The following is a 53,800-nucleotide window of genomic DNA, read 5'->3' as shown; positions in this document are numbered from 1 at the left end:
CTGCCGAAGCTCGTCGGCGATGCGGAGATAGGGCGGCTGCTCAGGCATATGGAAAATCTAGTCCACTAGCTCTAATCTAGTTAACTAGCTTCACTTAAAGTGATCGCTGGTGACGGAGGCTGCCCTGTGCCCGCTTCGGGATTTAGCGCGGCGGCCCTCGCCGCCCGGCTGTCAGCCCTCGGGCTGGTCACACGAGTGGAGGAACACCCCCGGCACACGACGGTGGAGGCGGAGATCCCGGACGCGCCTTCCGCCGAGTTATGGCGGGAGGTCCTGGATGTGGTGGCTGAGGCCGACCGATTCGGGCTCCTCGCCACCAGCTTGAACGGCCGCACCCTATGGGCGGTCGTACGCAGAACGGTCCCCACGACGGGCGATGTCGGGGGACCGGGAGATCAGCGATAGGAGCTGACCAGCGTGCTCAACCGTATCCGCCGCGCCCTTGCCCTCACCAGAGCGCGGCCCCTCCCCAAGGGCAGGCACCGCCGCCCCTTACCGCCCTCTGCCGCCCCTCCTGGGGCTACGGACTCCTCGACCCTCGTGCTCGGCTGGACCCCCGCGGTGGCAGACCACCAACAGCCACTCAAGAGGGAGGACGTCGCCCTCGTCCGTCCCTACGTCCTGGCTTGGGAGGCGGAGGCACGGATGCGGGCGTCGCGGCGGCCTGTGGTCGTGGCTCCCCGTCTCTCGGGCGACGCCTGGTCGACGCTCGTAGGGGCCCACTGATGCCGCCGCGCACCGTAGACGACCCTGCTTACGCCTACCGCTCCGCTGCCTGCTGCATCGGTACGCACCTCGTCTGCGCGGAGTCCTCCCCGGCCATGGCGCCGACCGACGTGCCGGTGATCTACGAGGCGTGCGGCTGCCCGTGCCACGCGGAGCGCGACCGCTCCGGCATCAAGGCCGTGGCTCAGTGAAGGAACGACTTCCTAGCGGCGCCCTGGTCGTCAACGTCGAAGTCACCTCGACCACAGTGCAGCGCGGCGACGTCATCCACCTGGGAGGCCGAGCCTGCCGTGTGCGGGACCTGTTCCAACTCCCCCAGGGCGCAAAGCAGCTCGTCTTCGAGTCGGGCGAACTCCTGACCATCCACACGTGCACCCGTCTCGCCGTCATGCGCACCCTGAGAGGACGGTGACCGGAACAGTGCCGCCGCGCCACCACGACATCGCCGCCGACCTCCGCCAACAGATCATGACCGGTCGCCTTCCGCCCGGCGAACGCCTGCCGTCCGAAACCGTCCTGGCCGAGCGGTACGCGGTCAGCACGGTCACGCTGCGCCGCGCCCTCTCGGCACTCCAGGGCGAGGGCCTCGTAGAGAAGATCCACGGCAAGGGCAACTTTGTCCGTCGTCCCCACCGCAAGATCATGTACGTCGGCGGCTGGGGCACGCTCGACCCGTGGACCGCCACCGAGCCGGCGTTGCGAGTCTCCGTCCGCAGCAGCACCGTCCCGGCCCACGGCGATCTGGCGACGCTGCTGAAGGTGCCCTTGGGTAGCCCCCTCGCCGAGTTCTCATGCCTCAGCATCGAAGGGGAGACACCCCACGGCCTTGCCAAGATCTACATGCCGCGCGACCTGGCCCCGGCTGCCGTACTCGACGACGACTCCGCCCACCGCCAAGCGTTCACCCGCTTCGCCCTCCTCGGCCCGCAGCCGGCCGCCACCCGGGAGACGGTGTGCACCCGCTTACCGACAGCGGATGAATCCTCGGCCCTCCGGATCGGCACCGGAGCCCCGGTCCTTGCGGTCACCCGCGTCTCGACCGACTCCGCCGGCCGAGTCGTGGAAGCGGCGCTCCTGACGTTTCCCGGGGACCGAGTCGACGCGGTCTTCACCACCCACCACGCGAACGACGAGAGGCAGACTTCAGCATGACGGCACCGCAGGAACTCCGGCTCCTCCCGTGGTCGGGCCCGGAAGGCAAGCCCTGCTACCTGAGCACCGACAACCAGGACGGCTACCTGTCCCGCCTGGCTGACAACGTCGAGTCCATCCAAATCGGTTCGGCGGCCCAGCTGCTGGACCTGGCCTCTGACCTGCTCGACGACAAGAAGGCGAGCCTGGACGACATGCGGCGGCTGACGCGCGAACTGACCTGTTCCCTGCGGGACGTCCTCCGCATTGCAGCAAGCCGCGGTGACCTCCTGACGGTGAGTGAGCCGCACGACGCCTGATGCGCGCTGGGGCGAGTAGTACTCCCCCCTGAAACCTGCTCGGAGGGGGAGGAGATCCCGATCACCCTGGGATCTCCTCCCCCTCCGAGCTATGCCAGCCCGCCGATGCTCTGCCTGATCCTCAGCCGACGAAAGTCAGCCACGACGGTGGGTCCGCCGACCAACCACGCGCGCGTATGCCTCGCTGCACCTCCACCGGCCGCCACCACGCTGCCAGCCCTGTCGACCAGAGCAAGCCATAACGGGCCGGCACGTACTGAGCTGTTTCAGAGTGGCCACCGATGGGGTGACGGCGCTCGGCGCGCAACGCACGAGGCACCCGCACCGTTGAGGGAGGTGTTCGAAGTCTCAACTCGTCAGCGCAGGTGCCTCGTTGGTCCGCCATCCTGCCGTACTCGACCTTCCGCATGCGCTGGTCGAGTGGGTCACCATGCTCATCGTCACCCGCGAGGGTGACCGCCGCTGCAAGCTCCCTCCGCACCAGCGTGCCCTGGTCGCCCTGGTGTACCTCCGCAAGAACGAACCCCTGCCCCAGATCGCCGCAGCATTCGGGATCTCTGTCGGTACAGCACACGCCTACACCACCGCGGTCATCGGCCTGCTCGCCGAGCGCGCCCCGGGACGGCTGAAGGTCTTGCGTGAGACCGACCCGGAATACGTCCTGCTCGACGGAACCCTCGCCGAGTGCGACCGGGTCGGTGACAGCCGGGGCGACTACTCGGCCAAGCACCGGCTGCACGGAGTGAACCTCCAGCTGGTCACCGACCCCGCCGGCGCACTGTTGTGGATCTCGCCCGCACTGCCGGGCCGCACGCACGACCTGACCGCCGCCCGCACCCACCGGATCATCCGGGTCTGCGAACGCCAGGGCGTCCCGATCCTGGCCGACTGCGCCTACATCGGTGCCGGGCCATGGGTGACCACGCCGCGGCGACGCCCGCCCGGGGGCGAACTGTCCCCGACTCAACGGACCGTCAACCGAGCACTGTCCCAGGCCCGGGCCGCAGTCGAGCGTGGTCCTGCACGACTCAAACGATGGCGGATCTTCCGCAAGGCGCGATGCAGCCCGAATCGAATGACGTCAATCGCCAAGGCCATCCTCACCCTGGAGCGGCAACGCTGAAACAGCTCACTGATGGCGCTTGAGCCCTCAGCTCGGGAAGCTGCGAACACCTGCGATCCGGTTCAAATAGGAAGAGGGCACGCGGTTAGGCGTGCCCTCTTCCTTAGCGCTGAGGCTTGGTTGCTGGAGTGCTACTCCCCAACGACCGAGCCGTAGCCGGATACAGATGACCCGAGCAGGATAAGCGAGAGGAAGAGGCTGAAAGCAAAGCAGATAGCCACGATGCGTAGCACCATGATGTAGCTGCTGCGGTTCACCGGGTCAGCCCGCAGTCCGAGAAACGCGACGCCCGCGGTGCAACCAGCCGCAACCGGAGTGGCGATGTTGGGTGCCGTCACTATAAGTTGGCCTGCCAGATTTGCGAGCGTGAGGGTGCATAGGATCACGCTGGCAACGGTGCGCCAGGTGTAGGTAGCAGCCCAGCCTTTCCCTGTCATGGGTTCCCCGCATCCTTTTCGTCTATCAATTGGCTCACTGAACCGGTCTCAGCGTGAAAGCCCCGGCAAGCGTCGAGGCGGCAGGCTATGCGCAGATGAGCAGGCTCACGCGTTCTTGGTACTGCCCTTCCAAGTGCCGTCCCATGCTGCCGAGAGGTGTTGGATCTTGTCGATCCGCGCAGTGTATCCGCTGTAGGTTAGCTCACCCTTCCAGACAGTCTCAGCGTGGGCTCGGCCCCCGCTGACCCAAGGGCGGGCGTTGTCGCCATCGATGTCAACGCCTATGTTGAAATTCTTCAAGGCCGAACCACTATTGAGAGCCTTTTCCACGGCTCCACGCGAGGCGGAATAGCGGACCCACACGGTCATCTTAGTCACGGTGACACCGAGGAGCTTCTGCTTGAAGGTGTATGTGGCCTTTTCGGTCCACGTTACATCCCTGGTCGCTCCGGAGCGCTCGCGTGTGACGTTGCCCTCGTTGACGAAGATCACATCTTGGTTATACTTGGTGACTCTTTTTTCCCCGGTCGTGCTCGCTGTCGCATTCTGCCCCTGACTCTCCCCGGAGTATTCAAGGAACGCTTTGAATACTTCTGGATCGTTCAAATAGCCGACGAACTTTGACTGTTCATCAGGAGCGAGAGCCTTGAACTCCGCGAGGACTTCCAGAGCCTCAGGTGAGTTCTGTCCCTCCAGGTACGCGATGTACTGGGCAGGGGTAACCGCCGTGCCCGCGGTACCAGTCGTCGGTACGGCTATGGCCGCCCCCGTCGACATCGCGGCTGCGGCAACAGCGCCAGCTATACCCAGGCCAAGAGTCCGGAAAGCGCTGCTATGACGCTTCATCTCTTCCTCCGTTGGTCAAGCAGAGAAAGGGGTTGGGCGGGGATCGCGCTGGTCAGGCACTCCCCGGTCCCCCCGATTGCATGCACCAACTTGGCATCAACTCCGGCTGAAACGCCATGGATTTGATCAAGATCTGAGCAACTCCAGAGCTTCGTTCCCCTTGCTGATGGTTCGCGGCGCGCCCCCAACAGGCGGTCTGGACAGCATGATGCGAAGTGCTTGAGAGAGCCAGCACGGCAGGCACTGGTCTTGGCAAGGACCCACGTGGGCCTCTACCGTGCTGCGTCGTATTCTCTGTATCTACCCTGCAGAGCAAAGGACCTGATCCGATGGCACAAAAGCCGGTGCGAGCATCACTAGGCGGTAAGTGGCTTACCTGTCAGATCTGTCGTAGTGATCTCTTCCGTGAACGAAGGGTTCTCCTAAACAGCACCGGTATGGAGTTCATGAAGCTGGCCTGGGCTGACGAAAACGCCACCGGGCTCATCTGCTGGCAGTGTGGGTATGTCCAACTCTTCGTCAATAAGAGCATCCAGCTCTACCATGCAGAACAGTGATTGTACTAACGGATACTCAAGGCCCATGTATCTCCTCAGTATTGGGGATAGGGTTGACACTTGGTCCGGCATGCACGAGTACAGGGCTGAACCGCCCCCGTACTGCCCCTCCTGAAGCACTGTCCGAAAGGCACTTGATTGTGTTGAGCCTCCTGGCTCAACCGTCAGCCGGGTGCGGCAGTCTGGTCGATACAATAGCTTTTGGGTGGCGCTGCTTTGGCGCGAGTGATCATGGTCCCGTAAGCTTCCGGCGCGTCGGGCAGTCTGTGGACCTGTCTGGTAAGGCACGACGTTGGGGCCATGACCTTGAGGATCGCGCCAAAGTGGCTCTGTACGGAGTGGAGTCGACCGTCTTAGCCACGGCGTACCCCTTCTTTGGCATCAGGCGGCTGCATGCCTTGAGCGCGGCACGGGCGCCGGCCGGGCTGGAGCGGGGCGGAGACAGGAGCGCAGGCCCGGCCGGGGTCGGGCCGCGCGCGGGGAGCGGAGCGAGCCGCCTTGATGATGGAGAGAAGGTTTTATCCCGTTGGGATGAGGCGCTTGCCGTCGTGGCTGCGGACGTGGGGGCAGTTGCCGTCGAGGGCATCGAGGAGTCGGACCGCGAAGACCTCGGACATGCGGGCCCTGACCTCGTCCGGGGTGAGCCACGTGACCGCGGTGGACTCGGTGGAGGTTCGTTCGGTGCCGCCGGAGGGCTTGCAGCGGAAGACCAGGGCGACGATGCCTCGGGTCAGGTTCTTGTATACGCCGGTGAGTTCGTCGACCTCGACGTGGATGCCCGTCTCTTCCAGGACCTCGCGGGCTACGCCGGCCTCGGGGGTCTCGTGGAGTTCGAGGACACCGCCGGGTAGCTCCCAGGTGCCGTTGTCGGCTCGGCGGATCGCCAGGAGGCGGCCGTCCTCACGCACCACTGCTCCGGCTACGGACACGGAGTGCAGGGGAGGCGTGGTCGCTTCCTGTGGTTGACTCATGTAGAGGAGCATAGGAGGCGGGCGAGGGTCATGGGAACTGCGGCGGGAGGGGTCGGTTCCGGGCCTCGGTACGTGCAGATCGCGGATGAGATCGTGCAGCAGATTCGGGCGGGTGTCCTGAAGCCCGGTGACATGGTGCCGAGTGAGTCGGAGCTGGTGGACCGCTACGGCGTCTCCGGCGGGACCATTCGTAAGGCCATGGTGGAGGTGCGGGCGAGCGGGCTGGTGGAGACCCGGCACGGCAAGGGTTCCATCGTGAAGAACCGACCTCCCGTGCGGCATCGCTCCTCCGACCGGTTCCGGCGTTCGCTGCGGCGCGGTGGGCAGGCTGCCTATCTTGCTGAGTCCGCGCAGTCCGGTGCGACGGCCAAGGTCAGCGTCCTCTACATCGGCCCGATGGAGGCTCCGGAGGATGCCGCCGCGAGGCTGGGTGTTCCTGTCGGGACTCAGGTGTTGGCTCGTCGGCGGCTGTACTTCCGTAACGGCACTCCGGTCGAGACCGCGACCTCCTACCTGCCGTGGGACGTCGTGAAGGACATCCCGGAGCTGTTCGCCGAGAACCCTGGCGGTGGCGGCATCTATGCCCGGCTTGAGGATCACGGGCATGAGTTCGCTGAGTTCGTGGAGAGCTTGCAGGCGCGGCCGGCTTCAAAGGATGAGGCGACGGAGCTGGCGCTGAGCCCCGGGGCGCCGGTGGTCCACCTGGTCCGGGAGGCTCGTACGACCGCGGGTGTGGTGGTGGAGGTCTGCGACACGCTCATGGCCGCTGACCAGTTCGTTTTCGAGTACCGCATCCCTGCTGACGACTGACGCACGCTCAACTCCCCTCGGCCCGTCGCGAGTTCTTCTTCGCGGCGGGTTGACTCATGTATAGGAGTGAGGCACTCTTCTTCATGTCACTCATATACATGAGTGGCGGAGTTCAGCATCTATAGAGGAGTGATCTCTGTGCGTCAGATTCCCGTCGACACCTCCGGCGCGGTCGTCATGGTGGCTAAGTCGCCGCAGGTCAAGGTGCGTGATCGCCGTACCGGTGAGATCGCCACCGACACCGAGAGCGGGGCCCGGCTGATGACGGTCGACGTGATGTTCGCGGCGAACGAGGAGGTGGAGATCCTGTCCATCACCGTCCCGGAGCCGGGTATCTCCGGTGAGCTGGCCATGGGTACGCCGGTCGCGCTCACCGGGCTGATCGCCCGGCCGTGGGAGAACGACTTCAACGGTCAGCGGCGTCACGGCATCGCGTTCCGCGCGGTCGCGGTCACCTCGCTCGCCGACGTCGCCGCCGGGTCCAAGGCGGCCTGACCGTGGTCCGGTTCGCGGTCGCTGTGGTGCTGGTCGTCGCCACCGTGGGTCTCCTGCGGTGGCGACGCCCCGCCTGGTACTGGTTGACCTTCGGGGTCACGCTGGCCGTGGTGCGGGTCCTGATCCGGTACGGCTTGGTGATGGACGCGTGCGGGCTGACCGTCCCGCCCGCCCGCTGGCGGCTTGCCCTCGCACGGGCGGCCAACCGCCCCGTACCGGAGCCACGTGCGCCGCGCATTCTGCGGCTCCGTCCGACACGTACGGGCCTGGTCCTGCGGCTCAAACTACGCCCGGGACAGGACGCGTTCGACGTCGCCGCCGCGTCGGACCGGCTCCGGCACTCGTTCTCGATGTACGGCGTCACCTCGCGTGAGCTGCGGTCGGGCGTCGTTGAGGTGCGGATGACCGGGTACGACGTGCTGAAGCGCGTGCAGATGCCGGCCGAGACCGATCCGCGGCCGATGCGCGTGCCGGTCGCACTGCGGGAGGACGGCGCGGTGCACTACCGCGACTACCGCGCGATACCCCACGCCCTCACCCTCGGCGCCACGGAATCCGGGAAGTCCGTCTATCAGCGAAACCTCGTCGCCGGGCTGGCTCCGATGGACGTGGCCCTCGTCGGGATCGACTGCAAGCAAGGGGTGGAGCTGTTCCCGCTGGCCCGCCGGTTCTCCGCGCTGGCCGACAACGCGGACGCCGCCGCCGAACTGCTCGATGCGCTGGTGGAACGGATGGCGGACGTCTACCGGATCATCCGCGACCAGCAGCGCATCACCTCCGACGTGCCCGACGCGGAGATCGCCGCCGACATCTGGGACCTGCCCGAGCAGCTGCGGCCAGTGCCGGTCGTGGTCCTGGTGGATGAAGTGGCCGAACTCGCCCTGTACGCAAGCAAGGAGGAGGAGAAGCGGCGGGACCGTATCGTCACCGCCCTGGTGCGCCTGGCTCAGCTCGGGCGCGCGGCCGGCATCTACCTGGAAATCTGCGGGCAGCGCTTCGGCTCCGAACTCGGCAAGGGCATCACGATGCTCCGCGCCCAGCTCACAGGCCGTATCGCCCACCGCGTCAACGACGAATCCTCGGCGAACATGGCCTTCGGCGACATCTCCCCGGACGCTGTCCTCGCCGCCATCCAGATCCCCGCTGAACTTCGAGGACTCGCCATCGCGGGCGACTCCTCCGGCGGCTGGCACCGCATCCGTGCCCCGCACACCACGCTGCGGCAAGCCGTGAACATCTGCAACCGGCACGCCGACCGGACCCCGGATCTGCCCGAGCTGGCACCGTTCCGGCCCGCCCTCGCCGCCACGCCCGCTGACGCTGCGCCCGTGCCGCTGATCAAGGCGTCCTCGGCCACCGCCTGAGCCCTCAACGCTCCCCACGGTCGGCGTGACCGCCCTTCACGCCACGTCCCTACCCCCGCCATGCCCAAAGGAAGGGAGACCCCCGTCATGTGCCCGGACTGCGAGGACTTCGCCCGGACCGTGCTCCTCCTCGGACAGCTCGCCCTCTACGCCGACATGGCCGGCGCCGACCTCGACTTCGTCGACGTGGTCAGCCCGGCGCTCGCCGTGTCGCTGCCCGAGCCGCCGCCGGGGACGTTCCCGGACGACTGCGGGCCGGACGGCGGTCCGACCTACCCGGGCGACGCCTGATGAGCGCCGCCGCTCGTCACGGCCTGCGGGTCGACGCGGTGCTGATTCAGGCCGTGATCGCCGGTGCCCTGTCCTTCGCCCACCTTCACGACCTGGCCGCCGCTGCCGGGCAGGACGGATGGAAGGCGTGGGCGTACCCGGTGAGCGTTGATCTGCTTCTCGTCGCCGCCTGGCGTCGGCTGCGGAGCGAGGGGCCGTCGCGGATGGCCTGGTGCTGGTTCTTGGTCGCGCTCTTCGCCTCGCTCGGCGCCAATGTCGCCACCGCCGGGTTCCTCGACCTGGCCGACCCGCCCGCCCTGCTCCGCCTCGGCGTCGCCGGATGGCCGGCCGTCGCTTTCCTCGGCGGCACCCTCCTCGCCCACTCACCCAGCGCCGACCCGGAGCCGGAGCCTGAGCCGGTCCAGTCGGCCACCGCCCTGGCTGTGCCTGACGCCGAGGGGGCCGTAGCGGAGGCTCCGGCCGCGCCTGACGTGCCGCCCGCTCCGGAAGACACGGTCCCTGCGGCTCCTGCGCCCCCGGTCCCCGCCGCCCTCGTCGACCACGCCCGCAAAGTCGCCGACGACCACCGCGCCCGCACCGGGGCCCCGATCGACCCCGACACCCTCCGCTCCCGTCTCGGCGTCCCGCCCCACCTCGCCGACGCCATCGCCGCCCAACTCACCTGACCAGGAAGGGGCCGAGCACAGATGATCCGCGACCACGCCGACCTGACCGCCGCCGACTACCTCGACGGAGCCCGCGAGATGGCCGCCGCCGGCCGCCCCTACCTCGCGTACCTCCTCGCCGAGGAAGCCGCCCTCCGTACCGCCGACCCGGCCACCGCCGCAGGCATCCGTGCCGCCTTCCCCGACCCGACGACCACCCGAACGGAGAGCGACTGACATGCCCTCCCGCGACAACTTCCACTCCCTGATGCGAATCGGCCCCGTCCAGATCGGCACCCACCGCGACCGCAACGGCCGCACCACTCACGCCGCCGTCTGCACCGCCGACCGCTGCGGTTGGTCCGCCGACTACTCCAGCCAGACCGCCGCCCAGCTCGCCGCCCGCACCCACCGCTGCACCGTCCGCTAGGAGACACCGACCGTGGACGTCCCCCTCTGGTTCGCCCTGCTGGCCGTCGGCTACCTCGGCGTGAAGCTCATCCGCCCGCCCTGGTGGCTGATCTGCGTGCTCCTCCTCGGCGGATACCTCCTCGCCGACAGCGTCTTCGCCCCGCTGATCAACAACTCCCTCAAGTAACCCGCCACGGAAGGTAAACCGCCCATGCTCCGGCCCAAGCTCCCGACCATGCCCCAGCCCACCGGCCTGGTCACCCCGCCCGCCGCCCCGGGCCAGCCGGCACCCACGGCGCCCACCCCCGCACCGACGTCCCGCGCGGTCGTCCAGCTCACCCCCGGCACCGCCCTCGCCCTCGTGGGTGCCGGTACTGCCGTCGTCCTGGTCGTGGGCGCCGTCCTGGTCTCGCTGCTCCTGGCCGTCGCCGTAGCCGGGGCCTCGGTCGCCGTCTGCGCGGTCGTCCTGCGCTCCCTGCTCCGCGCCGAGATCAAGCACCGCTGAACGGCCCCCGGGCGGCCTCGATACCGCCAAGCATCCGCCGCCCGGGAGCCGACCCGTCCGATCCACAGAACCGGAAGGAACCTCCAGCATGGCCCACCGGGCCTCAACCGCGACGCACAAGGACCACACTCCCGCCCGCCCGCCGCTCGACCCGACCACCCTCCGGGACGTCCTCCGAGTCGCCTCGGCCTCCGACTACTCCCGCTGGGAAGACCAGATCCGCAGCACCGGCGGCTGCTCCGACCCCATCCACCTCACCGGCTGGACCCTCCACAAGGACAAGACCACCGGCGAGACCCTGCACCACTACACGACCGCCACCGAACCCGGCGGACGCCTCCGCCTCGCCTGCGGCAACCGCCGAGCCTCCCGCTGCCCCTCCTGCGCCTGGACCTACGCGGGCGACACCTACCACCTGATCCGCGCCGGCCTCGCCGGAGACGACCGCCGCGACATCCCCGCCGCCGTCCGCGACCACCCCCGCGTATTCACCACCCTCACCGCCCCCTCCTTCGGCCCGGTCCACAACCGCCCCGACCACGGCGGCACCTGCCGCTGCGGCACGCCCCACACCCCCGACGCCCCCGAACTCGGCACCGCCCTCGACCCCGACACGTACGACTACGCGGGCGCCGTCCTCTTCAACAATCACGCCGGACAGCTCTGGCAGCGCTTCACCACCCGCCTGCGCCGCGAACTCGCCGCCCGCGCGGGCCTACCCCGCCGCGAACTCCCCGAGCACCTTCGCGTCTCGTACGGCAAGGTCGCCGAATTTCAGAAGCGCGGGGCCCTGCACTTTCACGCCGTCATCCGCCTCGACGGCCCGGACGGACCCGGCACACCGCCGCCCAAGTGGGCCACCTCCGCTCTCCTCACCGACGCGATACGTGCCGCCGCCGGGCACTCCTACACGTCCGTCTCCGTCCCGGCCGCCGCTGAGCAACCCGCCCGCACCTTCCGCTGGGGCCGACAACTCGACGTCCGCCCGGTCAAGGCCTTCGGAGACGGCTCCGACATCACGGAACAGGCCGTCGCCTCGTACGTCGCCAAGTACGCGACCAAAGCCGCCGAGAACACCGGCACCCTGGACCGCCGTATTGGCGAACTCGCCGAACTCGACCGTCACCACGTCCCCGACCACACCCGCCGACTCATCACGGCCTGCCGCGAGCTGGACGCCCTCTACCCAGAACGGCGCCTCTGGGCCTGGGCACACATGCTTGGCTTCCGCGGGCACTTCTCGTCCAAGTCGCGCAGCTACTCCACCACCCTCGGCGCCCTCCGCAAGGAACGTGCCGACTACCGCGCTGCCCAAGAGGCCTCCGCCCTCGGCCTCGACGACCGCGAACCGGACACGGTCCTCGTCCTCACCGACTGGCAGTACGCGGGCCACGGCCACACGCCCGGTGAAGCCGCCCTCGCCGCCACCATCGCGCGCGACCTCCAGACGAATCGCGAGACCGCTCGTGACGCCCTGAACGGCCTTGCCGTAGACGAAGGGGAGTGGTGACCGTGGACCGACTCCTCACCGTGGACCAGGTCGCCGAACGCCTCGGGACCGGCCTCCGCTTCCCGCGCCGACTCATCGAGAACGCCGGATCACCTTCGTCAAGGTCGGCCGCCATGTCCGCATCCCGGAGAGCGCCGTGGACGCGTACGTCACCGCTCACACGGTTGAGCCGATCGTGCTCCGCCCCGCCTCGGCGTACCGGAGGGCTGCCTGATGGCCGGCAAGCGGAAGTCCCGCCGCAGCTTCGGTCGTATCCGCAAGCTGCCGTCCGGCCGCTTCCAGGCTCGCTACCCGGGTCCTGACGGCGTGCTCCGCGCCGCCGACCGGACGTTCGCCACTACGACCGACGCTGACCGGTGGCTGGCCCGGAAGCGCATAGAGATCGAGGAGGGGCGCTGGCTCGACCCTGCGGAGGGACAGACCACCGTCCGCGACTGGTCGGCCCGGTGGCTCACCGCTGTCTCGCCGCAGCTCAAGCACAAGACGCAGGCGTCGTACCGGTCGCTGATCAACTCGCTGATTGTCCCGGCGCTGGGGGAGCGTGAGCTGTCCAGCCTCCGACCGATCACGGTCGTCGAGTGGGTGGGGGCCATGAAGACCCGGGGGCTCAGCGCGTCGCGGATTCGGCAGGCGTACCGGGTGCTCTCGCAGATCATGCGTTCGGCCGTCGACAACGACATGATCCCGCAGACCCCGTGCCGGGGCGTGAAGCTGCCTCGGATGCCGCAGACCGAGCCGCACATCCTCACCCCGTTGGAAGCCTCGCGGATCGTACGGAACGCGGCGGCGCCGCATGACTTGCTGATCTCCCTGCTCGCGTACGCGGGCCTGCGGGTCGGTGAGGCGTTCGCGCTTCGGCGGGCAGACATCGACGTCTCCGGCGGCCTGGTCCTCGTCGACGAGAACTTGGCCGAGGCCAACGGCACGCTCGTCTTCGACACCCCCAAGACCCATCAGAAGCGGGTCTTGCGGATCGGTCCCTCGCTGGCGCAGCGGCTCGGCCGGCACCTGGAGACGCTGAAGGGTGGGGAGGACGCCCTCCTCTTCGTGACGCCGGGCGGTAAGCCGCTGCGCTACAACCAGTGGCGCAAGGCGTACTTCGACCCTGCGGTGACGGCGGCCGGGCTGACGGACGTCACCCCACACGATCTCCGGGCCTCGCACGGCACGTGGGTCGCCGACCGGTACGGCGTTATGACGGCCGCTCACCGCCTCGGCCACTCGAACGCGAGCGTCACCACCCGCCACTACGCCCGTCCTGTCGCGGGGCGCGATGACCAAGTGGCGGAAGCTGCTGATGCATGGCTGGTGGAGCACGAGAACGGCGGTTCGTCTGAGGCATGCGAGTAGCCCTGGGACGTGAACACAAGGTGATGCCCTTGGCCGGGAAGAGCGCCAGGGGCATCATTTCGTGGCTCTACGCCTCTGCGAACCAGGAGCGGCCCTGGGCCCAGTGGGTCACCCACCCGGTGAAACCGGGCGTGCCCGGCATCAGCGAGGTGTCCGGCCGGGTGCCGAACGGCACCGCGCCGTTCTCATCGATCAACCAGACGTGACCGCGCTGCGGGCCGGTGATGATCAGGTGCCAGTACATCCCGCAGCCGTCAGTGCCGAGCAACAGTGAGCCGTGATCGAACACGGAGTCCATCCGGGCTTCCAACTCGTGCTCCGACACTGCCTCGTCGTCCTCCGACTCTTCTTCCGACAACCAGGACGCGGTGAGCGGAAAGGGCTCGGCAAGCAGGCGCTCCGGTCGGTCCGAGCCCCAGTCCGACGGTGTTTGTGCGAGGGGCAGGAGACCGTAGTAGGGAGGACCTGCGCGCAGCCCGTCGCAGATCTCCGCCACGAAAGTGCGGTACGGCTCGGGGAGCACGATGCCGTGCTCAGCCTCGAATGACCGCACCGCCGTCCATCCGGCCGCCGGTATCGCTTCGGGACGGGAAGCGAAGACCTCGCGGAGGGTGGCCAACTCGGTGTGGTCGCAGATTTCCGTGTTCATGCCGGTCATCATCCAAGATCTGAAAGAGACGCCCTGGGGCACGTAGCGGGCACGAAGATGATGGCGGCGGTTCCGCCGGGGCGCCTGTACCGGTCTGACCTGCGGCGCAATCGCGAGGCGCTCAGGCCGCCGGAAGGTCTTGAAAACCGTCGTGGCGCGAGTCACCGTGGGTTCAAATCCCACACCCACCGCCGTGATGGACGGCCCCTGACCTGGTGTTGAGGTCAGGGGCCGTTGTCGTGCGCGGGGATGGTCGGGGAGGTGTGGGTGGACTCGCTTCAGGGGCGGTGGCCGGTGAGGCGGGCCGCTGAGGCGATGGTCGCGCGGGCCTCCCGTTCGGTGAGGCCGGTGCCGCGGGCCGCCTCGACCAGGGGGTCGACCAGGGCCGGGCCGATGCCGTCCTCGTAGGCCCGGCAGGCCGCCCAGAACAGGCGGGTGTTGCGCTGGCCCTCGTGGGCGGCGAGGACGAACTGGACGAGGCCCCGGCCGTGATCGCCCGCTGCGGCGGGCACCGGGCTCTGGGGTGCCCTCGGCGGTGGGAGCAGCAGGCGGAGCAGGGCGGGCGGGCAGGTCGCCGGGGCGAGGTGCGCGGTGCCCGGGGCCGTGCCGTAGACGCCGTGTTCGGTGCGGGAGCCGGGGCCGACGAGGTAGCCGCCGGCGCCGCGGATGTCGATGCCGGGGGCCAGGCGGCCGGCGGAGTTGGGGACGACCACGTCGGGCGGACCGCTGAGCCAGAGGTGGCGGCCGCCGCTGGGGGTCAGTACGACGACGGTGTCGGGGATCGTGAACAGGTGGCGCAGGGCCAGTTCGCGCAGGGCGGCCGAGGCGTCCGTACCCGTTTTGGTGTCGAGGTCGACGCCGATCAGGTGGTGCGGGGGCAGTCCGCAGGCGATGCCGTAGCCGGTCGCCCAGGGGGCGGCCGAGAAGAGTTCGCGGATGCGCGCGGGGTTCGCCGAGGCGTCGTAGACACCGTGGCCTGGGCGGCCGCACTCGCCGTGGCAGGGGAGCGGGTCGGGTTCGTCGCGGTGGGGGGATCGCAGGGCCGGGAGCTTCGTGCGGGACAGCGGGATGACGGCCAGGCCGCGTTCCGCTGCTGACAGGGCGTGCGCGAGGGCCAGCGTCGTGGCCTGCCGGTCGGTGGTGGCCATGCCTCCATGTTCGTACGTATGTTCGAGAAAGGGAAGAGGGTTCGGTGGCGACTCGCCGGGCGGGGTGGATGGTCCGCGGAGATGCCGGAACGCTTCCTCTCCCGTGCCGCTTGGGTGCTGACGTCTCCGCTGTCCTGAGCTGCGGCTTCTGGGTGGTTGAGGGGGTTTATCGACTTGTCATCACGCTTGAGGGTGGATCGCCGCTTCCGGGGTGGTTGGGCGGGTGCGCGGTGGGCAACTCTGGTCTCGCGACGTCGTGATCAACACCGGGGCGGTCGGCCAACTGCCCAGGTCAAGGCCGTAGTTCAGAGGCTCTGAAGCCGTGCTTCACGGCTTCACGCGCTTCACGCAATTCACGTTCTGGAGGAACAGACATGGCAAGCATCCGTACCGCCCGCGTCATCGCCGCCATCTCCGCGCTTCCGCTCGCCGCCGCTCTCTTCACCGGCGTCGCGTCGGCGGACAACGGCGCCTTCGCGGACGACGGATCGAGCGCGGCCGTCACCAACGCCTGGCAGGGCATCATCGGCAGTGGGGTCGGCGGCGACAACAGCGGCAACTCCTCCACCACGCAGCAGCAGGCGATCGGCTCCGGCGCCTCGAACCAGAGCAACACCGCCCAGGTCAACGGCTCCGCCTTCACCGCCGTCAACCAGGGCAACGACAACGTGGCCGTCAGCTTCACCCCGCTCTGGTGGTGAGCTGAGGGCCCGGCTGCCGGGCCCTCGACCGAGGTGTGCTCCGTGGGGTGTTCACGTCCGCGCGGCGGTGCTACGGCATCGCCGCGCGCGGCGTTTCCGGGGCGTGGAGTGCCCGAAGGTGCGTGTCGCCGGGCGCTCTTGACACCCTCCCGTATCTGACGGACAGTCAGAAAGTCTTGGAGGGAGGCGGTTGTGGACTCCGACGAGGACGGCGAAGGGCTCACCGCGCTGCTCAAGAGCTTCGAGGGTCGGACCGCGGCCACCGGGGGCACCGGGAAGGACCCCGTCAACCTGCCCATGATCCGGCACTGGTGCGAGGCGATGGGCGACACCGGCCCCGCCTACACCGGCCCCGACGCCGTCGCCCCGCCCACCATGCTCCAGGTGTGGACGATGGGCGGCCTCTCCGGACACCCGGACCGCTCGGCGGCGTACGACGAACTGCTCGGCCTGCTCGACTCGGCGGGCTTCGGCGCCGTCGTCGCCACCGACTGCGAGCAGGAGTATCCGCGCCCGCTGCGCCCCGGTGACGAGGTCACCTTCGACACGGTCATCGAGGCGGTGTCCGACCGCAAGACCACCAGGCTCGGCACCGGCCACTTCGTGACCACCCGCACCGAGCTGTGGGTCGGCCCCGAACTCGTCGGCGTCCACCGCTTCCGGATCCTCAAGTACGCCCCCGCGGGCCCCGCGCAACGCGCCCCCGAGCGCGCGGCCGACCGGCCCCGGCGTCCCCGTCCGGTCGTCAACCGCGACAACGCCGGCTTCTGGGAGGGCGTACGGCGCGAACGGCTGCTGATCCAGCGGTGCGCCGCCTGCGCCCGGCTCCGCCACCCCTGGCTGCCCGGCTGCAACGCCTGCGGCGGCCCGGACTGGGACACCGTGGAGGCGGCCGGTACGGGGCGGGTGTACTCGTACGTCGTCATGCACCACCCGCCCTTCCCGGCCTTCGACCCGCCCTACGCGGTCGCCCTGATCGAACTCGCCGAGGGGGTGCGGATGCTCGGGAACGTCGTCGGGGTGCCCTGCGACAAGGTGCGCGTCGGGATGCCGGTGCGGGTCGGGTTCCAGGTGTACGACGAGGAGCTGACGCTGCCCGTGTGGCGGGTGGACGAGGAGGAGTTGACGTTGCCCGTGCTGCGGGTGGGCGACGAGGAGTTGACGCTGCCCGTGTGGCGGGTGGACGAGGAGGAGTTGACGTTGCCCGTGCGGCCGGTGGATGAGGAGGCGGCCGGATGAGGGCCGGGGACGAACTGGCGCCGCTCACCGTCCCGGTCACCCGCACGCTGATCGTCGCCGGGGCCGTCGCCTCGCGCGACTACCAGGACGTGCACCACGACCCGGAACTCGCCCGGCTCAAGGGCTCCCCGGACATCTTCATGAACATCCTCACCACCAACGGCCTGGTCGGCCGCTACCTCACCGACCGCCTCGGACCGGCATCGGTGCTGCGCGGCCTCTCCATCCGGCTCGGCGCTCCCAACCATCCCGGCGACACCATGGTGCTGACCGGACGGATCGAGGCCGTCGACGGCGACACCGTCACCGTGCGCGTCGTCGGGACCAACAGCCTGGGCGCGCATGTGACCGGCACGGCCACCGTCGTCCTGGACGGCGCCCGGTGAACCGCCGCGCGGCGATCGCCGGGATCGGGGCCACCGAGTTCTCCAAGGACTCCGGGCGCAGCGAACTGCGGCTGGCCGTGGAGGCGGTGCGGGCCGCGCTGGACGACGCGGGCCTCGCTCCGGCCGACGTGGACGGGCTGGTCACCTTCACGATGGACACCAGTCCCGAGATCACCCTGGCCCAGGCGTCCGGCATGGGGGAGCTGTCGTTCTTCTCCCGTGTCCACTATGGCGGCGGCGCCGCCTGTGCCACCGTCCAGCAAGCGGCGCTGGCGGTGGCGGCCGGGGTCGCCGAGGTCGTCGTCTGCTACCGCGCCTTCAACGAGCGCTCCGGACGCCGCTTCGGCTCCGGGGTGTCGCACCGGGAGCCGTCTGCGGAGGGCGCGGCGCTCGGCTGGGCCATGCCGTTCGGCCTGCTCACCCCGGCCTCCTGGGTGGCGATGTCCGCCCAGCGCTACCTGCACACCTACGGACTCACCCCCGAGGACGCCTTCGGCCCCGTCGCCGTCACGGCCCGCCGGCACGCGGCCCGCAACCCGGCCGCCCACTTCCACGGCCGGCCCATCACCCTCGCCGACCACGCCGCCTCCCGCTGGATCGCCGAGCCGCTGCGGCTGCTGGACTGCTGCCAGGAGACCGACGGCGGGCAGGCCGTCGTCGTCACCTCCCTGGACCGCGCCCGCGGTCTGCGCCACCCCCCGGCGGTCGTCGCGGCGGCCGCGCAGGGCGCCGGACGCGGCCAGGAGCAGATGACCGGCTTCCACACCGGCGACCTGACGGCCCTGCCCGAGTCGGCGGTCGTGGCGCGGCAGCTGTGGCGCGCCGCCGGGCTCGGGCCCGCCGACATCGACGTGGCGGTCCTCTACGACCACTTCACGCCGTTCGTGCTGATGCAGCTGGAGGAGTACGGGTTCTGCGGCCGGGGCGAGGCCGCGCACTTCGTCGCGGCGGACCTGCTGCCCCTGAACACCCACGGCGGGCAGCTCGGCGAGGCGTACCTGCACGGGATGAACGGCATCGCGGAAGCGGTGCGGCAGCTCCGCGGCACCTCGGTCAACCAGGTTCCCGGCGCGGCCCGAGCCCTGGTGACGGCGGGCACGGGGGTCCCGACCTCGGGGTTGGTGCTGACGGCGGACGGGTGAGGGGGCGGGGGACGGGTGAGGGGCGGGGGAGGGGCGGGGGCGCGTTGTGGGTGTGCGGGGCGGGCGTGCGGGGCCGGGGTGCGGCGCCACTCGGCTCCGGCGCCACTCGGCTCCGGCGGGGGCACTGCCCGGCTCCGGCGGGGGCACTGCCCGACTGCGGCGGGGGCACTGCACGGTCCCGGGGAGGGCACGCACGGTCCTGGGGAGGGCACGCACGGTCCCGGGGACGGCACGCACGGTCCCGGGGACGGCACGCACGGTCCCGGGGAGGGTGTCCGCCCGACTGCGGGTGGGGCGCCCCGGCGCCGACCGCGGCCGTACTCCCCCAGGGGTAAACCCGCAGTAGTTCCCGCCCTCTCGTCCACCCTCAGGAGGTGGAGCCTGCCCCACCCCTACAACCTGAGGCGGACTCGGCTTCGGGACCTCCGGCCGATGAGCGGGGGTGGGGTGCGCTCCTAGCGTGGAGTCATGACCACACCCGTCTGCACCAGCGCTTCGAAGGCCGCCGCACCCAGGGCGCAGACCCTCGCCTACCCGTCGTTCTCGTCCTACATGCGGGCCCGCCAGCCGGTGCTGCTGCGGACGGCCCGGTCGCTCACCGCGAACCCCGCCGATGCCGAGGACCTGTTGCAGACCGCGCTCACCAAGACGTACGTCGCCTGGGAGCGCATCGAGGACCATCGCGCGCTCGACGGCTATGTGCGCCGGGCGCTGGTCAACACCCGTACCTCGCAGTGGCGCAAACGCAAGGTCGACGAGTTCGCGACCGACGAACTGCCCGAGCCCGAGTGCTGCTCCGGCGGTGAGGACCCCGCGGAGCAGCAGGCGCTGCGCGACGCGATGTGGCGCGCGGTCATGAAGCTGCCGGCGCGCCAGCGGGCGATGGTCGTCCTGCGGTACTACGAGGACCTCAGCGAGGCCCAGACGGCCGAGGTGCTCGGGGTCTCCGTCGGCACGGTGAAGTCGGCGGTCTCCCGCGCCCTGGGCAAACTCCGCGAGGACCCCGAGCTGGCCCCGACCCGGTAGCGCGCCACCCCGTAGCCCGCCACCCCGTAGCGCGCCGACTCGCTGGCGCCCCCACCTCGCAGCGCCTCGACCCGCTAGCGTGCCCACCCTCCTCGCGTGCCGCCTGCCGGCGTGCCGACCCCCGGCGCCACCCCCACCCCGCTACCGCCCCCACCCCGCTACCGCGCCCGCCCGATGAACGCAACGTGATCTGATCGATCACGCCCCCCTAGTGACATACCGCACGGTATGTGCGCAGACTTTGCACAACCCTTACCACCGCGTAGGCAATGTCGCCCCGGGAGGACCGCCGTGCTGAGCACCATGCAGGACGTACCGCTGCTGATCTCCAGGATCCTGGCCCACGGGTCGTCGATCCACGGCACATCAGAGGTGATCACCTGGACCGGCGAGGCCGAGCCGCACCGCCGCTCCTTCGCCGAGATCGGCACCCGTGCCGCCCAGCTGGCGCACGCGCTCAAGGACGACCTGGGCGTGGCGGACGACGAGCGGGTCGCGACCCTGATGTGGAACAACGCCGAGCACGTCGAGGCGTACTTCGCGATCCCCTCCATGGGCGCGGTCCTGCACACCCTCAACCTCCGGCTGCCCCCGGAGCAGCTGGCCTGGATCGTCAACCACGCGGCCGACCGGGTGGTGATCGCCAACGGCTCGCTGCTGCCGCTGCTGGTGCCGCTGCTCCCGCACCTGAAGACCATCGAGCACGTGGTGGTCTCGGGCCCCGGCGACCGTTCCGGGCTCGCGGACCTGCCGGTCCGGGTGCACGAGTACGAGGAGCTGCTCGCCGGGAAGCCGACCGCGTTCGACTGGCCCGAGCTGGACGAGCGTGCCGCGGCGTCCATGTGCTACACCTCCGGCACGACCGGTGACCCCAAGGGCGTGGTCTACAGCCACCGTTCGATCTACCTGCACTCGATGCAGGTCAACATGACCCAGTCGATGGGCCTGACCGACCAGGACACGTCCCTCGTCGTGGTCCCGCAGTTCCACGTGAACGCCTGGGGCCTGCCGCACGCGACCTTCATGACCGGCGTCAACATGCTGATGCCGGACCGCTTCCTCCAGCCGGCTCCCCTGGCCGAGATGATCGAGAGCATCAAGCCGACCCACGCGGCCGCCGTGCCCACCATCTGGCAGGGCCTGCTGGGCGAGCTGACGGCCCGTCCGCGCGAGGTCTCCTCGCTGGGCCAGGTCACCATCGGCGGCTCGGCCTGTCCGCCCTCCCTGATGGAGGCGTTCGACCGGCTCGGCATGCGGGTCTGCCACGCCTGGGGCATGACGGAGACCTCCCCGCTCGGCACGATCGCCCGTCCGCCGGCCCACGCGGTCGGCACGGACGAGGAGTTCGGCTACCGCCTCACCCAGGGCCGCTTCCCGGCGTCGGTGGAGGCCCGCCTGACCGGTCCCGGCGGGGAGCGCCTGCCCTGGGACGGCGAGTCGGCGGGCGAGCTGGAGGTCCGCGGTCCGTGGATCGCGGGCGCCTACTACAACGGCGCGGACGCCGAACCCCTGCGCCCCGAGGACAAGTTCAGCGCGGACGGCTGGCTGAAGACGGGTGACGTCGGCACCATCAGCGCGGACGGCTTCCTCACCCTGACCGACCGGGCCAAGGACGTCATCAAGTCCGGCGGCGAGTGGATCTCGTCGGTGGAGCTGGAGAACGCCCTGATGGCCCACCCCGAGGTCGCGGAGGCGGCCGTGGTGGCCGTGCCCGACGACAAGTGGGGCGAGCGGCCGCTGGCCACGGTGGTCCTGAAGGAGGGTTCGTCGGCCGACTTCGCCGCCCTGCGCACGTTCCTCGCCGACGAGGCGGGCATCGCCAAGTGGCAGCTCCCGGAGCGCTGGTCGATCATCGAGTCCGTCCCGAAGACCAGCGTCGGCAAGTTCGACAAGAAGGTGCTGCGCCGGCAGTACGCGACGGGCGAGCTGGACGTGGAGAAGCTCGGCTGACGCGTCCGCAGGACTGGACAGCCCCCGGTGTGCGCCGGGGGCTGTCCTTCGTTCGGGGCGTGGGCTCAGGCGCAGTAGTTCGGGGCGTTGAAGGTCGAGAACGCCGACCTGGTCGCAGGGCCGGGGCTCCCGTCGATGGCGAGGTTGTTGTCGCCGAAGCGGTTCAGGAAGAGCTGCAGTGCGATGACCGTGTTGGTACCGACGAGTCCGTCGATGGTGCCGGGGCTGTAGCCGACATCGCGCAGGAAGCACTGCCAGTGCTTGGCCCGGGTGGTGGTCAGCCCCAGGTTGACCACCGCGAGCGGCGCCACCTCGACGCCGGCCACCCCCTGCTGTGCCGACGCGGGAGCCGACGCGGGAGCCGGCGCGGGAGCCGGCGCGGGTGCCGCCGACGCCGTGCCCGCTGCGCCCAGGCCGCCGGCGGCGATCCCGACCGCGGCGGTGAGACCGACGACCGTCCTCGTGAGCCTTCTCATGCTGTTCCCCCGTGCCGTCACCGCCACCCCGGATCCCTCACCGCGGTAGCGGCCGGGCGGGGTGTGGGGTGTGGGGTGCGGGGTGCGCGGTGCGCGGGGTTGCCGGGCCGCCGCCGCCCGTACAGCGACGTGCCCGCGTCGCCGGCTCCTTGTGCCGCGGGGGCGCCGGGTGGCACCGTGCGGCGTGATGGGAGAGGGATGCGAAGACCGGAAGAACCGCCCGGCGCCCGGGGCACCGACGAGCAGGAGTTCGACGCCTTCTACGCGGCGAGCGTCGGCCGGCTCACCGGCCAGCTGTACGCGATGACGGGCGACCTCGCCGAGGCCCAGGACGTGGTCCAGGAGGCGTTCGTCCGGGCCTGGGAACGGCGGAGCGAGCTGGATCTGGACGGAGCCCCCGAGGCGTGGGTGCGCACGGTGGCCTGGCGGCTGGCGGTCAGCCGGTGGCGACGGGTGCGCAGTGCCCTGGCCTTCGCCCGCCGACAGGGCCCGCCGGGCGCGGTGCCGCCGCCGGAACCGCACCATGTGGTGCTGGTCGAGGCGTTGCGCCAGATCCCCGAGGCGCAGCGGCGGGCCGTGGTCCTGCACCACCTGTGCGACCTCACGGTCGAGCAGGTGGCCGCCGAGGCCGGCTGCCCGGTCGGTACCGTCAAGGCGCAGCTGAGCCGGGGCCGGGCGGCACTGGCACGGCTGCTGGCCGATACGGAGCTGGACCCGCGTACGACACGGTCGCCGGAGGTGCGCCATGGCTGACGAGAGGGAGCTGCACGCCCGCGAGGACGCCCGCCAGGACGCCCGCCAGGACGCCCGCCTGGACGCCCGTCTGCACGCCCGTCTGGCCGACCTCGCCGAGTCGGGCCGCCGGCAGGTGGTGCCGCCGGCCGCCGACCGGATCCGGGCGCGCGGTGAGCGACGACTGCGCCGCAGACGGGCCGCTCGGGCCTCCGGCGGCGTCCTGCTGGCCGTGGCCGTGGCCGTGGCCGTGGGCGGTCTGGCGCTGACCCGGACCCTCCTGCGCGAACCCGAGCCCGCCGCCGTCCTGCCGACGCCGGCCGTCTCGTCGTTCGTACCGCCGACACCCGCTCCGGGCGAGGAGTACGCCGCCGAACTGGGCTATGTGTACGGCGCGGTGGCGCAGGGCGACACGGTGCGGGTCACCGTCGACGGGCTCCGGACCGTACGGGGCACCGCGGCACCCGCCGGTTCGGCGCACACCCTGACCCTGCCGCGGGGCACGCTGGTCGAGGCACGGCAACTGGCCGGCGGGGAACCTGAGGACGTGCAACTCGGCTCGCTGGTCGACCAGTTGGCCGCCGGGCCGCGCTGGGTGTTCGCCATCGACTACGACAGCGAGGGCCGCGTGCAGTCACTGCGGGAGGCGTACTGGCTCGACGGATGAGGCGTTGTGGTGGGGTGCGGCGGCCGTATGGCGGGTCGCGGCGGCCGTGAGGCGGGTCCCGCGAAAAGAGATCGCTCCGGGATGCAACCCGGAGGGTGGGGTCGTGCGTAGAGGCCGTGTATCCCGAACACACCTGATTCCTGGGGGACCTTGACCATGCGTGCTTCACACCGCCGGGCCGCCGTGCGCCGCCTCACCGTTCTCGGCATCGCCCTGGTGGCCCTGGCCGGCTGTGGCGGTGACGGCGAGGGGCGGGCGGACGGCCCCGCGACCACCACGTCCGCGGCGCCCTCCGCGACGCCTTCCTCCGGGGCGCCCTCCCCGTCGACCGACGATGCGACGGCACCGTCCACTGCGACGGGCGGTGCCGATGATCCGTCCGGCACGGCCCCCTGGGCCGGGACCAAGCAGTTCGTCCAGATCGAGCGGGCCCGGACCGCCGGTGGACGGACGTACCTGTCCGTGCGGCCCGCAGAGAAGGAGGCACACGACCAGTTCGAGGCGTGGGTGATCACCCCCGGCGAGGGGCCCTACACCGAAGTGCCCATGGCCGAGGACGCCACGGTGCTGCTGTCCGTCCCGCTCGGCGACGGGAAGCACCCCGCGTCCTACTCCCAGGCCGAGTTCGTCAGCCGGCTCACGGCCCGGCCGGATCCGGAGCGTGAACTCCTCGGGTACGACCTGAGCTTCGACGGCGAGGGACGGGTCACCAGGCTTCAGTCGCTGTACCAGTCCTGAGCACGCGGCCCGGAGCGGTGCCCGGCACCGCTCCACCGGCACCGCTCCGCCGACACCGCTCCACCGGCACCGCTCCACCGACACCGCTCCCCCGGTGCCGACGCGCCCGGGCTCATCCCCGGGCTCATCCCCGGGCTCAGCCCCGGGCGGCTCGCCGGCCCGCCGTCGCCGCCCAGCCCAGCGCCAGCCAGAGCGCCGCCACCGCGCACACCCCGCTCCAGCCGAACCGGCCGAAGGCGAGGCCCGCCAGGGCGGAGGCGGTGGCGCCGCCCGCGAAGCCGGCGACCACGTAGGCGGTGTTCGCGGTGGCCGGGGAGGAGGTCGTGGTCAGCGCCAGCGTCTGGTTGGCGACGTGGGAGGCGACCAGGGCCGCGTGGACGGCGACCGCCGCCACGAACAGGGCGGCCATGACCTGCCCGCCCAGCCAGAACAACGGCACCGACACCGCGGCCAGCGCGTACGCGGCCCGGACGACCTTCGCCGCGCCGAACCGGTCCACCAGACCGCCCGCCAGCGGCGCGACCACGCTGGCCGCCAGCCCCAGCAGCCCGAACAGGCCCGCCGTGGCGGTGGACAGCTCGTACGGCTCGCCCGTGAGCAGCAGCGCCAGCGAGGTCCACAGCGCGCTCCACGCGCCGAACATCCCCGCCTGCCGCAGACACGCCCGCCACAGGTCGGGCGAGCTGCGCACCAGGCCCGGCAGGGTGGCGAGGCCCGCCAGGGCGCCCCGTCCGCCGCGGCGCCGCTCGGCGGGCAGCACCCACGCGGTGGCGAGTCCGAGCGCGAGGGTCAGGACGGCGGAGCCCGCGAACACCCAGCGCCAGCCGAAGGCCGATCCGGCCAGACCGCCCAGCACGCGGGCCGCGACGATGCCGGTGAACAGGCCGGCCACGACCGCGGCGACATGGCGGGCGCGGTGGTGGGCCGGGGCGCGCTCGGCGACCAGCGGGACCAGCAGCTGCGGTATAACGGTCGCGGCGGCCGCCACGAACACCGCCGCCGCGAGGGCCGCCGTACCGGGCGCCACCGCACCGGCCACCAGGGCCGCCGTCGTCACCAGGGTCAGCGTGCCGACCAGGCGGCGCCGGCTGACGCTGTCCCCGAGCGGGGCGAAGAGCAGCAGGCCCACGGCGTAGCCGAACTGGGCGACCGAGGCGATCCAGGCCACCGAGGACGCCGTGGAGCCGAAGTCGTCGGCGATCAGGGGCAGCAGCGGGGCGGCCAGGTAGATGTTGGCGGCCGTGACGGCCGTACAGACCGCGATCAGGGTCAGGAAGAAGCCGGGTGACGTCGTGCGGGCGGCGGGCTCGCGGCCGGGGGACCGGAGCCGGCCGGGGGACCGGAGCCGGGCGGCGGCCGGTTGGGCTGACGGCATGAGCGGAGGCACTCCTTCGAGCGAGCTCGAACAACTAACTGGTTGGTTGGAAGCGTCAACAGTCTCTTCCGCCGCCGGATTCCCTGTCAACCAAACAGTTGGTTACCCGTCCCGCTACCCTGAGCCCATACCAGCGAAGGAGCAGCCGTCATGGCGGTGAGGGACCCCGAGGCCACCAAGGCCCGCATTTTCGACGCCGCCGTCGCCGAGTTCTCCCGGCACGGCATCGCGGGCGCCCGCATCGACCGCATCGCCGCCGAGGCCAAGGCCAACAAGCAGCTCATCTACGCCTACTTCGGCAACAAGGCCCAGCTCTTCACGCAGGTCCTGGAGCGGGTCATGCTCGACCTGGCCGTCGCCATCCCCGTCGACCCCGACGACATCGAGGGCTGGACCGACCGCGTGATGGACTACCACGCCGCGCACCCCGAGGTGCTGAGACTGCTCTTCTGGGAGGGCCTGGAGTACGGCGCCACCACCGAGCTGCCCGACGAGGCCGGGCGCCGGGAACATTACCGGCACAAGATCGACGCCATCCGGGACGGCCAGGAACGCGGTGTCATCAGCGACGCCGTCCCCGCCGCCGACCTGCTCTTCCTGCTGATCGCGCTGGCCAACTGGGCCACCGTCGTCCCGCAGATGCGCCGGATCGTCATCGGCGCCGAGGCCGGCGACGAGAAGCGGCTGCGCGCCTCCGTCCGGGAGGCGGCCCGCAGACTCGTCGCGCCCTGAGAGCCGTCCGGCAGGGCGGACGGGGTCAGTTGGTGCCGATGCGCGCCAGCAGGTCCACGATCCGGCTCTGCACCTCGGGGCTCGTCGAGCGCTCCGCGAGGAACAGCACCGTCTCCCCCGACGCCAGCCGCGGCAGGTCAGCCTGGTCGACGGCGGCCGTGTAGACGACCAGCGGGGTGCGGTTGAGCAGCCCGTTCGCGCGCAGCCAGTCCACGATGCCGGCCTGGTGCCGGTGCACCTGGAGCAGGTCCATCACGACCAGGTTCGGCCGGAACTGGCCCGCCAGCGTCACCGCGTCCGCGTCGCTCGCGGCCCGCGCCACCTGCATCCCGCGCCGCTCCAGCGTCGCGGTCAGCGCCAGCGCGATCTCCGCGTGCTCCTCGATGAGCAGCACCCGCGGCGGGTGCTGCTCACTGTCCCGCGGCGCCAGCGCCTTCAGCAGTACGGCCGGATCGGCACCGTAGGCGGCCTCCCGCGTGGCCTGGCCGAGCCCCGCCGTCACCATCACCGGCACCTCGGCGGCCACCGCGGCCTGGCGCAGCGACTGGAGCGCGGTCCGGGTGATGGGGCCGGTCAGCGGGTCCACGAACAGCGCGGCCGGGAACGCCGCGATCTGCGCGTCCACCTCCTCGCGCGAGTTCACGATCACCGGCCGGTAGCCGCGGTCGCTCAGCGCCTGCTGGGTGGTGACGTCCGGCGCGGGCCACACCAGCAGCCGGCGCGGGTTGTCCAGCGGCTCCGGCGGCAGTTCGTCGTCCATCGGCTGCGGGCGCGGGGTGTCCGAGACCTCCACCGCACCGCCCGGACCGTCCAGCGGCTCGGGCCCCTCGGCGGCGTTCTCGTCCGGCGCCCCTATGGCGTACGACCGCCCCGTCCCCTCGGTGCCCCGCGCGGGCCGGGACGGTCCGGTCTGCGCCGGCTGCGACTGCTCGGCCTGCGGATGCGGCCGTGCCGTCTGCTCCGGCCGGTCACCGGCGGCGTCGGGCCGGTTGCCCAGCTTGCGCCGGCGGCCCGAGCCGTTCGTCTGATGCGGGGGAGGCGTCGCCGAGGGCTGCTGCACCTGTGCCGCCTGCCGGGTGAACGGCACCCCCTGCCCCAGCGTGCGCACGCTTATGGCGCGTCCCTGCGTGGAGTTGGGGTCGGCGGGGGCCGCCGCCTCGGCGGGCAGCGGCTGCGCGGCACGGGCCGCGGGCGCGGCGGCCGTCTCGGGCGGCAGCGGAGTACCGGCGGCGGGCGTGCCCTGCGCCGCCGCCGGGTCGGCGGGTACGGCGGTACCGCCGCTCGGGGTCTCGTCCGTGGCGGGCCACGGCTGGGGGGCGGGGGTGCCCTGGGCCGGGGTGGCCGTGCCAGGAGCGGCCTCGGCGGGAAGCGGTCCGGAGGCGGCGGGCGCCGGAGCCCCGGGCTCCTGCGCCGGAACCGGCTGCGCGACGCCCTCCTGGGCCTGCGGCTGCTCCGGCTGCGCCACGGCACGCCGACGGCGCCCGGTCGGCGTGCTCGTCGGATGCGGCTGCGGCGGCGTGTGGTCGTCGGCCTGGTCGTGCGGTACGGCGTCGTGCCGTCCGTCATCGACGCCGACGCCCTCGGCGCCGTCCCCCGGAACCTGAGCCGGAACCGGCGCGGGCAGCGGCATGGGAGCGGGCGCGAGCGGGGCCGCCTGCCCCTGCCCCTGTACGAGTCCGGGCGCCTGCCCAGGGACCTGGCCCTGTGCCTGTACGAGTCCGGGCGCCTGCCCAGGAGCTTGACCCTGTTGCTGTACGAGCCCGGGTGCCTGTACCAGCCCGGGCGCCTGCCCCTGCACCGGTCCCTGCGTACGACCGGACGCCTGCCCCTGAGCCTGCACGAGCCCGGGCACCTGCCCAGGCACCTGAGGCTGAGCCTGCACCAGCCCGGGCGCCTGCCCCTGAGCCTGTACGAGTCCTGGTGCCGGTCCCGGTGCCGGTGCCGGTCCCGGCATCGGCGCGGGAGCCTGCGCCGGGGCAAGCCCGGGAGCCTGTCCCTGTACCTGTACTTGTCCCTGGCCCTGCCCCTGCCCCTGCACCGGTGCCTGCGCCCGCCCGGTCGCGGCGCTCTCCGCGGCCGCGTCCGGGCGGTCCGCCTCCGCGGGCGGCAGGGCGAACACCGTGCGCGGACCGGAGTCCTGCGCCGCGGCGCGCTCGTTGGCCGCCGCCAGCGCACGCCGACGACGCCCGGTGGGCTGCCCGTCCTCCTCCGAACCGCCCTGGGCCGGAACGGACCCGGGAGCGGCGGCCGGTGCCGCGGCGGGCAGTGCCGCGGGCAGCGCGGGCTGCTCGCCGGAGTCGGGCCGCGCCCGCCGGCCGCCCGGCGCCGGCACACCCTGCGGCGGCACCGTGCCGCCGAGCCCGGTGCCCACCGCCGCGGTACCCGCCGCGTGCTCGGCGGCCGTCACGACGGCACCCTCGGACACCCCGGCGTCGGGACCGCCCACGAGGGCGACCTCCGCACCGGAACCCTCGGCACCGGCGACCTCCGCCGCACGCCCGCGCCGCCGTCCCGTACCGCCGGAACCCTCGGCCGGGGCCTCCGCCTGCGCCGGAACCGGCGCCGCCTCCTCAACGGCCCGGCGCCTGCGCCGTCCGGTGGGCGCGGAGTCGGCCTCGGGAGCGTCGGCGGCCGGGCCGGCGACCTCGCTCTCCAGGAAGGCGTCCACCGACGACCGCCGGGCCCGCCGCCGCCCGCCCGCCGGGGGCTGCTCGACGGCCGGTTCGGCCGCCACGGGGACGATCTCGGCGGCCGGGACCGCGCCCGCGCCACCGCCGATCGGCACCTCCAGCACGAACGCGCTGCCGCTCATGCCCGGCACCTCGTGCGTCTGGAGCACACCGCCGTGCGCCCGGACGATCCCGCGCACGATCGGCTCGTGCACCGGGTCCCCGCCGGGGTACGGCCCGCGCACCTCGATCCGGACGACCTCGCCGCGCTGCGCGGCGGCCACCACGACCGTGTTGTCCATGTAGCCGCCCGCCGACACGGGCGCGTTGCCGGTCGCGTCGACACCCGCGACGTCGGCGACGAGATGCGCGAGCGCGGTCGCGAGCAGCCGGGAGTCGACCTCCGCCTCGATGGGCGGCGCGTGCACGGCGAACTGCACCCGCCCGGGGCCGATCAGCTCGACGGCCCCGTCGACACCGGCCGCGACGACCGCGTCCAGCATCACCTTCGTACGGGCGATCGCCTCGCCGCCGGTGTCCAGGTGCTGGTAGCCGAGGACGTTGTCGATGAGGGTGGTGATCCGGGAGTAGCCGGCCGACAGGTGGTGCAGCACCTGGTTGGCCTCGGGCCACAGCTGGCCCGCGTCGTCGGCGGCCAGCGCGGCCAGTTCCCGGCGCAGCTCGTCCAGGGGGCCGCGCAGCGACTGACCCAGCAGGGTCAGCAACTGCTCGTGGCGGCCGGCGAGAGCCTCGTAGCGGTCCTTCTCCCGCTCGCCGAGCGCCGCGTACCGGTCCTCACCGGCGGCGAGTTCCTCCTGGTGCCGCTCCTGGAGGTCCTCGACCTCGGCCACGTGCTTCTGCCGCAGCGCGGTCAGCTCGGAGGCGTGCTCCTCGGCGAGCCGCTCCAGCTCCGCCTCGTGCCGCTTCTCGGCGTCGGCCTTCTCGTCGGCGAGCGTGTCGAAGGGCCGCCGGTCGGTGAAGGTCATCACGGCGCCGACCAGCTGGTCGCCGTCGCGCACCGGCGCGGTGGTCAGGTCGACCGGGACCTTGTCGCCGTTCTTGGCGAACAGCACCTGCCCGCGCACCCGGTGCTTGCGCCCGGACCGCAGGGTGTCGGCGAGCGGCGACTCGTCGTACGGGAAGGGCCCGCCGTCGGGGCGGGAGTGCAGGACGAGGGTGTGCAGCTCGCGGCCGCCGAGGTCGCTGGCCCGGTAGCCGAGGATCTGCGCGGCGGCCGGGTTGACGAGGACGATCCGGCCGTCGGTGTCGGTGCCCACGACGCCCTCGGAGGCGGCGCGCAGGATCATCTCCGTCTGGCGCTGCGAACGGGCCAGCTCGGCCTCGGTGTCGATGGTCCCGGACAGGTCGCGCACGACCAGCATCAGCAGCTCGTCGCCGGCGTAGCCGTAACCGTCGTAGGCCTGCTGGCCGTTCTCCAGGTTCGCGCTGGTGACCTCGACCGGGAACTCGCCGCCGTCGGTGCGGCGGGCCGTCATCCGGGTCGGCTTGGTCCGGCCCCGCGGGTCCATGTGGTCGGGGCGCCGCATGGAGCCGGGGATCAGCTTGGAGTCGAACTCCGGCAGCAGGTCGAGCAGCCCGCGCCCCACCAGTGCGGTGCCCGGGGCCTCGAAGGCCTCCAGCGCGATGGTGTTGGCGTTGACGACGGTCCCATTGGCGTTGACCAGCACCAACGCATCGGGGAGCGCGTCGAGTATGGCTGCGAGGCGAGCAGCGCCTCGGGATGGCCTGCTGCTCACGAGACGCTTCCCTCCTGTTACCGCACCTTGCCGACCGCTCGGGCCATCTTGCCAACCGGCCCGCGACGTGTCACGCGAGGGAGTCTAAGGGCTGGGGTTGTGACGAGGGCGCCGGATGAGAGCGACGTCGCACTACGAAGTGACCCAGAACGTACGACCGCCTCCCTCGCTCCGCGAGACCTTCGCGGGACTTTTACGCAGCCGTTGTACGACCTGTGCGGGTCAGCGGGTCACTCCCGGCCCGCGGGCCGCAGATCGGGCAGGACCGGGACGAGCCGGTCCCAGCGGGCGATCTCGCAGCCGTCGCCCCGGTCGAACCGGGCGTCCACGGGCCGTCCGGCCCAGGTCCCGGTGACGTGGGCGGTGGCCGGCCCGCCGTACTGCATGGTGCAGAAGCTGCCCTCCGGCACGGGGGCGAAGGTGTCCTTGCCCCAGGTGGTGCCCCGGTCGAGGGCCGCGCAGGCGCCGTCGACGTCGGGGTGGTCGCCGGCGCCCGGGTGGCAGTACAGCTCGTACCGGCCGTCCGCCTCGCCCGCGTTCCGCACGGTGACGGTGAGACGGTCCCCGTCCTTCGTGCCGCCGGGCAGCGAGGGCCAGGCCCGCGCCTCGTCGACGAGGGGGGTCCCCTCGACGAGGCGGGTGCCCGCGGGCGTTTCCCCGGCGGCGGCCGAGACGGGGGCGACGGAGGTGGCGGACGCGGCGGCCACCGATCCGGCGGCGACGACGAGGAGCCGCCCCAGGCGGCCGGCCGGGCCGGAACGACGGACGGGCTCGGCGCGGTGCGCGCCGTGGGCGCGGAAGACCTGCAACATGACCTGACTAACGCCCCGAGCCCCAGGACGTTGCGCGGCGCGCCCCACCAGCGGCAAGGGCTTTGCCCCGCACCCGGCCCGCCTAGTACCGTGGGGGGCGATTGGTGACACCGCGCTCGACTGTGTCATCATCGGCACGCACCATTCGCGCTCGCGCGGTTGGGATGTGTGGAGGCGTCGCCTAGTCCGGTCTATGGCGCCGCACTGCTAATGCGGTTTGGGTCTTAAAGCCCATCGAGGGTTCAAATCCCTCCGCCTCCGCCGTAGATCACCGAAGCCCCGGTCACTCGACCGGGGCTTCGGTGCTTCTGTCCCCGGACGGACCTCAAATGTCATTTCCGCAGGTCACAAGGGGTGCGGCCAATGGATTTCACATGGCGGCGGCAGTCATGTAATGTTCTTCCTGTCGCCGCGAGCGGGTCGCAAGCCCGGGAGCGACGGAAAACAGAACAAGCACTCGTAGCTTAACGGATAGAGCATCTGACTACGGATCAGAAGGTTGCAGGTTCGAATCCTGCCGAGTGCACATCAGCGAGAGGCCCCGGAGAGATCCGGGGCCTCTCGTGCTTTTCCCGTCCGGGGGAAGAGATCGCATGGCCATGGGGGCACGGCACGCGGAACCCGGGGTGAGGTGGGGCGAGACCTACCAGCTCGGGCTGGTCCGCGTCGGTAGTGGCAGCGCGTGCCCGGACTTCGCGCCCGCGCGGGCCGCGGTCCGCCTCCGGTGCGAAGACCAGCAGGCGCAGCACCAGGAAGCGGCCGATGCCCGCCAGGGCCGCCGCCGTGAGGTAGACCGTCTGTTCCCACAGCAGGGTGGGGGACGGCTTCAGCAGGTGCAGGAGAAGGACGGCGGCGGAGGTCGCCCCGTACGCCACCGCAGCCGAGGCCGCCGACCGGAGGTGTCCGCGCAGGCCCGGCCGGCGGCCCGTGCCGAAGGTGAACAGCGCGTGCAGCTCCGTGCAGAGCAGCGTGGAGGCCACGGTGACGAGGGCGTTGGCCAGGGCCCAGGGCATCGAGTCCGCCAGCAGCGGGACCGTGGCACCGGACACCAGGCCGACGCCGCCCCCGCACACCACGAACCGGGCGAAGGAGGCGAGGGGCGACGTCATGGAACGTCCTTCCGGGAGGCGGGTGTTGAGCGGGCGGCTCGTTCGGCCGTGCTCAAACGATCCCGTGATCCGCCCGCCCGGACGAGGTGGCCCACCGGCGGATACAGGGTGGGGCCAGCCCTACCGGGAAGGACGGGACGCCCCCCGGCGCGGGGCTACTTGAACGCGTCCGCGTGCCGCGCGGCCCAGTCGGCGAAGGCGTACGGGCAGCGGCCGAGGAGGTGTTCGGTGTCGGCGCTCACCCGCCGCAGCGCCTCGGGCGGACTGCCCAGCATGTCGAGCGTGCTCTCCACGACCGGTTCCGGCATGAACCGTGTCATGCGGTCCCGCGCCTGCGCCCGGGTCAGCTCCACGCACCGCACGGGCTCGCCCAGCGCCGCCTCGATGGCCTCGGTCTGCTCCCTGGGGGAGACGGGGGCGGGGCCGGTCAGGTCGTAGGTCCGGCCGGCGTGGCCGGGTTCGCGCAGGGTCACCGCGGCGGCGCCCGCGATGTCGAGCGGGTCCACGGTCGGCAGCGCCACGTCCGCGAAGGGCGCCTCGACCGTACGGCGGGCGCGGACCGACTCCGCCCACTGGAGGGCGTTGCTGTGGAAGCCGGAGGGGCGCAGGATCGTCCACTCCGCCTCCGCGGCCTGCACGGTGTCCTCCAGCGCCGAGGGGTGGTGGCCGGTGCCCACGCCCTGCGAGGAGAGCAGCACCACCCGCCGCACCCCGGCGGCCACGGCCACGTCCATCACCGCGCCCAGGTCGCCGCCCGCGCCGAGGAACTCCCCCGAGGTCAGCAGGAAGAGCGCCGAGGCACCCTCCAGGGCGGGGCCCAGGGCCGCCGGTTCGGCCAGGTCCGCCCGGTGGTGGCGGACAGCCGGGGGCAGGTCCGCCGGAGCCGGGGCGCGGCGCGAGACCGCGGTGACCCGCTCCCCCGCGTCGGCCAGTGCGCGTACCAGCGGCCGTCCCACGCGGCCCGTCGCTCCCGTCACCACGATCATCCTCGTCCTCCGTAACACGTCGTCAATGTCGTCAACGTCGTCAACTCCCTTGCGGAGGACGGTACTTTTGCGGGGTAAGCAGGTACCTAGAGGAAAGTATCGGGGGAGACGGTGGATGTGACCGAGCACACGTCGGGCGGGGTCGTACCCGAGAACGCCTGTCCCGTCGCGCCCGTCGTCGACGTCGTGTTCAGCCGGTGGACCACACCGATCCTGTGGTCCCTGAACGAGTACGGGCGGCAACGCTTCGTCGAGCTGGAGCGCCGGATCGGCACCATCACGCCGAAGGTGCTCACCGAGCGGCTGCGCCGGCTGGAACGGGACGGGCTGGTCGTGCGCACCTACCACCCCGAGGTTCCGCCGCGCGTGGAGTACGAGATCAGCGCGCTGGGCCGCAGCCTGGCGCCGCTCTTCGCCGCCCTGTCCGAGTGGTCGGTGAACCTCGCGGAGGTGGAGCGGGCCCGGCTCGCCTACGACGCGCGGGAGGACGTGCGGCCGGCGGGACGACGACGCTGAGCCGGGAACGCGGCAGCGGTGGATGTCAGCGGCACCTATGGATGCCGGCGGCACCCGTGGAGGCCGGCGCCACCTATGGAGGCCGGCGATACCCGTGGAGGCCGGCGCCACCCGTGGATGTCAGTGGCGCCGCCTACGCTCGGAGCGATGGCGCGGACATGGACGTGCACGGGGCTCCGGTGGGACCGGGGCGAACCCGTGCTGGAGTGGGGCGGCGGGCGGCGCACGGCGCTGACCCGGGGCAAGCGGGTGGCCTTCGGGGTGCTGGAGAGCGCCGCGCGGACCTGCGTGGGGGCCCGGGGCAACGCCTGCCCGGTACGGGCTGTCGTGCCGGGCCGCAGCACCGGCGTGCGGTGCGAGGAGTGCGCCCGGCTGGACCGCGCGCACTCCGTGGCCGCGGACACCGTCGCCGACGATCCGCGGCCCTACCGGGTCTACCTGGCCTGGTTCGGTCCCGGTCTGGTCAAGGTCGGGATCACCGCCGAGGAGCGGGGCTCCCGCAGGCTGCTCGAACAGGGCGCCGTCTGCTTCAGCTGGCTCGGCACCGGCCCGCTGATGGCCGCCCGCCGCACCGAGGAGCTGCTCCGCGCGGCCCTCGGCGTACCGGACCGGATCCCGTACGGCGGCAAGCGGGCCGTCCGCTCGGCGCTGCCGGGGACGGAGGCCGAGCGGGCCGCCGAGGTGGAGCTGCTGCACGCCAGGGCCCGCGCCCTGCCCGGCTGGCCCGAGTCGCTCGCCCCGGCACCCTGCCGTCCCGTCGATCACGTCGGCGCCTTCGGGCTCGCCGGGCTGCCGCCCGCCGTCGGTGAGGTGGCCGAGCTGGTCGCGGGCGGCACCGTCGGCGGCCGGTTGCTCGCCGTCGCCGGGCCGGATCTGCATCTGGAGACCGGCGCCGGGGCCGTCGTCCTCGACACCCGCTTGATGAGAGGCTGGCAGCTGGTGGCGGTGGGCGTCGCTGTGAACGGGGCGGAGATCACCGTGCCGGTGCGGGGGATCAAAACGGCGGCAACCGCCCAGGAAGGGCTGTTCTGACCGGCCCGGACGCCCCGGACCCAGGCATTCCCTGGGAGCCTCCTGTGCGTTTCTCAGGGAAATCACAGGTTGTGGAAAGCGTGTTCTCAGAGGGCCCGGTCAGGGTGTCCAGCATGACCACGACCTCGCCCCAGGGGCGCACCGAACTGCTGAGGCCGGACGGGAGCCCCGTCCGCGTGCTTGTGGTGGACGACGAGCTGTCGATCACCGAGCTGCTCTCCATGGCTCTGCGATACGAAGGCTGGCAGATCCGCAGCGCGGGGGACGGCACGGGTGCCATCCAGACCGCGCGCGAGTTCCGGCCCGACGCCGTCGTACTCGACATGATGCTGCCCGACATGGACGGGCTGACCGTCCTCGGCCGGCTGCGGCGGGAGCTGCCGGACGTGCCGGTCCTCTTCCTCACCGCCAAGGACGCCGTGGAGGACCGGATCGCCGGTCTCACCGCGGGCGGGGACGACTACGTCACCAAGCCGTTCAGCCTGGAGGAGGTCGTCGCCCGGCTGCGCGGACTGATCCGCCGTTCCGGCGCCGCCGACCGCCGCTCCGACTCCGTGCTGGTCGTCGGCGACCTCACCCTCGACGAGGACAGCCACGAGGTCAGCCGGGCCGGCCAGTCGATCCACCTCACCGCCACCGAGTTCGAGCTGTTGCGTTTCCTGATGCGCAACCCGCGGCGCGTGCTCAGCAAGGCGCAGATACTGGACCGGGTCTGGTCCTACGACTTCGGCGGTCAGGCCAACGTGGTCGAGCTGTACATCTCGTACCTGCGGCGGAAGATCGACGCCGGGCGGGAGCCGATGATCCACACCCGGCGCGGCGCCGGGTATCTGATCAAGCCCGCGGTCGCATGAGCGGGCGACGGCGGACGCGTCCGCAGAGGGCGCGGGCGGGACAGCCGCGGACCCTGCGGACGCGGCTCGTCGTCGCGTCCGTGGTCCTGATCGCCGTGGTGTGCGCCGTGATCGGCACGGTCACCACCCTGGCCCTGCGCTCCCACCTCTACACCCAGCTCGACGAACGGCTCACCGAGGTCGTCGGCCGCACCGCCGGTTTCGGCGGGCCGCCGGGCGGCGACCCGGGCAAGGGCGGCGCGGCCGACCAGGACAACGGGGTCGCCAAGGAGAACGGGGTCGCCAAGGACAACGGCTTCACCATCGACGAACTCGTCACCCGCGGCCCGCAGCCCAAGCGCACGGTCGTCGCCGAGGTGCAGAACGGCTCCATCACCGCCGCCAAGGTCGGCGAGGCCGACGAGAACAGCACCGACATCAGCGGCATGGTCGCCAACGACCTCTCCGAGAGCCAGATCCAGGCCCTCAACTCCGTCCCCCAGGACGGCAGGAAGCACACCGTCGACCTGGGCGGCCTCGGCGAGTACCGGGTCGAGTACAAGGACGGGGTCAACGGCAGCTACTACGTCGCCGTGCCCACCGAGGAAGTCGACAGCACCCTCAACACCCTGATCCTCATAGAGGTCAGCGTCACCGCCGCCGGCCTGATCGCCGCCTCCCTCGCCGGTTTCGTCATCGTCGGCGTGGCCACCCGCCCCCTGCGCAAGGTCGCCGCGACGGCCACCCGGGTCTCCGAACTGCCCCTGCACACCGGTGAGGTGAACCTCAGCGAGCGGGTCCCCGAGTCCGAGTGCGACCCGCACACCGAGGTCGGCAAGGTCGGCGCCGCCCTCAACCGGATGCTGGACCACGTCCACGGCGCCCTGCACTCCCGTCAGCAGAGCGAGATGCGGGTACGGCAGTTCGTCGCCGACGCCAGCCACGAGCTGCGCACCCCGCTGGCCTCCATCCGCGGCTACGCCGAACTGACCCGGCGCGGCCGGGAGGACGTCGGCCCGGACACCAAGCACGCCCTCGGCCGGATCGAGTCGGAGGCCGGCCGGATGACCCTGCTCGTGGAGGACCTGCTGCTGCTGGCCCGCCTGGACGCCGGCCGGCCGCTCCAGTTCGAGCAGACCGACCTCGTCCCGCTCGTCGTGGACACCATCAGCGACGCCCGCGCGGCCGGCCGGGACCACAACTGGCGCCTCGACCTGCCCGACGAACCGGCGCTGGTCAGCGCGGACGCGGCCCGGCTGCAACAGGTCCTGGTGAACCTGCTGGCCAACGCCCGTACGCACACCGAGCCCGGTACGACCGTCACCGCGCGGGTGCAGCGGCGCGGGCCGTGGCTGTGCGTGGACGTCGAGGACGACGGCCAGGGCATCCCGGCGGAGCTGCTGCCGCACGTCTTCGAACGGTTCGCGCGCGGCGACACCTCGCGCTCCCGCTCCTCCGGCTCGACCGGCCTCGGCCTCGCCATCGTGCAGGCCGTGGCGACCGCGCACGGCGGTGCCGTGACCGTGGACAGCGTGCCCGGACGGACCGTCTTCACGGTCCATCTGCCCGCGATCGGCCCGCAGCCGTCGCCCGAAACGAACTGGCAATCGCACTCACAGGCACAGCACAGCGCCACCACACGGGTGCAACAGGGCGCTTGAGAAGAGTCGTTCCATGCGAACCGACTCTTCTCCCGGCACTCTGCCGGCGCGGGAGCACCTCCCGGCCGGAGACGCCGGTACGCCTGTCCTGGACGTAGTGATCCCCGTCTACAACGAGGAGAAGGACCTCCGGCCGTGCGTGCTGAGACTCCACGAGCACCTCAGCCGCACCTTCCCGTACGCGTTCCGCATCACCGTCGCGGACAACGCCTCCACGGACACCACCCCACGGGTGGCGGCACGGCTGGCGGCGGAGATCGCCGAGGTCCGGCACTTCCGGCTGGAGGAGAAGGGCCGCGGCCGCGCGCTGCGCGCCGTGTGGTCCGCCTCGGACGCACCGGTCCTCGCCTACATGGACGTGGACCTGTCCACCGACCTCAACGCGCTGCTGCCGCTGGTGGCCCCGCTGATCTCGGGCCACTCGGACCTGGCGATCGGCTCCCGGCTGGCCCGCTCCTCCCGCGTGGTGCGCGGCCCCAAGCGCGAGTTCATCAGCCGCTCGTACAACCTGATCCTGCGCGGTTCGCTCCAGGCCCGCTTCTCCGACGCCCAGTGCGGCTTCAAGGCGATCCGCCGTGATGTCGCCCAGGTGCTGCTGCCGCTGGTGGAGGACACCGGCTGGTTCTTCGACACCGAGATGCTGGTGCTCGCCGAGCGCGCGGGGCTGCGGATCCACGAGGTGCCGGTCGACTGGGTCGACGACCCCGACTCCACCGTCCACATCGTCAGGACCGCCACGGACGACCTCAAGGGCGTGTGGCGGGTCGGCAGGGCCCTGGCCACCGGTTCGCTCCCGCTGGACCGCCTGGCCCGCCCCTTCGGCGACGACCCCCGCGACCGCGAGATCGACGACGTGCCGAGGGGACTGGCCCGTCAGCTCGTCGGCTTCTGCGTGGTCGGCGCGATGTCCACGCTCTTCTACCTGCTGCTCTACAGCGGCTTCCGTCAGTTCACCGGCTCCCAGGTGGCCAACGCGCTGGCCCTGCTGGTCTCCGCGGTCGCCAACACGGCCGCCAACCGGCGGCTCACCTTCGGGGTGCGGGGCCGGGGCGGGGCCGTCCGCCACCAGGCGCAGGGGCTGGTCGTGTTCGGCATCGGCCTCGCCCTGACCAGCGGCTCGCTGGTCGCGCTCGACGTGGCGACCGGAGACCCGGCGCACTCCACCGAGCTGGCGGTCCTCATCGCCGCCAACCTCGCCGCGACCGTGCTGCGCTTCCTCCTCTTCCGGGCCTGGGTCTTCCCCGACCGGCGCGAGGACGCACCGGCCTCGACGGTCGTGGCCACCCACGTCCCGGACCGCATCCCGGACCGCATCCCGGCCCACGGCCCGGCCCACAGCCTTCCGCAGCCGCCGCTCCCGCAGCGCCCGGCACCCCACTTCCGCGCCGGTGACGCCGCGGACCACTCCTGGCGGGACGCCACCGTGCGGCTTCAGCCCGTGCGCCCCGCCGACACCGACCCGGGGGACCCCCGATGACGACCATCACCGACACGGCCGTACCGGAGCCGGCGACCGCCGGTCCCACGGCGCCCGGCGCCGATGAGCCGAGGCAGCCCCTCCCGCGCAGACTGTGGCGCGGACGGCCCGAGGACCCGCGCTGGGTCCGCCCCGCCTTCCTCGGCCTGCTCGCCGCCACCTTCGCCCTCTACCTCTGGAACCTCAGCGCCTCCGGCTACGCCAACTCCTTCTACTCCGCGGCCGTCCAGGCCGGCAGCGAGTCCTGGAAGGCGTTCTTCTTCGGCTCACTGGACGCCGCCAACGCCATCACCGTCGACAAGCCCCCGGCCGCGCTGTGGCCGATGGCCCTGGCGGTGCGGGTCTTCGGGCTCAGCTCCTGGGCGATCCTCGTGCCCGAGGTGCTGATGGGCGTCGGCACGGTCGCCGTCGTGTACGCGGCCGTCCGCCGCCGGTTCAGCCCGGCCGCGGGACTGATCTCCGGCGCGGTGCTCGCGCTCACCCCGGTCGCCGCCCTGATGTTCCGGTTCAACAACCCGGACGCGATGCTGGCCCTGCTGATGGCGCTGGCCTGCTACTTCGTCGTCCGCGCACTGGAGGACGGCCGTACGAAGTGGCTGCTGTGGGCCGGGGCCGCGATCGGCTTCGCCTTCCTCGCCAAGACCCTCCAGGCCTTCCTGATCCTTCCCCCGCTCGCCCTCGTGTACGGCGTCTGCGCGCCGGTGACGGTGAGGAAGCGGATCGGTCAGCTGGCCGCCGGCCTCGCCGCCATCGTCGTCTCGGGCGGCTGGTGGGTGGCGGTCGTCGAGCTGTGGCCGGCGTCCTCCCGCCCGTACATCGGCGGCTCGCAGAACAACTCCTTCCTGGAACTGACCTTCGGCTACAACGGCCTGGGTCGGCTCAACGGCGAGGAGACCGGCAGCGTCGGCGGGGGCGGCGGCGCTGGCGGCACGGGACAGTGGGGCGAGACCGGCTGGGACCGGATGTTCTCGTCCAGCATCGGCGGCCAGATCTCCTGGCTGATCCCGGCCGCGCTGATCCTGCTGGTCGCGGGCCTGGTGGCCACCCGCAAGGCGCGGCGCGCCTCGGTCACGCGCGGCTCGTTCCTGGTCTGGGGCGGCGCGCTGCTGACGACCATGGTGGTCTTCAGCTACATGCAGGGCATCTTCCACGAGTACTACACGGTGGCCCTGGCCCCCTACATCGCGCCGTTGATCGGCATGGGCTCGGCGCTGCTCTGGGAGAAGCGGGACCGGGCGTGGGCCTCGCTGACCCTGGCGGCGGCCATGACCGCCACCGCGGCCTGGGGGTACGTGCTGCTCAACCGGTCCTCGGACTACCTGCCGTGGCTGAAGTGGCTGGTGCTGGTGGGCGGTCTGCTGGCGGCCCTCGGGCTGATCTTCGTGAGCAGGCTGGGCCGCCGGGCGGCGCTGGGTGTCGTGAGCCTCGGGCTCGTGGCGGCGCTGGCCGGTCCCGCGGCGTACACGCTGACCACGGTCGGCGAGGCGCACACCGGCTCGATCGTGACCGCGGGACCGTCGGTGCAGGGCGGCCGCGGCGGCGGTCCGGGCGGCGGTGGCGGCGGGGGCTTCCCGGGCGGTGGCGGCGGCGGTATGCCGGGCCAGCAGGGCCAGGGGCAGGGCCAGGGTCAGGGTCAGCAGGGCGGCGGCATGGGCCAGCCCCCGAACGGCGGCACCGGCGGCGGCTTCGGCGGCGGCATGCCGGGCCAGCAGAACGGCCAGAACGGCCAGAACGGCCAGCAGAACCAGCAGGCTCCGCAGAACGGCGAGGGCGGCATGGCCGGCGGTGGTGGCGGTGGCGGCGTGGGCGGTCTGCTCAACGGCGCCACGGTCTCCGACGAGGCCAAGGAGCTGCTGGAGGCGGACGCGGGTGACTACACCTGGGCCGCCGCGGCCATCGGCGCCCAGAACGCGGCGAGTTACCAGCTCTCCACCGGTGAGCCCGTGATGGCGATCGGCGGCTTCAACGGCACCGACCCGTCCCCGACGCTGGCCCAGTTCAAGGAGTACGTGGCGGACGGAAAGATCCACTACTTCATCTCCAGCGGCTCCGGCGGCGGCATGGGCGGCAGCGACAGCGGTACCTCCGCGCAGATCACGGAGTGGGTCGAGGCCAACTTCAAGGAGGTGACGGTCGGTTCGGCCACCTTCTACGACCTGACGCAGAAGGCGGGCGACTAGGGCCGACTAGGGCCGACCCGGGCCGGAAACGGGCGTGCTGTACACCGTATGGGAGTTGTTCTACGGTGTACAGCATGCCCATGTCCGAAGGACATCCCCAGCGTTGGCCGATCCTCGGCGTCATCTGTCTCGCCCAGCTCACCGTGCTGCTCGACAACACGATCCTGAACGTGGCCATCCCCACGCTCACCGAGGAGTTGGGCGCGGCGACCTCCGACATCCAGTGGATGATCAACGCGTACTCGCTGGTGCAGTCCGGTCTGCTGCTCACCGCGGGCGGCGCCGCCGACCGCTACGGCCGCAAGAAGATGCTGATCACCGGTCTCGCCCTGTTCGGCATCGGCTCGCTGGTCGCCGGACTCGCCGACAGCTCGGGCCAGTTGATCGCCGCGCGGGCGGGCATGGGCGTCGGCGGCGCGCTGCTGCTGACCACGACGCTCGCGGTGGCGATGCAGATCTTCGCGCCCGAGGAGCACCCGAAGGCGATCGGCATCTGGAGCGCGGTCAACGCCCTCGGCTTCGCCTGCGGCCCGCTGCTCGGCGGGTTCATGCTGAACCACTTCCGGTGGGGCGCGATCTTCCTGATCAACCTGCCCGTCGCGGCGCTCGGCCTGGTCGCCGTAGTCGCCCTCGTCCCCGAGTCCAAGAACCCCCGCGGCGACCGCCCCGACCTGCTCGGCGCGCTGCTCTCCACGATCGGCATGGCCGCACTGGTCTACGCGATCATCTCCGGCCCCGAACACGGCTGGACCTCCGCCCGCGTGCTGACCACGGGCGCGCTGGCGGTCCTGGTGCTGGCGCTGTTCGCGTACTGGGAGAGCCGCATCCCGTACCCCATGCTCGACCTGCACTTCTTCCGGGACCGCCGGTTCACCGGCGCGGTCGCCGGGGCGGTGCTGATCACCTTCGGCATGGGCGGCGCGCTCTTCCTGCTCACCCAGCACCTCCAGTTCGTCCTCGGCTACGGACCCCTGGAGGCGGGGCTGCGGACCGCGCCGCTGGCGCTGACCGTCGTGGCGCTCAACTTCACCGGGGTGTCGGCGAAGTGGACGACGAAGCTGGGCACCCCCACCTCGATCCTGCTCGGCATGGTGCTGATGTCGGCGGGGCTGGTGTCCATCGCGGTCTCCTCCGACGGCTACGCGGGAACCCTGTTGGGACTGGTCCTGATCGGCGTGGGCTGCGCGGTCGCCAACCCGGCGATGGCCCACGCGATCATGAGCGCCATCCCCCGCGAGAAGGCCGGCGTCGGCGCCGGGATCAACGGCACGCTCGCGGAGTTCGGCAACGGGCTCGGCGTCGCGGTCCTGGGTGCCGTGCTCAACTCCCGGTTCGCGGCGCTGATCCCGGTCGCCGCGTCCTCGCTGCCCGCCGCGCTGGCCTCGGCGGACTCGGCCGGGGAGAAGCGGGAGCTGACCGACGCCTTCTCCTCCGGTCTGGAGACCAGCCAGTTGGTGGGGGCGCTGGCCGTGCTCCTCGGCGGTCTGCTCGCGGCGGCGCTGCTGCGCCGCGCGGAGCGGGCGGACTCGGAGCTGGTGAGCGCGTAGCGGTTCGGGGCCCGGCGCGTGTGCGCCCACGGGCCCCCGGTGCGACCCGTCATGCCGTTCCCCGCGCCCCGAGCGGGGCGCCTAGCATGAACCGCACCCGGAAAGTCGAGGAAGGTGCGCCATGAACAAGGCAGCCGAGCGGGGCAGCGTTTGGCTGGAGGGCAAGGCGCGCCGCGGCGGCCGGGGCGGGGGCCAGCCCTCCGGCCTCGACCGGGACCGGATCACCGAGGTGACGGTACGGCTGCTGGACGCGGAGGGGCTCGCCAAGTTCTCCATGCGCCGCCTGGCCGCCGAGCTGAACGTGACGGCCATGTCCGTCTACTGGTACGTCGACACCAAGGACGACCTCCTCGAACTCGCCCTGGACGCCGTCTACGGCGAGATCCCGCTCCCCGACCCGGCGGCCGGGGAGGACTGGCGCGACCAACTGCGGTCCCTGGCCCGGGAGTACCGCACCCTGCTGGTCCGCCACCCCTGGCTCTCCCCGCTGGCCGGGACCTACCTCAACATCGGCCCCAACTCGCTGGACTTCTCCCGCGCGATCCAGCAGGTGATCCGCAGGACGGGCCTGCCTCCGCACGGGGTGACGGGCGCGATCTCGGCCGTCTTCCAGTTCGTGTACGGCTACGGCACGATCGAGGGCCACTTCTTCGCCCGGGTCCAGGACACCGGCATGAGCTCCGACGCCTACTTCCGGCACGCCATGACGACGGCGGGCGAGGCGCCCTCGGCGGCCGAGGCCCTGGAGGAGGCGAAGGACCTCATGGCGGCCCGGGGCGGGGACACGGTCGAGGAGATGCTGGAGCGCGACTTCGTCTTCGCCCTGGACCTGCTGGTGGCCGGCATCGAGGAGATGGTGGCCAGGGAGCGGTAGCCCTGGCACCGGTCCCCGCCCTCACAGGGCAATACACCTAGGCCAGCCGCGCCGGGAAACCGCCCGTGGCGACCGGTCCCCAGCGCTCCGGAGTGATCCGGATGATCGACTTGCCCTGTTTCACCATGGCCGCGCGGTACTCGTCCCAGTCCGGGTGCTCCCCGGCGATGTTCCGGTAGTACTCGACGAGCGGCTCCACGGAGTCGGGGGAGTCCAGGACCTCGGCGGTCCCGTCGACCTGGACCCAGGGCCCGTTCCAGTCGTCGCTCAGCACGATCAGGCTCACCCGGGTGTCCCGCTTGGCGTTGCGGGTCTTGGCCCGCTCGGGATAGGTGGAGACGACGATCCGCCCGGAGTCGTCCACCCCGCAGGTCAGCGGCGACCCCTGAGGGCCCCCGTCGGCCCGCCGGGTCAGCAGGACCGCCCGGTGCCGGGTCCGCACGAAGTCCAGCAACTCGTCCAGCGAGACGGTGGTGTTGGTCGCGATGTTCGGTGCCATAGCAGTCAGCCTAGGGGCAGCTCGGCGCCCTGGACGGCCTGGACGTCCAGCTCGACCCTCAGCGTCGTCCCGATGGCCGCGATGCCGGCCTGGACGACCTGGTTGTAGTTCATCGCGAAGTCCTCGCGGCGCAGTTCGGCCGTGGCCCGGAACGCCGCCCGGGTACCGCCCCACGGGTCGGAGCCGGTGCCCAGGTAGGAGAGGTCCAGGTCGACCGGGCGGACGACGCCGCGCATGGCGAGGTCGCCGTGGACCGTCCAGCGGTCCTGACCGGCCGGGGTCAGGCCGGTCGACCGGTAGGTGATCTCCGGGTGCCGCTCGACGTCCAGGAAGTCCGCCGACCGCAGATGCGTGTCCCGCGCCGCGTTCCCCGTGTCGATCGACGCGGCCCGGATCACCGCCTCCACCCGCGACCCGGTGACGTCCTCCGGCGCGATCCGCACCGTCGCGGTGAACTCGGTGAACCGCCCGTGCACGCTGGAGATCCCCAGGTGGCGGGCGACGGCACCGACCGCGGAGTGCGCGGGGTCCACGGTCCACGTCCCCGGCGGCGGCAGCTCCGCCCCGCCCAGCCGGGCCAGCGTCACGGTGCCGATCTCGGCCCGTCCGCTGCCCGTGACGAACGCCCCTGCGGCGGCGGGCGCGTACCCGACGGCGGTCACGACGACCGTGTACGCCCCCGGCGGCAGCGCGGTCGCGTCGCGCACCGCGCCCTCCTCGTCCGCCGGCGCGCGCAGCACCTGCGTACCGGTCGTGTCCGTCACCGTGACGACCGCGTGCGACACGGCCCATCCGTCCCGGGTGCGGATCCTCGCGGTCAGTCCCATCTCACGTATCTCCTCTGGCACAGCACATGAACCGGCCCGTGGAGCGCACCTCCGCTCAGAGCGCGCGCCACGGGCCGGGGCTTTCTCCCGACTACTCGCCGGGGTGGGCGAGTTCGATGTCGTGGCCGTTCACGGCACGGCCCCGCACGGTCACCGCGGAGGCCACCGGCGGGTAGCCCGCCGCGATGACCGTGTACTCGCCGCCGTCGAGGTCGGTGAAGGCGTACGCCCCGTCCGCGCCGGTCGTCGCCGAGCCGACGACGTTGCCGGCCGCGTCCACGAGGGTGACCCGCGCGTCGGCCAGCGGCCCGTGCGGAGCCGTGACGACGCCCTGGAGCCGCGAGCCGGCGTCGAGGTCGACCTCGACCCGGGTGACGCCGGTGGCGCCGACCTCGACGGGCACGGCACGCGGTCGGAACCCGTCGGCGTTCACCGCGACGGTCACCGTGCCCGGCACCAGCTCGCCGAGCGCGAAGTCGCCCTGCTCACCGGTGGTGGCGGTGGCCAGCAGGTCCCCGCGCACATCGGTGACGATCACCATCGCGTCCTTGACCGGCAGCGCGCCCTCGGCGGCCCGCACCACACCGTTCAGCCCGCTGGTCCCGCTGAGCAGGATGTCGTGGGCCAGCGGTTCCTCGCCGACGACGATCGTGGACGCCTGCGGTTGGAAGCCGTCGGCGGAGGCGATCAGGACGTAGGACCCGCTGCCCGGCGCGTCGACGCCGTAGGAGCCGTCCTGCTGGGCCACCGATCGGCCCAGCTGCCGTCCGGTCAGCGAGATCAGCGTGACCGCGGCCCGCGGCACGGGCGCGCTCTCGGCACCGCGGACGCAGCCGCGGACGGGGATTCCACCGGTCACGGGTGCCTCCTCGGGGACGGGCTCCTCGGCGACGGCGGTCACCGGGGCGGCCGTGGCCGCGGCGGCGACGGCCGTCGTGGCGGCGACCTCGGCCGGGCCGGCGGCCGCGGACCCGGCGGACTTGGCCTCGGCGGCCTGGGCCAGGGCGCCGGACGTGCGCAGCGGGACCTCCTTGATGAACAGCGTCACCAGGAAGGCGAGGAAGGCGACCGGGGCGACGTACAGGAAGATGTCGGCGATGCCGTGCCCGTAGGCGCTCTCCAGCCAGGTGCGGATGTGCGTGGGCAGCGCGTCCATGTCGGGCAGCTGTCCGCTGCCCATGGCCTGGGCCGCGGCCGCCTGCTCCTTGGGGCTGAGCGTGCCGATCGTGTCGGTGGCGTAGTGGCTGATCCGGGTCGTCATCACGGAACCCAGGACCGAGACGCCCATCGCGCCGCCGAGGGACCGGAAGAAGGTGACCACCGAGCTGGCCGCGCCGAGCTCGTGCGGGGCGACCTGGTTCTGCGTGGACAGCACCAGGTTCTGCATCATCATGCCGATGCCGAGACCCATCAGGGCCATGTAGAGGGCGAGGTGCCAGTACGGGGTGTCGTAGCGCATCGTGCCCAGCAGGCCGAGGCCCGCGGTCACCAGCACACCGCCCGTGACCAGCCACGCCTTCCACTTGCCGGTCTTGGTGATGACCGCGCCGGAGACTGTCGAGGAGACGAACAGACCGGCGATCATCGGGATGGTCATGACGCCCGACATGGTCGGCGACTTGTCCCGGGCCAGCTGGAAGTACTGGCTGAAGAAGACGGTGCCGGCGAACATCGCGACACCCACGAGCAGGGAGGCCAGCGAGGCCAGCGTGATCGTGCGGTTGCGGAACAGGTACAGCGGGATGATCGGCTCGGCGGCCTTCGTCTCCACGAAGAGGAAGACCAGTACGAGCGCGACGGCGCCGCCGACCATGGCGCCGGTCTGCCAGGACATCCAGTCGTACTTGTCGTCCGCGAAGGTGACCCAGATCAGCAGCAGACAGACGGCCGCGGTGATGAAGAAGGCGCCGGCCCAGTCGACCTTCACCTTCCGCTTCGTCTCCGGCAGGTGCAGCGTCTTCTGGAGCACCAACAGCGCGATCAGCGCGAACGGGATGCCCACGTACAGGCACCAGCGCCAGCCCAGCCAGTCGGTGTCGGTGATGACACCGCCGACCAGCGGACCGCCGACGGTCGCGACCGCGAACGTCGCGCCCAGGTAGCCGGAGTACCGGCCGCGCTCCCGCGGGGAGATCATCGCGGCCATGATGATCTGGGCGAGCGCGGTCAGACCGCCCGCGCCGAGGCCCTGGACCACACGGGCCCCGATCAGCATCCCGGAGTTCTGGGACAGACCCGCGATCACCGAGCCGATGATGTAGATGACCAGCGCTATCTGGACCAGGGCCTTCTTGCTCACCAGGTCCGCGAGCTTGCCCCACAGGGGAGTGGAGGCCGTCATCGCCAGCAGCGCGGCGGTCACGACCCAGGTGTAGGCGCTCTGGCCGCCGCCGAGGTCCTGGATGATCTCGGGCAGCGCGTTGGAGACGATGGTGGAGGACAGGATCGCGGCGAACATGCCGAGCAGCAGCCCGGACAGCGCCTCCATGATCTGCCGATGCGTCATGGGAGCCTCGCCGGAGCCTCCCGAGTGCTTGGCATGAGCCCGCACACCGGCTGGTGTGGTCGTTGCCATGGACTTCCTTCTCTTACGTGGTGATCGCGGGTGTACGGGGGGACTGCTCGTCCGCGGGTGTACGGGGGGACTGCTCGTCGAAGCAGCGCCTGAGCCGGGCCATCAGCCGGGTGAGCTGGATGACCTCGTCGTCGGTCCACTCGCCCAGGCGCTCGGCCAGCAGCTCGGTGGTGCGCCGGGACAGCTCCTCGACCCGGGCCCGGCCCGAGGGGGTGAGGTGCAGGATGCGGCTGCGCTTGTCGGCGGGGTCCGGGGAGCGGTCGATCCAGCCGCGCTCGGCGAGATGGGCGACATGCCGGCTGGTCACCGACATGTCGACGGCGAGCAGCTCGGCGAGCCGGCCCATCCGCATCTCGCCGTGGCGGTCCAGCAGGGTCAGCACGGCGGCGGAACCACCGGGACAGTCGGCCGGCAGAACTCGTCCGAGCTCCCTCTTCACGGCCCCGAAGGCACTGAACTGGCGGACGAGCTCCTCGTACTGCGCCTGTTCGGCCATCACACCTCCCGGAGTTTCGTTGCTCCAGGCAACCGTAGATACGGTTGGTTGCTACAGGCAAATAAATAGGGGTGGGTACGCCATAAAAACTTGGCAAAGGCAAGTATTGCGGATGTAAACGCGCAGGTGGGGGGCGGTGTCCGGACCTGCGTGGGTACGGCCCGCCCCTGCGGCCGGAATGCGGGCCCCCACTTGGGGGAACCCCCTGGGTTCGCTAGGGTTTCGGGCCATGGCTAACACCCAGGGCCCGCAGGGCAACCACGACCCCGCCGGCAGCACCCAGATGTTCCGCGCGTTCGTCGACGAGGCCCCGCAGGGCCGTCAGCAGGCGGCGGCTCCCGCCGGTCCCCGTATCGGCCTGATCCTCGGTGTCGTGGCCGCCGTCGTGGTCGTCGCCGCGGTGGCCTGGCTGGCGCTGGTCTAGGCCCCGCCCGCTCACTTCCACTCCACGGAGACGTCCCGTGTCTCCACGTGCATGCCGAGCGGCACCCGCCACGCGTCCACGCACACCGTCCAGGTCCGTTCCTTCCGCGCGCCGGCCCCGATCGGCGCCGGAAGCTCCACGGCCGACCCGACGGTCCCCCAGTCGACGCCGAGCGCCCCGATGATGTGCGTCCCGAAGGTCACCGTGCCCGAACGCACCGGGCTGCCCCCGGTGTTGTGGAAGGCGAGCGTCACCTTCTCGCACCACCGCTTCTCCGCCGCCTCCCGCTCCGGCTCGGCCCACACCAGGGCCGCCGGTGCCGCGGGGGCGGGCGGGGTCGCCGGACTCGCGGGGGTACCCGGAGCGCCCGCGGTACCGGAGGGGCCGGAGGTGCCGTCGCCGGGACGGTCCGGCGCGGTTGACGGCGCGGTGGGTGAACTCGCGGGCGCCCGGCCGGGCTCGGCGCCCCTCCCGGGTGGGTTCCCGTCGGCGCCGGGCGCGCCCGGGATCGGCCCGGAGCCCCTGTCGTCCCCGCGGGAGTCGGCCCCCGCTCCTCGCGAGTGCCGGGGTTCCAGCGGGACCAGGCTCACCTCGCCGCTGGGTGACGCGTCCGCCGCGGCGGTACCGCCCGGCGCTCCCACGGCGACGTAGCCGTCCCGGTCCCCGCCGCCCGCGCAGGCGGCGAGCAGCCCGCCCAGACACACGACGGCCGCCGAGGCGCCGGTCAGTGCGCCCCTGCGGCCATGTGTCCATGTCGTGGCCCGAAGCATCGGGTCATGGTGACTGACGATGCGTCAGAAGTGAACCCCTCGGACCCTGTCCGGTGCCCGGACCTGCCCGGTGCCCGGACCTCAGTCCGAGATGAGGCCCTCCCGCAGCTGGGCGAGGGTCCGGGTCAGCAGCCGGGAGACGTGCATCTGCGAGATGCCGACCTCCTCGCCGATCTGGGACTGGGTCATGTTGGCGAAGAAGCGCAGCATGATGATGCGCCGCTCGCGGGGCGGGAGCTTGGCCAGGAGCGGCTTGAGGGACTCGCGGTACTCCACGCCCTCCAGTGCGGTGTCCTCGTAGCCGAGGCGGTCCGCCAGGGAGCCCTCGCCGCCGTCGTCCTCGGGGGCCGGGGAGTCCAGCGAGGAGGCCGTGTAGGCGTTGCCGACCGCCAGGCCGTCGACCACGTCCTCCTCGGACACGCCCAGGACCGCGGCGAGTTCGGTGACCGTGGGCGAGCGGTCCAGCTTCTGGGAGAGCTCGTCGCTGGCCTTCGTCAGGGCCAGGCGCAGCTCCTGGAGGCGGCGCGGGACGCGCACCGACCAGGAGGTGTCCCGGAAGAACCGCTTGATCTCGCCGACCACCGTCGGCATCGCGAACGTCGGGAACTCCACGCCCCGTTCGCAGTCGAAGCGGTCGATCGCCTTGATCAGGCCGATGGTGCCGACCTGGACGATGTCCTCCATCGGCTCGTTGCGGGAGCGGAAGCGGGCGGCCGCGTACCGGACGAGCGGAAGGTTCAGCTCGATCAGGGTGTCGCGGACGTAGGCGCGCTCGGGGCTGTTCTCGTCCAGCGCGGCGAGCCGCAGGAACAGGGAGCGGGACAGGGTGCGGGTGTCGATGTTCGGCGAGGCCGACGTGGTCGGGATAGCCGGGGCCGGAGCGGCCTCGACAAGGGCCGTTACGTCGTCGAGCGCGGGCGCAGCCTCGCTCTTCGTGAGCGTGAGCACCTTCGAGCTGCCCTGGTCTGCGGACATGCCACCCCCTTTGGGTCGCGGGACGGTCGCGGCGGACGCTCCCACTGAGGAACGCAGCCTTCACCTGAATACCGGAGCCGAAGCCGCGGCAAACGCGCTTCCGGCAGAATGTCACATGTCGGCAACACCACGTAGTGACATGTCGACATGTAAGACGTGAATCCGCCCTGGAAACAAGGGGTCTGACGGTTTTTCGGCCCGAAACTGTCGGGAAGGCCGCCGGTGAGCGATTCGCTCTCCCCGGCTACCCTTCGCTCACGCTTTCGGTCAGGCGTCGATCCGATTGGCAGACCGCAGCCGCTGGAAGCTACGCGCCAGTAGCCGCGAGACGTGCATCTGGGAGACGCCGAGTTCGGCGCTGATCTGCGACTGGGTGAGGTTGCTGTAGTAGCGCAGCAGAAGGATGCGCTGCTCTCGCTCGGGGAGTTGCACCAGCAAGTGCCGGACCAGGTCGCGGTGTTCCACGCCGTCCAGCGCGGGGTCCTCGTAGCCGAGCCGGTCCAGCAGTCCGGGCAGCCCGTCGCCCTCCTGGGCCGCCTCCAGCGAGGTGGCGTGGTACGACCGTCCCGCCTCGATGCAGGACAGCACCTCGTCCTCGCCGATGCGCAGCCGCTCGGCGATCTCGGCGGTGCTGGGGGTGCGTCCGAAGGCCGTCGTCAGGTCCTCGGTCGCGCTGTTCACCTGCACCCACAGCTCGTGCAGCCGGCGCGGTACGTGGACCGTGCGGACGTTGTCCCGGAAGTAGCGCTTGATCTCGCCCACGACCGTCGGCATCGCGAAGGTCGGGAACTGCACGCCCCGCTCCGGGTCGAAGCGGTCGATGGCGTTGATCAGGCCGATGGTGCCGACCTGGATCACGTCCTCCATCGGCTCGTTGCGGGAGCGGAACCGGGCGGCGGCGTAGCGCACGAGCGGGAGGTTCGCCTCGATGAGCGCTCCCCGTACGCGGTTGTGCTCCGGGGTGCCCCGTCCGAGGTCCTTCAGCTGCGCGAAGAGCACCTGGGTGAGCGCGCGGGTGTCGGCGCCGCGGCTGCGGGGGGCGGGGGAAGCGGCTTCTTGGGGAGGCGCAGTACTGGCCGACACGGTCAACTCCACCTCTTGATCCATCAACTCATCCGTCAAAAGCGGTCATAGCATCACAAGACATGTGCACTGTGTGCAAGCACCGCATAACACCGTGTTGAGGACGAAGTGGTTTAAAAGACGCAGAAAAGCCCCCCGCCGTTCCGGCGGAGGGCCTGCTGCCGGCCGCGCTCGGCGAGCGCGGTGGGCTCAGTACTCGTAGTCCGCGATCACCCAGGTGGCGAATTCCTTCCAGAGGGCCACGCCCGCCTGGTGCTCGGGGTGCTCGACGTACCGGCGCAGCGCGTCGGCGTCGTCGAAGCCGGAGTTGATCGCGAAGTCATGGGCGATGGGGCGGTCGCTGAGGTTCCAGCCCAGCTCCCAGAAGCGGATCTCGGAGATCTTGCCGTCGAGTTCCCGGAAGGCCTTCTCGCCCTCCACGACACGCGGGTCGTCCCTCTCGACACCCTCGTTGAGCTTGAAGAGGACCAGGTGGCGGATCATCATTCTCCTCCGTTGGCGACCCAGGTCATGAAGTCGCCGATGGCCTTCGCGGCGTCCGATATGCCCTCGAACCCTATCTGGACGTAGTCGGCGGCCGTGGACGGGTCCGTGATGATCACGTAGAGCACGAAGACCACGAGCACGTAGACGGCGAGCTTCTTCGAATTCACCGCCACCGCGGCCTCCCTGCCCTTGTCGCCCCGAGGGGCCCCCTGTTGACGGCGGTGAGTGTAGCCTTCACGCCTTTCCCCGGGTCAACGGCCGGATCGGAGCGGCCCCTTGTCCCCCTCGGGACGCACGAAGGGCCCCGTCTTGCGGCGGGGCCCTTCCAGAGCGGTAGCGGAGGGATTTGAACCCTCGGTGACTTGCGCCACACTCGCTTTCGAGGCGAGCTCCTTCGGCCGCTCGGACACGCTACCGAGAGAGACCTTACAGCACCGGAACCCCTGCTCCGAAATCGGTATCCGCCGGGGTTCACCTGTTCCGGAAGAAGTCGGTGAGCAGGCGGGCGCACTCCTCGGCCCGTACGCCCTCGACGACCTCGGGGCGGTGGTTGAGCCGCCGGTCGCGCACCACGTCCCAGAGCGAGCCGGCGGCGCCGGCCTTCTCGTCCCGGGCGCCGTAGACGACCCGGTCCACCCGGGACTGCACGAGCGCGCCCGCGCACATCGTGCACGGCTCCAGGGTGACCACGAGCGTGCAGCCGGTCAGCCGCCACTCGCCGAGCGCCGCCGCGGCCCGGCGGATCGCCAGGACCTCGGCGTGCCCGGTCGGGTCGCCGGTGGCCTCGCGCTCGTTGTGACCGGTGCCGAGCACCGTCGTACCGTCCGGGGACAGCACGACGGCGCCGACGGGGACGTCCCCGCCCCGGACGGCCAGTTCGGCCTCGTCCAGGGCGAGTCGCATGGCGGGCCGCCAGCGGTCGCGTACCGGGTCCCGGGGACCCGTGGCTTCCTCCGGCGTCAGCGGACGGTCTCCAGGACGTCCGCGGCACCCAGCGCCTCTGCGATCGCGCCCAGCGCGTCGTCGGCGTCGAGCGCCTTCAGCTCCTTCTCGCTGACACCGAGGTCGTCGAGGATCTCGCTGTCGCCGACCGGGCTGTGCGGCACGGCGTCGGCGGAGGAGCCGTCCTCGTCGTCGTCGGAGTCGCCGTCGGGCTCCTCCGTGCCGTCGAGGTCGAGGGAGTCCAGGTCGGAGTCGTCGTCACCGGGCTCCCTTCCGAGCAGTTCGTCGGTGAGCAGGATCTCGCCGTAGCTGCTGCGGGCAGCGGCGGCGGCGTCGGAGACGTAGATACGCGGGTCGTCCTCGCCGTCTATGCGGACGACACCGAACCAGGACTCCTCCTGCTCGATCAGGACGAGGACCGTGTCCTCCTCGGGATTTGCCTCCCTGGCCAGGTCGGCCAGATCCGACAGCGTCTCCACATCGTCGAGCTCTGTGTCGCTCGCTTCCCACCCGTCTTCGGTGCGCGCGAGCAGTGCGGCGAAGTACACCGTGACTCTCCCACTGGTCATAGGCGTGCCGGTTGGGGGTCCCCCCGGCGGAGGTTGCGGGCGGGAGTGCGGTGCTCCGAGCCCCGCCCACTCGGAATCGTGGCAGAAACGGAGCGTTCAGGGGACGTCTTCGGCTCCCTGTGTCCGCCCGTTTTGATCGTCCACCAGCGGGATCGTACGCGGCCTCCGGTGCGGCGCACGCACAGGAGGCCCGGGAAAGGGCCGCGGGCTACCAGCGGAAGGTGCGCATGCGCATGGCGTGGCGCAGCC

Annotated in this window: 59 protein-coding genes, 3 tRNA genes and 2 pseudogenes (2 of these 64 cut by a window edge); 39 read left to right on the top strand and 25 right to left on the bottom strand. The window is 71.6% G+C overall.

Annotated elements, in window-relative coordinates; all coding sequences use genetic code 11:
• Positions 1 to 48: the start of a GntR family transcriptional regulator gene (locus AB0E07_RS13825; RefSeq protein ID WP_362250014.1), read on the bottom strand. It extends 708 nt beyond the left edge of the window; the window shows 48 of its 756 coding nt (coding positions 1-48); it begins with the start codon at positions 46 to 48; its stop codon lies beyond the left edge, outside the window.
• A gap of 78 nt (positions 49 to 126) precedes the next feature.
• On the opposite strand from AB0E07_RS13825, the gene AB0E07_RS13820 reads away from it, so the two are divergent.
• The 6 genes from AB0E07_RS13820 (at position 127) to AB0E07_RS13795 (ending at position 3,300) form a co-directional block, all read left to right on the top strand.
• Positions 127 to 405 carry a hypothetical protein gene (locus tag AB0E07_RS13820; RefSeq protein ID WP_362250011.1) on the top strand — a complete coding sequence of 93 codons (279 nt, stop codon included), beginning with the start codon at positions 127 to 129 and terminating at the stop codon, positions 403 to 405.
• Between the two features lie 320 nt (positions 406 to 725).
• Entirely contained in the window at positions 726 to 917 is a 192-nt protein-coding gene (locus AB0E07_RS13815; protein WP_362250008.1) for a hypothetical protein, read from the top strand.
• Positions 914 to 1,138 carry a hypothetical protein gene (locus tag AB0E07_RS13810; protein WP_362250005.1) on the top strand — a complete coding sequence of 75 codons (225 nt, stop codon included), beginning with the start codon at positions 914 to 916 and terminating at the stop codon, positions 1,136 to 1,138. Before AB0E07_RS13815 ends, AB0E07_RS13810 begins: the two co-directional genes overlap by 4 nt.
• Positions 1,135 to 1,878 (top strand): GntR family transcriptional regulator, encoded by a 744-nt coding sequence (locus AB0E07_RS13805; RefSeq protein ID WP_362250002.1) that lies wholly within the window; start codon positions 1,135 to 1,137, stop codon positions 1,876 to 1,878. Before AB0E07_RS13810 ends, AB0E07_RS13805 begins: the two co-directional genes overlap by 4 nt.
• The gene (locus tag AB0E07_RS13800; RefSeq protein WP_362250000.1) at positions 1,875 to 2,177 is read left to right on the top strand and encodes a hypothetical protein; all 303 of its coding nucleotides are present in this window, start codon (positions 1,875 to 1,877) and stop codon (positions 2,175 to 2,177) included. The genes AB0E07_RS13805 and AB0E07_RS13800 overlap by 4 nt, the downstream gene beginning before the upstream one ends.
• Before the next feature lie 373 nt (positions 2,178 to 2,550).
• Positions 2,551 to 3,300, top strand: a complete 750-nt coding sequence (locus AB0E07_RS13795) for a transposase family protein (RefSeq protein ID WP_362249997.1) — start codon at positions 2,551 to 2,553, stop codon at positions 3,298 to 3,300.
• A 131-nt stretch (positions 3,301 to 3,431) separates the two neighbouring features.
• Here the strand turns inward: AB0E07_RS13795 and AB0E07_RS13790 are convergent, their stop codons facing one another.
• The 3 genes from AB0E07_RS13790 to AB0E07_RS13780 all read right to left on the bottom strand — a co-directional run bounded on the left by AB0E07_RS13790 (position 3,432) and on the right by AB0E07_RS13780 (position 6,123).
• On the bottom strand, positions 3,432 to 3,737 hold the full coding sequence (locus AB0E07_RS13790; protein ID WP_362249994.1) for a hypothetical protein: 306 nt from the start codon (positions 3,735 to 3,737) through the stop codon (positions 3,432 to 3,434).
• A gap of 105 nt (positions 3,738 to 3,842) precedes the next feature.
• Entirely contained in the window at positions 3,843 to 4,583 is a 741-nt protein-coding gene (locus tag AB0E07_RS13785) for a hypothetical protein (RefSeq protein ID WP_362249991.1), read from the bottom strand.
• Between the two features lie 1,075 nt (positions 4,584 to 5,658).
• Entirely contained in the window at positions 5,659 to 6,123 is a 465-nt protein-coding gene (locus AB0E07_RS13780; RefSeq protein WP_351922521.1) for an NUDIX domain-containing protein, read from the bottom strand.
• Positions 6,124 to 6,141: 18 nt separating this feature from the next.
• On the opposite strand from AB0E07_RS13780, the gene AB0E07_RS13775 reads away from it, so the two are divergent.
• The 12 genes and pseudogenes from AB0E07_RS13775 to AB0E07_RS13720 all read left to right on the top strand — a co-directional run bounded on the left by AB0E07_RS13775 (position 6,142) and on the right by AB0E07_RS13720 (position 13,491).
• Entirely contained in the window at positions 6,142 to 6,921 is a 780-nt protein-coding gene (locus AB0E07_RS13775; RefSeq protein ID WP_362249988.1) for a GntR family transcriptional regulator, read from the top strand.
• Between the two features lie 138 nt (positions 6,922 to 7,059).
• A complete protein-coding gene (locus AB0E07_RS13770; RefSeq protein WP_362249985.1) occupies positions 7,060 to 7,416 on the top strand; it encodes a hypothetical protein in 357 nt (118 codons plus the stop codon).
• A gap of 2 nt (positions 7,417 to 7,418) precedes the next feature.
• Complete coding sequence (locus AB0E07_RS13765; protein ID WP_362249982.1) at positions 7,419 to 8,780, top strand: FtsK/SpoIIIE domain-containing protein; 1,362 nt, start codon at positions 7,419 to 7,421, stop codon at positions 8,778 to 8,780.
• Positions 8,781 to 8,867: 87 nt separating this feature from the next.
• A complete protein-coding gene (locus AB0E07_RS13760) occupies positions 8,868 to 9,071 on the top strand; it encodes a hypothetical protein (RefSeq protein ID WP_362249980.1) in 204 nt (67 codons plus the stop codon).
• Positions 9,071 to 9,736: a DUF2637 domain-containing protein gene (locus tag AB0E07_RS13755; RefSeq protein ID WP_362249977.1), complete on the top strand. Its 666-nt coding sequence runs from the start codon at positions 9,071 to 9,073 to the stop codon at positions 9,734 to 9,736. The genes AB0E07_RS13760 and AB0E07_RS13755 overlap by 1 nt, the downstream gene beginning before the upstream one ends.
• A 21-nt stretch (positions 9,737 to 9,757) precedes the next feature.
• Complete coding sequence (locus AB0E07_RS13750; RefSeq protein ID WP_351922515.1) at positions 9,758 to 9,952, top strand: hypothetical protein; 195 nt, start codon at positions 9,758 to 9,760, stop codon at positions 9,950 to 9,952.
• 1 nt (position 9,953) lies between these two features.
• Positions 9,954 to 10,145, top strand: coding sequence for a mobile element transfer protein (locus AB0E07_RS13745; protein ID WP_362249974.1), 192 nt, complete (start codon positions 9,954 to 9,956; stop codon positions 10,143 to 10,145).
• Positions 10,146 to 10,157: 12 nt separating this feature from the next.
• Positions 10,158 to 10,313 carry a hypothetical protein gene (locus tag AB0E07_RS13740; RefSeq protein WP_018892675.1) on the top strand — a complete coding sequence of 52 codons (156 nt, stop codon included), beginning with the start codon at positions 10,158 to 10,160 and terminating at the stop codon, positions 10,311 to 10,313.
• Positions 10,314 to 10,337: 24 nt separating this feature from the next.
• Positions 10,338 to 10,631, top strand: a complete 294-nt coding sequence (locus AB0E07_RS13735) for a SpdD-like protein (protein WP_362249970.1) — start codon at positions 10,338 to 10,340, stop codon at positions 10,629 to 10,631.
• Between the two features lie 88 nt (positions 10,632 to 10,719).
• Positions 10,720 to 12,141 carry a replication initiator protein RepSA gene (repSA, locus tag AB0E07_RS13730; RefSeq protein ID WP_362249967.1) on the top strand — a complete coding sequence of 474 codons (1,422 nt, stop codon included), beginning with the start codon at positions 10,720 to 10,722 and terminating at the stop codon, positions 12,139 to 12,141.
• Positions 12,135 to 12,355 (top strand): annotated as a pseudogene (locus AB0E07_RS13725) (helix-turn-helix domain-containing protein). Before repSA ends, AB0E07_RS13725 begins: the two are co-directional and overlap by 7 nt.
• Entirely contained in the window at positions 12,355 to 13,491 is a 1,137-nt protein-coding gene (locus AB0E07_RS13720) for a tyrosine-type recombinase/integrase (protein WP_362249964.1), read from the top strand. The pseudogene AB0E07_RS13725 and the gene AB0E07_RS13720 overlap by 1 nt, the downstream one beginning before the upstream one ends.
• A gap of 67 nt (positions 13,492 to 13,558) precedes the next feature.
• Here AB0E07_RS13720 and AB0E07_RS13715 read toward each other — a convergent pair whose 3' ends face one another.
• The gene (locus AB0E07_RS13715) at positions 13,559 to 14,152 is read right to left on the bottom strand and encodes an SMI1/KNR4 family protein (RefSeq protein ID WP_362249961.1); all 594 of its coding nucleotides are present in this window, start codon (positions 14,150 to 14,152) and stop codon (positions 13,559 to 13,561) included.
• Between the two features lie 266 nt (positions 14,153 to 14,418).
• Complete coding sequence (locus tag AB0E07_RS13710) at positions 14,419 to 15,288, bottom strand: bifunctional DNA primase/polymerase (RefSeq protein ID WP_362249958.1); 870 nt, start codon at positions 15,286 to 15,288, stop codon at positions 14,419 to 14,421.
• Between the two features lie 374 nt (positions 15,289 to 15,662).
• Between AB0E07_RS13710 and AB0E07_RS13705 the strand changes: the two genes are divergently transcribed.
• From AB0E07_RS13705 to AB0E07_RS13680, 6 genes are all read left to right on the top strand, one after another.
• On the top strand, positions 15,663 to 15,989 hold the full coding sequence (locus AB0E07_RS13705) for a hypothetical protein (RefSeq protein WP_362249955.1): 327 nt from the start codon (positions 15,663 to 15,665) through the stop codon (positions 15,987 to 15,989).
• Between the two features lie 192 nt (positions 15,990 to 16,181).
• Positions 16,182 to 17,228 carry an OB-fold domain-containing protein gene (locus tag AB0E07_RS13700; protein ID WP_362249952.1) on the top strand — a complete coding sequence of 349 codons (1,047 nt, stop codon included), beginning with the start codon at positions 16,182 to 16,184 and terminating at the stop codon, positions 17,226 to 17,228.
• Positions 17,225 to 17,614: a MaoC/PaaZ C-terminal domain-containing protein gene (locus tag AB0E07_RS13695; RefSeq protein WP_362249949.1), complete on the top strand. Its 390-nt coding sequence runs from the start codon at positions 17,225 to 17,227 to the stop codon at positions 17,612 to 17,614. The genes AB0E07_RS13700 and AB0E07_RS13695 overlap by 4 nt, the downstream gene beginning before the upstream one ends.
• A complete protein-coding gene (locus AB0E07_RS13690) occupies positions 17,611 to 18,756 on the top strand; it encodes a lipid-transfer protein (RefSeq protein ID WP_362249946.1) in 1,146 nt (381 codons plus the stop codon). The genes AB0E07_RS13695 and AB0E07_RS13690 overlap by 4 nt, the downstream gene beginning before the upstream one ends.
• 468 nt (positions 18,757 to 19,224) lie before the next feature.
• Positions 19,225 to 19,782: a SigE family RNA polymerase sigma factor gene (locus tag AB0E07_RS13685; protein WP_362249943.1), complete on the top strand. Its 558-nt coding sequence runs from the start codon at positions 19,225 to 19,227 to the stop codon at positions 19,780 to 19,782.
• Between the two features lie 303 nt (positions 19,783 to 20,085).
• Positions 20,086 to 21,732 (top strand): long-chain fatty acid--CoA ligase, encoded by a 1,647-nt coding sequence (locus tag AB0E07_RS13680; RefSeq protein ID WP_362250265.1) that lies wholly within the window; start codon positions 20,086 to 20,088, stop codon positions 21,730 to 21,732.
• A gap of 65 nt (positions 21,733 to 21,797) precedes the next feature.
• Here AB0E07_RS13680 and AB0E07_RS13675 read toward each other — a convergent pair whose 3' ends face one another.
• Positions 21,798 to 22,208: a peptidoglycan-binding domain-containing protein gene (locus AB0E07_RS13675; protein WP_362249940.1), complete on the bottom strand. Its 411-nt coding sequence runs from the start codon at positions 22,206 to 22,208 to the stop codon at positions 21,798 to 21,800.
• Positions 22,209 to 22,406: 198 nt separating this feature from the next.
• Here AB0E07_RS13675 and AB0E07_RS13670 point away from each other — a divergent pair, with 198 nt between their 5' ends.
• The 3 genes from AB0E07_RS13670 to AB0E07_RS13660 all read left to right on the top strand — a co-directional run bounded on the left by AB0E07_RS13670 (position 22,407) and on the right by AB0E07_RS13660 (position 24,345).
• The gene (locus tag AB0E07_RS13670; RefSeq protein ID WP_362249937.1) at positions 22,407 to 22,961 is read left to right on the top strand and encodes a SigE family RNA polymerase sigma factor; all 555 of its coding nucleotides are present in this window, start codon (positions 22,407 to 22,409) and stop codon (positions 22,959 to 22,961) included.
• Positions 22,954 to 23,607: a hypothetical protein gene (locus AB0E07_RS13665; protein WP_362249934.1), complete on the top strand. Its 654-nt coding sequence runs from the start codon at positions 22,954 to 22,956 to the stop codon at positions 23,605 to 23,607. The genes AB0E07_RS13670 and AB0E07_RS13665 overlap by 8 nt, the downstream gene beginning before the upstream one ends.
• Before the next feature lie 156 nt (positions 23,608 to 23,763).
• Complete coding sequence (locus tag AB0E07_RS13660) at positions 23,764 to 24,345, top strand: hypothetical protein (RefSeq protein ID WP_362249931.1); 582 nt, start codon at positions 23,764 to 23,766, stop codon at positions 24,343 to 24,345.
• Positions 24,346 to 24,481: 136 nt separating this feature from the next.
• On the opposite strand, the gene AB0E07_RS13655 is transcribed toward AB0E07_RS13660, so the two are convergent.
• Positions 24,482 to 25,720 (bottom strand): MFS transporter, encoded by a 1,239-nt coding sequence (locus AB0E07_RS13655; protein ID WP_362249928.1) that lies wholly within the window; start codon positions 25,718 to 25,720, stop codon positions 24,482 to 24,484.
• A gap of 150 nt (positions 25,721 to 25,870) precedes the next feature.
• Between AB0E07_RS13655 and AB0E07_RS13650 the strand changes: the two genes are divergently transcribed.
• Positions 25,871 to 26,452 carry a TetR family transcriptional regulator gene (locus tag AB0E07_RS13650; protein WP_362249925.1) on the top strand — a complete coding sequence of 194 codons (582 nt, stop codon included), beginning with the start codon at positions 25,871 to 25,873 and terminating at the stop codon, positions 26,450 to 26,452.
• Between the two features lie 25 nt (positions 26,453 to 26,477).
• Here the strand turns inward: AB0E07_RS13650 and AB0E07_RS13645 are convergent, their stop codons facing one another.
• Together AB0E07_RS13645 and AB0E07_RS13640 are read right to left on the bottom strand one after the other, a co-directional pair.
• Entirely contained in the window at positions 26,478 to 30,878 is a 4,401-nt protein-coding gene (locus AB0E07_RS13645; RefSeq protein WP_362249922.1) for a PAS domain-containing protein, read from the bottom strand.
• Positions 30,879 to 31,108: 230 nt separating this feature from the next.
• The gene (locus AB0E07_RS13640; RefSeq protein ID WP_362249919.1) at positions 31,109 to 31,690 is read right to left on the bottom strand and encodes an SSI family serine proteinase inhibitor; all 582 of its coding nucleotides are present in this window, start codon (positions 31,688 to 31,690) and stop codon (positions 31,109 to 31,111) included.
• A 170-nt stretch (positions 31,691 to 31,860) separates the two neighbouring features.
• On the opposite strand from AB0E07_RS13640, the gene AB0E07_RS13635 reads away from it, so the two are divergent.
• Positions 31,861 to 31,951: transfer RNA gene (locus AB0E07_RS13635), tRNA-Ser, on the top strand.
• Positions 31,952 to 32,143: 192 nt separating this feature from the next.
• Positions 32,144 to 32,216, top strand: a tRNA-Arg gene (locus AB0E07_RS13630).
• Between the two features lie 199 nt (positions 32,217 to 32,415).
• Here the strand turns inward: AB0E07_RS13630 and AB0E07_RS13625 are convergent.
• A pseudogene (locus tag AB0E07_RS13625) lies at positions 32,416 to 32,799 on the bottom strand (GtrA family protein); the annotation flags it as partial.
• A gap of 155 nt (positions 32,800 to 32,954) precedes the next feature.
• Positions 32,955 to 33,785 (bottom strand): NAD(P)H-binding protein, encoded by an 831-nt coding sequence (locus AB0E07_RS13620; RefSeq protein WP_362249916.1) that lies wholly within the window; start codon positions 33,783 to 33,785, stop codon positions 32,955 to 32,957.
• Between the two features lie 111 nt (positions 33,786 to 33,896).
• Between AB0E07_RS13620 and AB0E07_RS13615 the strand changes: the two genes are divergently transcribed.
• From AB0E07_RS13615 to AB0E07_RS13580, 8 genes are all read left to right on the top strand, one after another.
• Positions 33,897 to 34,301, top strand: a complete 405-nt coding sequence (locus AB0E07_RS13615) for a helix-turn-helix domain-containing protein (RefSeq protein WP_362249913.1) — start codon at positions 33,897 to 33,899, stop codon at positions 34,299 to 34,301.
• A gap of 147 nt (positions 34,302 to 34,448) precedes the next feature.
• Positions 34,449 to 35,333 carry a DUF2797 domain-containing protein gene (locus AB0E07_RS13610; protein WP_362249910.1) on the top strand — a complete coding sequence of 295 codons (885 nt, stop codon included), beginning with the start codon at positions 34,449 to 34,451 and terminating at the stop codon, positions 35,331 to 35,333.
• A gap of 113 nt (positions 35,334 to 35,446) precedes the next feature.
• Positions 35,447 to 36,187 (top strand): response regulator transcription factor, encoded by a 741-nt coding sequence (locus AB0E07_RS13605; protein WP_362249907.1) that lies wholly within the window; start codon positions 35,447 to 35,449, stop codon positions 36,185 to 36,187.
• On the top strand, positions 36,184 to 37,827 hold the full coding sequence (locus AB0E07_RS13600; protein WP_362249904.1) for a HAMP domain-containing sensor histidine kinase: 1,644 nt from the start codon (positions 36,184 to 36,186) through the stop codon (positions 37,825 to 37,827). Before AB0E07_RS13605 ends, AB0E07_RS13600 begins: the two co-directional genes overlap by 4 nt.
• Before the next feature lie 13 nt (positions 37,828 to 37,840).
• Positions 37,841 to 39,304 (top strand): bifunctional glycosyltransferase family 2/GtrA family protein, encoded by a 1,464-nt coding sequence (locus AB0E07_RS13595; protein WP_362249901.1) that lies wholly within the window; start codon positions 37,841 to 37,843, stop codon positions 39,302 to 39,304.
• A complete protein-coding gene (locus AB0E07_RS13590) occupies positions 39,301 to 41,484 on the top strand; it encodes a glycosyltransferase family 39 protein (protein WP_362249899.1) in 2,184 nt (727 codons plus the stop codon). Before AB0E07_RS13595 ends, AB0E07_RS13590 begins: the two co-directional genes overlap by 4 nt.
• Before the next feature lie 74 nt (positions 41,485 to 41,558).
• Positions 41,559 to 43,031 (top strand): MFS transporter, encoded by a 1,473-nt coding sequence (locus AB0E07_RS13585; protein WP_362249896.1) that lies wholly within the window; start codon positions 41,559 to 41,561, stop codon positions 43,029 to 43,031.
• 121 nt (positions 43,032 to 43,152) lie between these two features.
• The gene (locus AB0E07_RS13580) at positions 43,153 to 43,905 is read left to right on the top strand and encodes a TetR/AcrR family transcriptional regulator (protein WP_362249893.1); all 753 of its coding nucleotides are present in this window, start codon (positions 43,153 to 43,155) and stop codon (positions 43,903 to 43,905) included.
• A gap of 37 nt (positions 43,906 to 43,942) precedes the next feature.
• Here AB0E07_RS13580 and AB0E07_RS13575 read toward each other — a convergent pair whose 3' ends face one another.
• The 4 genes from AB0E07_RS13575 to AB0E07_RS13560 all read right to left on the bottom strand — a co-directional run bounded on the left by AB0E07_RS13575 (position 43,943) and on the right by AB0E07_RS13560 (position 48,302).
• Complete coding sequence (locus AB0E07_RS13575) at positions 43,943 to 44,404, bottom strand: PPOX class F420-dependent oxidoreductase (protein WP_362249890.1); 462 nt, start codon at positions 44,402 to 44,404, stop codon at positions 43,943 to 43,945.
• A gap of 5 nt (positions 44,405 to 44,409) precedes the next feature.
• Positions 44,410 to 45,231 (bottom strand): YceI family protein, encoded by an 822-nt coding sequence (locus tag AB0E07_RS13570; RefSeq protein ID WP_362249887.1) that lies wholly within the window; start codon positions 45,229 to 45,231, stop codon positions 44,410 to 44,412.
• Positions 45,232 to 45,322: 91 nt separating this feature from the next.
• Positions 45,323 to 47,806 carry an MFS transporter gene (locus AB0E07_RS13565; protein WP_362249884.1) on the bottom strand — a complete coding sequence of 828 codons (2,484 nt, stop codon included), beginning with the start codon at positions 47,804 to 47,806 and terminating at the stop codon, positions 45,323 to 45,325.
• A 13-nt stretch (positions 47,807 to 47,819) separates the two neighbouring features.
• The gene (locus tag AB0E07_RS13560) at positions 47,820 to 48,302 is read right to left on the bottom strand and encodes a MarR family transcriptional regulator (RefSeq protein ID WP_362249881.1); all 483 of its coding nucleotides are present in this window, start codon (positions 48,300 to 48,302) and stop codon (positions 47,820 to 47,822) included.
• Between the two features lie 229 nt (positions 48,303 to 48,531).
• On the opposite strand from AB0E07_RS13560, the gene AB0E07_RS13555 reads away from it, so the two are divergent.
• On the top strand, positions 48,532 to 48,726 hold the full coding sequence (locus AB0E07_RS13555) for a hypothetical protein (RefSeq protein WP_362249879.1): 195 nt from the start codon (positions 48,532 to 48,534) through the stop codon (positions 48,724 to 48,726).
• An 11-nt stretch (positions 48,727 to 48,737) separates the two neighbouring features.
• Here AB0E07_RS13555 and AB0E07_RS13550 read toward each other — a convergent pair whose 3' ends face one another.
• From AB0E07_RS13550 to AB0E07_RS13510, 9 genes are all read right to left on the bottom strand, one after another.
• Positions 48,738 to 49,496, bottom strand: a complete 759-nt coding sequence (locus AB0E07_RS13550; protein WP_362249876.1) for a hypothetical protein — start codon at positions 49,494 to 49,496, stop codon at positions 48,738 to 48,740.
• A gap of 81 nt (positions 49,497 to 49,577) precedes the next feature.
• On the bottom strand, positions 49,578 to 50,471 hold the full coding sequence (locus AB0E07_RS13545) for an RNA polymerase sigma factor SigF (protein ID WP_362249873.1): 894 nt from the start codon (positions 50,469 to 50,471) through the stop codon (positions 49,578 to 49,580).
• A 267-nt stretch (positions 50,472 to 50,738) separates the two neighbouring features.
• Positions 50,739 to 51,578 carry an RNA polymerase sigma factor SigF gene (locus AB0E07_RS13540; RefSeq protein ID WP_362249870.1) on the bottom strand — a complete coding sequence of 280 codons (840 nt, stop codon included), beginning with the start codon at positions 51,576 to 51,578 and terminating at the stop codon, positions 50,739 to 50,741.
• Between the two features lie 165 nt (positions 51,579 to 51,743).
• Positions 51,744 to 52,037, bottom strand: a complete 294-nt coding sequence (locus AB0E07_RS13535; protein WP_362249868.1) for a Dabb family protein — start codon at positions 52,035 to 52,037, stop codon at positions 51,744 to 51,746.
• Positions 52,037 to 52,213, bottom strand: coding sequence for a hypothetical protein (locus tag AB0E07_RS13530; protein ID WP_362249865.1), 177 nt, complete (start codon positions 52,211 to 52,213; stop codon positions 52,037 to 52,039). The genes AB0E07_RS13535 and AB0E07_RS13530 overlap by 1 nt, the downstream gene beginning before the upstream one ends.
• 158 nt (positions 52,214 to 52,371) lie before the next feature.
• A tRNA-Ser gene (locus tag AB0E07_RS13525) sits at positions 52,372 to 52,456 on the bottom strand.
• Between the two features lie 55 nt (positions 52,457 to 52,511).
• Positions 52,512 to 52,943 (bottom strand): tRNA adenosine(34) deaminase TadA, encoded by a 432-nt coding sequence (gene tadA / locus AB0E07_RS13520; RefSeq protein WP_362249862.1) that lies wholly within the window; start codon positions 52,941 to 52,943, stop codon positions 52,512 to 52,514.
• A gap of 56 nt (positions 52,944 to 52,999) precedes the next feature.
• Complete coding sequence (locus tag AB0E07_RS13515; protein WP_362250262.1) at positions 53,000 to 53,530, bottom strand: hypothetical protein; 531 nt, start codon at positions 53,528 to 53,530, stop codon at positions 53,000 to 53,002.
• Positions 53,531 to 53,759: 229 nt separating this feature from the next.
• Positions 53,760 to 53,800, bottom strand: the end of a protein-coding gene (locus tag AB0E07_RS13510) for a hypothetical protein (protein ID WP_362249860.1). It continues 145 nt past the right edge of the window; 41 of the gene's 186 nt are visible here — the last part of the coding sequence; its start codon lies off the right edge, out of view; it ends in the stop codon at positions 53,760 to 53,762.

Origin of the sequence: Streptomyces sp. NPDC048002, from assembly GCF_040653275.1 — a bacterium.
Lineage (GTDB): Bacteria > Actinomycetota > Actinomycetes > Streptomycetales > Streptomycetaceae > Streptomyces.
The sequence above is the reverse complement of the archived record's forward strand: the minus strand, read 5'-3'. Positions and strand labels throughout refer to the sequence as shown.

Excerpts from the sequence above, each read along its gene's own strand:
- AB0E07_RS13685 (WP_362249943.1), top strand. The coding sequence starts at position 19,225 with ATGACCACACCCGTCTGCACCAGCGCTTCGAAGGCCGCCGCACCCAGG.
- AB0E07_RS13595 (WP_362249901.1), top strand. The coding sequence starts at position 37,841 with ATGCGAACCGACTCTTCTCCCGGCACTCTGCCGGCGCGGGAGCACCTC.
- AB0E07_RS13545 (WP_362249873.1), bottom strand. The coding sequence starts at position 50,471 with ATGTCCGCAGACCAGGGCAGCTCGAAGGTGCTCACGCTCACGAAGAGC.
- AB0E07_RS13745 (WP_362249974.1), top strand. The coding sequence starts at position 9,954 with ATGCCCTCCCGCGACAACTTCCACTCCCTGATGCGAATCGGCCCCGTC.
- AB0E07_RS13720 (WP_362249964.1), top strand. The coding sequence starts at position 12,355 with ATGGCCGGCAAGCGGAAGTCCCGCCGCAGCTTCGGTCGTATCCGCAAG.
- AB0E07_RS13695 (WP_362249949.1), top strand. The coding sequence starts at position 17,225 with ATGAGGGCCGGGGACGAACTGGCGCCGCTCACCGTCCCGGTCACCCGC.
- AB0E07_RS13580 (WP_362249893.1), top strand. The coding sequence starts at position 43,153 with ATGAACAAGGCAGCCGAGCGGGGCAGCGTTTGGCTGGAGGGCAAGGCG.
- AB0E07_RS13785 (WP_362249991.1), bottom strand. The coding sequence starts at position 4,583 with ATGAAGCGTCATAGCAGCGCTTTCCGGACTCTTGGCCTGGGTATAGCT.
- AB0E07_RS13605 (WP_362249907.1), top strand. The coding sequence starts at position 35,447 with ATGACCACGACCTCGCCCCAGGGGCGCACCGAACTGCTGAGGCCGGAC.
- AB0E07_RS13790 (WP_362249994.1), bottom strand. The coding sequence starts at position 3,737 with ATGACAGGGAAAGGCTGGGCTGCTACCTACACCTGGCGCACCGTTGCC.
- AB0E07_RS13620 (WP_362249916.1), bottom strand. The coding sequence starts at position 33,785 with ATGATCGTGGTGACGGGAGCGACGGGCCGCGTGGGACGGCCGCTGGTA.
- AB0E07_RS13660 (WP_362249931.1), top strand. The coding sequence starts at position 23,764 with ATGCGTGCTTCACACCGCCGGGCCGCCGTGCGCCGCCTCACCGTTCTC.
- AB0E07_RS13560 (WP_362249881.1), bottom strand. The coding sequence starts at position 48,302 with ATGGCCGAACAGGCGCAGTACGAGGAGCTCGTCCGCCAGTTCAGTGCC.
- AB0E07_RS13600 (WP_362249904.1), top strand. The coding sequence starts at position 36,184 with ATGAGCGGGCGACGGCGGACGCGTCCGCAGAGGGCGCGGGCGGGACAG.
- AB0E07_RS13715 (WP_362249961.1), bottom strand. The coding sequence starts at position 14,152 with ATGATGACCGGCATGAACACGGAAATCTGCGACCACACCGAGTTGGCC.
- AB0E07_RS13550 (WP_362249876.1), bottom strand. The coding sequence starts at position 49,496 with ATGCTTCGGGCCACGACATGGACACATGGCCGCAGGGGCGCACTGACC.
- repSA (WP_362249967.1), top strand. The coding sequence starts at position 10,720 with ATGGCCCACCGGGCCTCAACCGCGACGCACAAGGACCACACTCCCGCC.
- AB0E07_RS13670 (WP_362249937.1), top strand. The coding sequence starts at position 22,407 with ATGCGAAGACCGGAAGAACCGCCCGGCGCCCGGGGCACCGACGAGCAG.
- AB0E07_RS13815 (WP_362250008.1), top strand. The coding sequence starts at position 726 with ATGCCGCCGCGCACCGTAGACGACCCTGCTTACGCCTACCGCTCCGCT.
- AB0E07_RS13655 (WP_362249928.1), bottom strand. The coding sequence starts at position 25,720 with ATGCCGTCAGCCCAACCGGCCGCCGCCCGGCTCCGGTCCCCCGGCCGG.
- AB0E07_RS13665 (WP_362249934.1), top strand. The coding sequence starts at position 22,954 with ATGGCTGACGAGAGGGAGCTGCACGCCCGCGAGGACGCCCGCCAGGAC.
- AB0E07_RS13590 (WP_362249899.1), top strand. The coding sequence starts at position 39,301 with ATGACGACCATCACCGACACGGCCGTACCGGAGCCGGCGACCGCCGGT.
- tadA (WP_362249862.1), bottom strand. The coding sequence starts at position 52,943 with ATGCGACTCGCCCTGGACGAGGCCGAACTGGCCGTCCGGGGCGGGGAC.
- AB0E07_RS13610 (WP_362249910.1), top strand. The coding sequence starts at position 34,449 with ATGGCGCGGACATGGACGTGCACGGGGCTCCGGTGGGACCGGGGCGAA.
- AB0E07_RS13780 (WP_351922521.1), bottom strand. The coding sequence starts at position 6,123 with ATGCTCCTCTACATGAGTCAACCACAGGAAGCGACCACGCCTCCCCTG.
- AB0E07_RS13680 (WP_362250265.1), top strand. The coding sequence starts at position 20,086 with ATGCAGGACGTACCGCTGCTGATCTCCAGGATCCTGGCCCACGGGTCG.
- AB0E07_RS13585 (WP_362249896.1), top strand. The coding sequence starts at position 41,559 with ATGCCCATGTCCGAAGGACATCCCCAGCGTTGGCCGATCCTCGGCGTC.
- AB0E07_RS13705 (WP_362249955.1), top strand. The coding sequence starts at position 15,663 with ATGGCAAGCATCCGTACCGCCCGCGTCATCGCCGCCATCTCCGCGCTT.
- AB0E07_RS13750 (WP_351922515.1), top strand. The coding sequence starts at position 9,758 with ATGATCCGCGACCACGCCGACCTGACCGCCGCCGACTACCTCGACGGA.
- AB0E07_RS13800 (WP_362250000.1), top strand. The coding sequence starts at position 1,875 with ATGACGGCACCGCAGGAACTCCGGCTCCTCCCGTGGTCGGGCCCGGAA.
- AB0E07_RS13760 (WP_362249980.1), top strand. The coding sequence starts at position 8,868 with ATGTGCCCGGACTGCGAGGACTTCGCCCGGACCGTGCTCCTCCTCGGA.
- AB0E07_RS13735 (WP_362249970.1), top strand. The coding sequence starts at position 10,338 with ATGCTCCGGCCCAAGCTCCCGACCATGCCCCAGCCCACCGGCCTGGTC.
- AB0E07_RS13570 (WP_362249887.1), bottom strand. The coding sequence starts at position 45,231 with ATGGGACTGACCGCGAGGATCCGCACCCGGGACGGATGGGCCGTGTCG.
- AB0E07_RS13650 (WP_362249925.1), top strand. The coding sequence starts at position 25,871 with ATGGCGGTGAGGGACCCCGAGGCCACCAAGGCCCGCATTTTCGACGCC.
- AB0E07_RS13575 (WP_362249890.1), bottom strand. The coding sequence starts at position 44,404 with ATGGCACCGAACATCGCGACCAACACCACCGTCTCGCTGGACGAGTTG.
- AB0E07_RS13640 (WP_362249919.1), bottom strand. The coding sequence starts at position 31,690 with ATGTTGCAGGTCTTCCGCGCCCACGGCGCGCACCGCGCCGAGCCCGTC.
- AB0E07_RS13675 (WP_362249940.1), bottom strand. The coding sequence starts at position 22,208 with ATGAGAAGGCTCACGAGGACGGTCGTCGGTCTCACCGCCGCGGTCGGG.
- AB0E07_RS13540 (WP_362249870.1), bottom strand. The coding sequence starts at position 51,578 with ATGGATCAAGAGGTGGAGTTGACCGTGTCGGCCAGTACTGCGCCTCCC.
- AB0E07_RS13755 (WP_362249977.1), top strand. The coding sequence starts at position 9,071 with ATGAGCGCCGCCGCTCGTCACGGCCTGCGGGTCGACGCGGTGCTGATT.
- AB0E07_RS13535 (WP_362249868.1), bottom strand. The coding sequence starts at position 52,037 with ATGATCCGCCACCTGGTCCTCTTCAAGCTCAACGAGGGTGTCGAGAGG.
- AB0E07_RS13565 (WP_362249884.1), bottom strand. The coding sequence starts at position 47,806 with ATGGCAACGACCACACCAGCCGGTGTGCGGGCTCATGCCAAGCACTCG.
- AB0E07_RS13555 (WP_362249879.1), top strand. The coding sequence starts at position 48,532 with ATGGCTAACACCCAGGGCCCGCAGGGCAACCACGACCCCGCCGGCAGC.
- AB0E07_RS13775 (WP_362249988.1), top strand. The coding sequence starts at position 6,142 with ATGGGAACTGCGGCGGGAGGGGTCGGTTCCGGGCCTCGGTACGTGCAG.
- AB0E07_RS13710 (WP_362249958.1), bottom strand. The coding sequence starts at position 15,288 with ATGGCCACCACCGACCGGCAGGCCACGACGCTGGCCCTCGCGCACGCC.